General features: G+C 30.1%; 50 protein-coding genes (1 of these 50 running past the window's edge). 46 read left to right on the top strand and 4 right to left on the bottom strand.

Annotated elements, in window-relative coordinates; all coding sequences use genetic code 11:
- From ACI48P_RS11420 to ACI48P_RS11380, 9 genes are all read left to right on the top strand, one after another.
- Nucleotides 1-375 carry the end of a protein kinase domain-containing protein gene (locus tag ACI48P_RS11420; protein ID WP_475215787.1) on the top strand. It extends 576 nt beyond the left edge of the window, so only the last 375 of its 951 coding nucleotides appear in the window; the start codon falls outside the window, past its left edge; its stop codon occupies nucleotides 373-375.
- 94 nt (nucleotides 376-469) lie between these two features.
- Entirely contained in the window at nucleotides 470-1336 is an 867-nt protein-coding gene (locus ACI48P_RS11415; RefSeq protein WP_475215785.1) for an HD domain-containing protein, read from the top strand.
- A gap of 30 nt (nucleotides 1337-1366) precedes the next feature.
- Nucleotides 1367-2515 carry an ImmA/IrrE family metallo-endopeptidase gene (locus ACI48P_RS11410; protein ID WP_475215783.1) on the top strand — a complete coding sequence of 383 codons (1149 nt, stop codon included), beginning with the start codon at nucleotides 1367-1369 and terminating at the stop codon, nucleotides 2513-2515.
- A gap of 130 nt (nucleotides 2516-2645) precedes the next feature.
- A complete protein-coding gene (locus ACI48P_RS11405; RefSeq protein ID WP_475215781.1) occupies nucleotides 2646-3077 on the top strand; it encodes a hypothetical protein in 432 nt (143 codons plus the stop codon).
- A gap of 551 nt (nucleotides 3078-3628) precedes the next feature.
- Nucleotides 3629-5035: a YfcC family protein gene (locus tag ACI48P_RS11400; RefSeq protein WP_475215780.1), complete on the top strand. Its 1407-nt coding sequence runs from the start codon at nucleotides 3629-3631 to the stop codon at nucleotides 5033-5035.
- A 390-nt stretch (nucleotides 5036-5425) separates the two neighbouring features.
- Nucleotides 5426-6190 carry a helix-turn-helix domain-containing protein gene (locus ACI48P_RS11395; protein WP_475215778.1) on the top strand — a complete coding sequence of 255 codons (765 nt, stop codon included), beginning with the start codon at nucleotides 5426-5428 and terminating at the stop codon, nucleotides 6188-6190.
- A 278-nt stretch (nucleotides 6191-6468) separates the two neighbouring features.
- Nucleotides 6469-7518, top strand: a complete 1050-nt coding sequence (locus tag ACI48P_RS11390; RefSeq protein WP_475215776.1) for a MerR family transcriptional regulator — start codon at nucleotides 6469-6471, stop codon at nucleotides 7516-7518.
- Nucleotides 7519-7921: 403 nt separating this feature from the next.
- The gene (locus ACI48P_RS11385; protein WP_475215774.1) at nucleotides 7922-9076 is read left to right on the top strand and encodes a 5-bromo-4-chloroindolyl phosphate hydrolysis family protein; all 1155 of its coding nucleotides are present in this window, start codon (nucleotides 7922-7924) and stop codon (nucleotides 9074-9076) included.
- Between the two features lie 27 nt (nucleotides 9077-9103).
- On the top strand, nucleotides 9104-10249 hold the full coding sequence (locus ACI48P_RS11380) for a toxic anion resistance protein (protein WP_475215772.1): 1146 nt from the start codon (nucleotides 9104-9106) through the stop codon (nucleotides 10247-10249).
- Between the two features lie 76 nt (nucleotides 10250-10325).
- Here ACI48P_RS11380 and ACI48P_RS11375 read toward each other — a convergent pair whose 3' ends face one another.
- On the bottom strand, nucleotides 10326-10709 hold the full coding sequence (locus ACI48P_RS11375) for a desulfoferrodoxin family protein (protein WP_475215770.1): 384 nt from the start codon (nucleotides 10707-10709) through the stop codon (nucleotides 10326-10328).
- A 285-nt stretch (nucleotides 10710-10994) separates the two neighbouring features.
- Between ACI48P_RS11375 and ACI48P_RS11370 the strand changes: the two genes are divergently transcribed.
- The 5 genes from ACI48P_RS11370 (at nucleotide 10995) to ACI48P_RS11350 (ending at nucleotide 16651) form a co-directional block, all read left to right on the top strand.
- Nucleotides 10995-11987, top strand: coding sequence for a Gfo/Idh/MocA family protein (locus ACI48P_RS11370; protein WP_475215768.1), 993 nt, complete (start codon nucleotides 10995-10997; stop codon nucleotides 11985-11987).
- Between the two features lie 39 nt (nucleotides 11988-12026).
- Nucleotides 12027-12803, top strand: coding sequence for a sporulation protein (locus ACI48P_RS11365; protein ID WP_475215766.1), 777 nt, complete (start codon nucleotides 12027-12029; stop codon nucleotides 12801-12803).
- Between the two features lie 677 nt (nucleotides 12804-13480).
- A complete protein-coding gene (locus ACI48P_RS11360; RefSeq protein WP_475215764.1) occupies nucleotides 13481-14500 on the top strand; it encodes a TldD/PmbA family protein in 1020 nt (339 codons plus the stop codon).
- Nucleotides 14501-14511: 11 nt separating this feature from the next.
- Entirely contained in the window at nucleotides 14512-15750 is a 1239-nt protein-coding gene (locus ACI48P_RS11355) for a metallopeptidase TldD-related protein (RefSeq protein ID WP_475215763.1), read from the top strand.
- A 193-nt stretch (nucleotides 15751-15943) separates the two neighbouring features.
- The gene (locus tag ACI48P_RS11350) at nucleotides 15944-16651 is read left to right on the top strand and encodes a C40 family peptidase (protein ID WP_475215762.1); all 708 of its coding nucleotides are present in this window, start codon (nucleotides 15944-15946) and stop codon (nucleotides 16649-16651) included.
- Between the two features lie 190 nt (nucleotides 16652-16841).
- Here the strand turns inward: ACI48P_RS11350 and ACI48P_RS11345 are convergent, their stop codons facing one another.
- Nucleotides 16842-18989, bottom strand: a complete 2148-nt coding sequence (locus ACI48P_RS11345; RefSeq protein ID WP_475215760.1) for a YhgE/Pip domain-containing protein — start codon at nucleotides 18987-18989, stop codon at nucleotides 16842-16844.
- 320 nt (nucleotides 18990-19309) lie between these two features.
- Here ACI48P_RS11345 and ACI48P_RS11340 point away from each other — a divergent pair, with 320 nt between their 5' ends.
- The 15 genes from ACI48P_RS11340 to ACI48P_RS11270 all read left to right on the top strand — a co-directional run bounded on the left by ACI48P_RS11340 (nucleotide 19310) and on the right by ACI48P_RS11270 (nucleotide 37651).
- Nucleotides 19310-19888, top strand: coding sequence for a TetR/AcrR family transcriptional regulator (locus ACI48P_RS11340; RefSeq protein ID WP_475215758.1), 579 nt, complete (start codon nucleotides 19310-19312; stop codon nucleotides 19886-19888).
- A 200-nt stretch (nucleotides 19889-20088) separates the two neighbouring features.
- Complete coding sequence (locus tag ACI48P_RS11335) at nucleotides 20089-21039, top strand: sugar ABC transporter substrate-binding protein (RefSeq protein WP_475215756.1); 951 nt, start codon at nucleotides 20089-20091, stop codon at nucleotides 21037-21039.
- Nucleotides 21040-21204: 165 nt separating this feature from the next.
- Nucleotides 21205-22710, top strand: coding sequence for a sugar ABC transporter ATP-binding protein (locus ACI48P_RS11330; protein WP_475215755.1), 1506 nt, complete (start codon nucleotides 21205-21207; stop codon nucleotides 22708-22710).
- The gene (locus tag ACI48P_RS11325; protein WP_475215754.1) at nucleotides 22700-23635 is read left to right on the top strand and encodes an ABC transporter permease; all 936 of its coding nucleotides are present in this window, start codon (nucleotides 22700-22702) and stop codon (nucleotides 23633-23635) included. Before ACI48P_RS11330 ends, ACI48P_RS11325 begins: the two co-directional genes overlap by 11 nt.
- Nucleotides 23636-23704: 69 nt before the next feature.
- Nucleotides 23705-25432, top strand: a complete 1728-nt coding sequence (locus ACI48P_RS11320) for a DUF4091 domain-containing protein (protein WP_475215752.1) — start codon at nucleotides 23705-23707, stop codon at nucleotides 25430-25432.
- A gap of 178 nt (nucleotides 25433-25610) precedes the next feature.
- On the top strand, nucleotides 25611-26759 hold the full coding sequence (locus ACI48P_RS11315) for a GNAT family N-acetyltransferase (RefSeq protein WP_475215750.1): 1149 nt from the start codon (nucleotides 25611-25613) through the stop codon (nucleotides 26757-26759).
- A 12-nt stretch (nucleotides 26760-26771) separates the two neighbouring features.
- Nucleotides 26772-27413, top strand: a complete 642-nt coding sequence (locus ACI48P_RS11310) for a cobalamin B12-binding domain-containing protein (protein WP_475215748.1) — start codon at nucleotides 26772-26774, stop codon at nucleotides 27411-27413.
- A complete protein-coding gene (locus ACI48P_RS11305; RefSeq protein WP_475215747.1) occupies nucleotides 27414-28415 on the top strand; it encodes a uroporphyrinogen decarboxylase family protein in 1002 nt (333 codons plus the stop codon).
- Nucleotides 28415-29023, top strand: coding sequence for a hypothetical protein (locus tag ACI48P_RS11300; RefSeq protein WP_475215745.1), 609 nt, complete (start codon nucleotides 28415-28417; stop codon nucleotides 29021-29023). Before ACI48P_RS11305 ends, ACI48P_RS11300 begins: the two co-directional genes overlap by 1 nt.
- A 213-nt stretch (nucleotides 29024-29236) precedes the next feature.
- A complete protein-coding gene (locus tag ACI48P_RS11295) occupies nucleotides 29237-30013 on the top strand; it encodes an SDR family NAD(P)-dependent oxidoreductase (protein WP_475215743.1) in 777 nt (258 codons plus the stop codon).
- Nucleotides 30014-30042: 29 nt separating this feature from the next.
- Nucleotides 30043-31440, top strand: a complete 1398-nt coding sequence (gene gcvPA / locus ACI48P_RS11290; RefSeq protein WP_475215742.1) for an aminomethyl-transferring glycine dehydrogenase subunit GcvPA — start codon at nucleotides 30043-30045, stop codon at nucleotides 31438-31440.
- A gap of 15 nt (nucleotides 31441-31455) precedes the next feature.
- A complete protein-coding gene (gene gcvPB, locus ACI48P_RS11285) occupies nucleotides 31456-33018 on the top strand; it encodes an aminomethyl-transferring glycine dehydrogenase subunit GcvPB (RefSeq protein ID WP_475215740.1) in 1563 nt (520 codons plus the stop codon).
- Nucleotides 33019-33049: 31 nt separating this feature from the next.
- A complete protein-coding gene (locus ACI48P_RS11280; RefSeq protein WP_475215739.1) occupies nucleotides 33050-34168 on the top strand; it encodes an ATP-NAD kinase family protein in 1119 nt (372 codons plus the stop codon).
- 56 nt (nucleotides 34169-34224) lie between these two features.
- A complete protein-coding gene (locus ACI48P_RS11275; RefSeq protein WP_475215737.1) occupies nucleotides 34225-35784 on the top strand; it encodes a Na+/H+ antiporter NhaC family protein in 1560 nt (519 codons plus the stop codon).
- 232 nt (nucleotides 35785-36016) lie between these two features.
- Nucleotides 36017-37651, top strand: coding sequence for a hypothetical protein (locus ACI48P_RS11270; protein WP_475215735.1), 1635 nt, complete (start codon nucleotides 36017-36019; stop codon nucleotides 37649-37651).
- Between the two features lie 160 nt (nucleotides 37652-37811).
- Here ACI48P_RS11270 and ACI48P_RS11265 read toward each other — a convergent pair whose 3' ends face one another.
- Complete coding sequence (locus tag ACI48P_RS11265; RefSeq protein ID WP_475215733.1) at nucleotides 37812-38855, bottom strand: anti-sigma-I factor RsgI family protein; 1044 nt, start codon at nucleotides 38853-38855, stop codon at nucleotides 37812-37814.
- Between the two features lie 380 nt (nucleotides 38856-39235).
- On the opposite strand from ACI48P_RS11265, the gene ACI48P_RS11260 reads away from it, so the two are divergent.
- From ACI48P_RS11260 to ispG, 14 genes are all read left to right on the top strand, one after another.
- A complete protein-coding gene (locus ACI48P_RS11260; RefSeq protein ID WP_475215731.1) occupies nucleotides 39236-40294 on the top strand; it encodes a potassium channel family protein in 1059 nt (352 codons plus the stop codon).
- A gap of 78 nt (nucleotides 40295-40372) precedes the next feature.
- Nucleotides 40373-41557 carry a D-alanyl-D-alanine carboxypeptidase family protein gene (locus ACI48P_RS11255; protein ID WP_475215729.1) on the top strand — a complete coding sequence of 395 codons (1185 nt, stop codon included), beginning with the start codon at nucleotides 40373-40375 and terminating at the stop codon, nucleotides 41555-41557.
- A 217-nt stretch (nucleotides 41558-41774) separates the two neighbouring features.
- Entirely contained in the window at nucleotides 41775-42500 is a 726-nt protein-coding gene (gene rpsB / locus ACI48P_RS11250) for a 30S ribosomal protein S2 (protein WP_475215727.1), read from the top strand.
- Between the two features lie 59 nt (nucleotides 42501-42559).
- Nucleotides 42560-43468 carry a translation elongation factor Ts gene (tsf, locus tag ACI48P_RS11245; RefSeq protein WP_475215725.1) on the top strand — a complete coding sequence of 303 codons (909 nt, stop codon included), beginning with the start codon at nucleotides 42560-42562 and terminating at the stop codon, nucleotides 43466-43468.
- Between the two features lie 173 nt (nucleotides 43469-43641).
- Nucleotides 43642-44346, top strand: coding sequence for a UMP kinase (gene pyrH, locus ACI48P_RS11240; RefSeq protein ID WP_475215723.1), 705 nt, complete (start codon nucleotides 43642-43644; stop codon nucleotides 44344-44346).
- A 63-nt stretch (nucleotides 44347-44409) separates the two neighbouring features.
- Nucleotides 44410-44964, top strand: coding sequence for a ribosome recycling factor (gene frr / locus ACI48P_RS11235; protein WP_475215721.1), 555 nt, complete (start codon nucleotides 44410-44412; stop codon nucleotides 44962-44964).
- Nucleotides 44965-44966: 2 nt separating this feature from the next.
- Nucleotides 44967-45170 (top strand): hypothetical protein, encoded by a 204-nt coding sequence (locus ACI48P_RS11230; RefSeq protein WP_475215719.1) that lies wholly within the window; start codon nucleotides 44967-44969, stop codon nucleotides 45168-45170.
- 29 nt (nucleotides 45171-45199) lie between these two features.
- Entirely contained in the window at nucleotides 45200-45910 is a 711-nt protein-coding gene (locus ACI48P_RS11225; protein WP_475215718.1) for an isoprenyl transferase, read from the top strand.
- A gap of 12 nt (nucleotides 45911-45922) precedes the next feature.
- Nucleotides 45923-46702, top strand: a complete 780-nt coding sequence (locus tag ACI48P_RS11220; RefSeq protein ID WP_475215716.1) for a phosphatidate cytidylyltransferase — start codon at nucleotides 45923-45925, stop codon at nucleotides 46700-46702.
- A gap of 517 nt (nucleotides 46703-47219) precedes the next feature.
- On the top strand, nucleotides 47220-50321 hold the full coding sequence (locus tag ACI48P_RS11215; protein ID WP_475215714.1) for a cell wall-binding repeat-containing protein: 3102 nt from the start codon (nucleotides 47220-47222) through the stop codon (nucleotides 50319-50321).
- Nucleotides 50322-50746: 425 nt separating this feature from the next.
- Nucleotides 50747-51901 carry a 1-deoxy-D-xylulose-5-phosphate reductoisomerase gene (locus tag ACI48P_RS11210; RefSeq protein WP_475216532.1) on the top strand — a complete coding sequence of 385 codons (1155 nt, stop codon included), beginning with the start codon at nucleotides 50747-50749 and terminating at the stop codon, nucleotides 51899-51901.
- A 156-nt stretch (nucleotides 51902-52057) separates the two neighbouring features.
- Entirely contained in the window at nucleotides 52058-53062 is a 1005-nt protein-coding gene (gene rseP, locus ACI48P_RS11205) for an RIP metalloprotease RseP (RefSeq protein ID WP_475215712.1), read from the top strand.
- Between the two features lie 41 nt (nucleotides 53063-53103).
- On the top strand, nucleotides 53104-53316 hold the full coding sequence (locus ACI48P_RS11200; RefSeq protein WP_475215710.1) for a hypothetical protein: 213 nt from the start codon (nucleotides 53104-53106) through the stop codon (nucleotides 53314-53316).
- Between the two features lie 93 nt (nucleotides 53317-53409).
- Nucleotides 53410-54465 (top strand): flavodoxin-dependent (E)-4-hydroxy-3-methylbut-2-enyl-diphosphate synthase, encoded by a 1056-nt coding sequence (gene ispG, locus ACI48P_RS11195; protein WP_475215709.1) that lies wholly within the window; start codon nucleotides 53410-53412, stop codon nucleotides 54463-54465.
- 184 nt (nucleotides 54466-54649) lie between these two features.
- On the opposite strand, the gene ACI48P_RS11190 is transcribed toward ispG, so the two are convergent.
- Nucleotides 54650-55210 carry an NUDIX hydrolase gene (locus ACI48P_RS11190; RefSeq protein ID WP_475215707.1) on the bottom strand — a complete coding sequence of 187 codons (561 nt, stop codon included), beginning with the start codon at nucleotides 55208-55210 and terminating at the stop codon, nucleotides 54650-54652.
- Nucleotides 55211-55790: 580 nt separating this feature from the next.
- Here ACI48P_RS11190 and ACI48P_RS11185 point away from each other — a divergent pair.
- The 3 genes from ACI48P_RS11185 to ACI48P_RS11175 all read left to right on the top strand — a co-directional run.
- Nucleotides 55791-56468 carry a YveK family protein gene (locus tag ACI48P_RS11185; RefSeq protein ID WP_475215706.1) on the top strand — a complete coding sequence of 226 codons (678 nt, stop codon included), beginning with the start codon at nucleotides 55791-55793 and terminating at the stop codon, nucleotides 56466-56468.
- A gap of 13 nt (nucleotides 56469-56481) precedes the next feature.
- Nucleotides 56482-57195, top strand: coding sequence for a CpsD/CapB family tyrosine-protein kinase (locus ACI48P_RS11180; protein ID WP_475215704.1), 714 nt, complete (start codon nucleotides 56482-56484; stop codon nucleotides 57193-57195).
- Nucleotides 57196-57224: 29 nt separating this feature from the next.
- Nucleotides 57225-57671: sugar transferase (locus ACI48P_RS11175; protein ID WP_475215703.1), on the top strand; the 447-nt coding region annotated here is incomplete at its 3' end.

The raw sequence follows: 57671 nt of genomic DNA, 5'->3' as shown, positions 1-57671 counted from the left end.
GGATTAATATTATTTGAAGCTATATTTAAAAAACTACCTTATGGTGAAGGTAGAAATGAAAGTGAAATGCTTAAATTAATAGACAAAGGCCTTAACTGGAATGATGTTTATGCCGCAAATGGAAACCAAGAACTTATAGACCTTATAAAAAAATTATTAAGTAGAACTAATAAATATAAAAATACTCAAGAAATACTTATAGATTTAAGTAAAATACTTTATGAAAAAGCTGATATTGAAGATGAAGAAGAAACAGATAATGTTGTTTATATAGAAGATAAAAAAAATAAAGTTGTAAAATCAGCAGGCAAAAAGATTATGATGGGAACTGCTGTTATTGCATTAGTATGTTTGATGATATTAAGTAGCATATAAACTATAAATTTATATGCTATATTTTTTTGCCAATTATTTAAAATGCCAAAGTTACATATACTAAGAAAAACATAAATGATTGGAGATAATGAATATGGCAAATGGCAACGGTAAAAAAGCATTTATGATAATGAAAAAACTTTATAAAGATGGAAATAAACAAGTTTATATGTTAAGTCATAAAAATGGCTATATAAGGGCTAAAATTAACATAAGAGCAAAGCTAGATCCTGGACAAGTTATAGAAATACATTATAATAATGGAACTTTTATAGATGTTGATGATTATCATATTGTTAAAGAATATAAATCAGAAGACTATTTACCATCTGTAGATAGACATATTGAAGAAATTATGGATGATATAGAAGCTATAACTAATGAGTGTGTTACATCTGTTGAAGGAAAAAAATTAAATGATTATTTCTTTAAGAATGAAGATTTTTTAGATAAATTTAAAAGAGGAATAGGTGGAGTGTCTATGCACCATAATTACATAGGAGGACTGGCCGAACATACCTTAGGAGTTATGGAGCTTACTAAATATTTATGTGATAAATATGACTGTCCAAGAAGAGAAATAGCAGTCCTTAGTGCAAAACTTCATGACATAGGAAAACTAGAAGAACTTGATTTTAATGGCCCTTTTAAGTATACTCTTTGTGGGGAGCTAGAAGGACATATTGTAATTGGAGTGCAAATGATAGATAGAGCTATTAGAGATATGGATGTTCCTTTTAGTGAAGATTTTGTTAGAAGAATTAAAGGCTGTGTTACACAACATCATGGTAAACTTGAATATGGATCACCAAGAGCAGCTAATATGGAAGAATCTTTTATATTAAATTATGCAGACTCTGTTGATGCTACTATGAACAAAATCAATCAAATAAGAAGAAGTAGTGAGGCTACTGGCTGGAGTGAATATGACAGAAAGCTAGAGACGAAACTATACTTATAAATAGACGTAAATTGAAAGAGAGACAAAGTAATGAAATTAACTGATTTTAATCCAGTAAGGCTTAAGTCTGCTAGACTTTACAGAGGTAAGGTAGTAGATATATTAGCTAAAGAAACAAATATTAATAAAAAAGATATTCTTGCATTTGAGGAAAGCAAATACTTACCTGTATTAGAAAATGCACAAAAACTTGCAGATGGACTAGATTTTCCACTAGAGTACTTTTTCCAAAAGGATAATATGAAGGTAGTAGTAGATGGTGCACACTTTGCAGTACCAGGTTCTATTCCTAGAGTAGAAGAAGTAGCTTATAGAGAGCAATTAATAATGACTCATAAGATATGTAAGTTTATTGAAGAATTTACTGAATTACCTAAGTTAAACTTGCCAACTGAAGCTGGTAAAAATGTTGATGCTGATAGTTTAGCAAAGATAGTAAGAGACCACTGGAACTTAGGAGAAGATACTATAGATGATTTACAATCTATAATAGAAGAAAATGGAATAATAATAAGTACAATAAACAAAGGTAAAAAAGGAGCGGCTCCATTTACTCAAAAGCAAAGTATAGATGGTGATTTAAGATACTTTGTGTGTTTAGGAGATGATTTAGATTGTATTCCTAGAAGAAACTTTGATTTAGCTTATGAATTAGGCTATATAGTAGGAAATGCTTTAAATATACCTGTAAAGGCATTTTCTAAGGATGAGTTTGCGTGTGCATTACTTATGCCTAAGGAAAGGTTCTTTGATGATTTAAAGACGCCTAATGATATTAATAGTTATGTAGATTTAAAGAAAAAGTACAAAGCACCAATGACGGCGCTGTTATTTAGAGCAAATATGTTAGGTGAGTTAGGTTACAAGGCATACAATAATATGGGTGCTGAAATGCAAAGACTTGGATGGTTAGATAAAGAGCCACTTGATAATGAGATGAAAGCTAATATGCCTAAGTTATTAACTAGTGCGGTGTATAGTTTAGTTGATAAGGATATTGTGGAAAAAGGAAATGTATCTCAAAGATTATCAGCTATGGATATAGATATTAATGAAGAGGATTTAAATATTTTATTAGGATTTAAGATGCCTAAGATGGTAGTTACTAATGAGAGAGTAATGCCTAAAGGCAATGGAAAATCTTCGGGCAAAAAAGCAAAAGGTAAGAAGAAAAAATAGGACTTTGTCCTATTTTTTTTGTTTACAAAGGTCTAATTTTGTTAGGATAAAAGTTTTTATGATTGTTTTATGCTAGAATATTTATTATGGGAATTTTTGACAATTGTGACTAAGGGAGTAGGGGAGAAGAATGGATATTGAAGAAATAATGAAAAAGGTTTATATTGTGGCACTTTTTATAATTTTATTTTTATTTGGGATGGTACTTAGGTTTAAGTTATTACAGCCTGAGAGTCCGACTTTTAGATATAACGGCTCTATATTTAGTGTTTCTAATGAGGTTTATGAGGTGGATTCTGAATATGATATATTTAGAGCACTTGCACTTGGCAGGGGTATTGATGAAAATAGTTTAAAGTATTTTTATAGATTTAATCCTAGGAGAGAGTTAGTGGATTCTTATATGGTGGCAAGTTTTAGTGAAATTTATTGTATTAACAAGAAGCCTTTGAGAGGAAAGTTATCTGATGTTGTATTGGTTAAGTTTGCTGATTGGGTGGAATATAAAGGGCTTGTTTATGAAAAGGGTAAATTTTATATTGCTAATAGGACTGATAAATAGTGAGGTTTAGTTGTGTTTTGTGAAAGATTATATGTTGAGAGTTAGAGTTTAGAGTAAATAATAGTGAACCGTATCACAAGTAATGGATACGGTTTAAATTATATTACTTGATAAGATCTCTAATTTTATAATGCTAATATATCATCCACCACAAGATTGCTACCATTTATTATTACAGATACACCGTTTCCTGGATGAGTTGATGACCCTATAACATACAATCCTTTTACTTTCTCTGATTTTATATGAGGTCTAAAATACGCAACTTGATTACGGTAATGTCCTATCCAAAAGGCTGTGCAATTATAGGAATTATATAATTGTGTATATGTCACAAAAAATTACACGTAGTGATTCTATTTACTGAATTATGAATAATAATGTGTAAGAAATGTATTCTTTTAATGTGAAAAGATATAAAAATTTCAATGTTAATGTAAAAAATTGCCTGAAAAATTAGTTTATATTATAATAAGAGTAATCAAAACTATGTAATAATTTCCAAATTCATTTATTACATAAGTATAGACTAAAAAAAGGGAGATGATATTGTGAGTAATAAGACAAAGAAAAAAGGTTTTACATTGCCAACAGCTTATACAGTACTTTTAGCAATTACAGTATTTATAGCAATAATAACTCAATTTATACCAGGTCTAATTAAGGCGCAAGTTTCAGACGTTATAATGGCTCCAATAAATGGATTAAATGATGCAATAGATATTGCCATATTCGTTTTATTAATAGGTGGATTTTTAGGGGTAACAACAAAAACTGGAGCATTAGATGCAGGTATAGGATCAGTAGTTGGTAAACTAAAAGGAAAAGAGTTAACATTAATACCCGTATTAATGTTTGTATTCTCTTTAGGTGGAACTAGCTTTGGAATGAATGAAGAAATAGTAGCATTCACTGCTTTAATAACAGTTACAATGATGGCAGCTGGATTTGACCCATTAGTATCAGTTGCAACACTAATACTTGGGACAGGTTCAGGAGTTTTAGGTTCAACAGTAAATCCATTCTTAGTTTCAACTAGTATAGGAGCTTTAAATGGAGTAGGAATTAATACAAATCAAGTAGTGATAATAGGTATGGGTATAGCTTTATGGCTATCATCATTATTAATATCTATATACTTTGTAATGAAATATGCAAAAAATATTCAAAAAGATAAATCTTTAACTTTATTATCAGAAAATGAAATGAAAGAGGCAAAAGGAGCTTTTGATCATAGTTCTGAAGAAGTTGTAGAATTTAACACGAAAAGAAAAATAGTTTTAGGATTATTTTCTTTATCATTTTTAGTAATGGTTTGTGGGATAATTCCTTGGGAGGATTTTGGAATAACAATTTTTGAAAATACTTCTTTCTTAACAGGTTCAGCTTTAGGGCACTGGTGGTTCTCTGAGCTTGGAATTTGGTTTGTTGTAATGTCAGTTGTAATAGGACTTGTTTATGGAATGAAAGAGAAAGAATTAGTTGGAACTTTCATGGATGGTGCAAGTGAAATGGTTGGAGTTGCATTAGTTATTGGAGTTGCTAGAGGGATATCTTTAATAATGAATACTACAGGACTTGACATGTATGTATTAGAGTCAGCTTCATCTATTTTAACTGGAATAAATCCAATAATATTTGCAGTAGTTGCTCTTTTAATATATATGGCAATGTCTTTCTTCATACCATCAACATCAGGTCTTGCAGGTTTATCAATGCCAATAATAGGGCCTTTAGCTGTTAGTTTAGGTTTTGCACCAGAGATAATAGTTTCTATATTTAGTGCAGGTAGTGGTATAGTAAACTTAGTTACGCCTACAAGTGGGTCAATAATGGGAGCTTTAGCTATAGCTAAGGTAGATTATTCTACGTGGGTTAAGTTTGTGAGTAAGATAATAGTTTGTATATTTATTTCTTCATCTATAATATTATCAGTAGGGATGATGTTTATTAAATAATAGATAGTATAAAATAAGAATAAAAAGAGAATATCTATAGATTTATACAAATAGACTTGCTTTATAAGAGATATTACTGGAAATTTTCAAACTCCAGTAATATTTTTTTGGCTATGTTAGACAATTGTGTGCTCCGCAGAGTGCGGTAGGGAGAACCGTATCACAAGTAAGGGAGCACGGTTTTTTAGATTTAATGGGTAAACAGTAGGTTTATAAAAATTTACACAATCCTGTAAGAATGCTAAACTGAATATGAAATAGATATTTGTTGGGGGGAGATTATTTATATATTCTACTGTTAGTTTACATTGAAATTAACCTGTATTCTACGAATAGTCGATTGTTGGTTTTAGCTTTCAGAATTATATTTAATGTAGGAGGTGCAGACTTATGCAAACAATCAATAACAAAGAGTTTGGAGAATTTTTAAAAGAGTTGAGAAAAGAAAAAGGACTGACGCAAAAACAGCTTGCCGAGCAATTATTTTTATCTGATAAAGCCGTTAGTAAATGGGAGCGTGGGTTAAGCTTTCCAGATATTTCGTTACTTATGCCTTTATCTAAAATTCTTGAAGTAACAACAACAGAATTACTTAGTGGAAAAAGAATTGAAAGTAATGAACAATTTACGATTGATGAAATAGACTCGTTAGTGTCGAGAACTATTGTTTTGTCAAAGGAAGAAGCTATATTACAACGTAGAGATAAGTTGAATCGAATAACTATATTTAGTTTGAGCATGATAGTTGTTACCTTAGAACTGATATTTTATATTGCAAAAGGATATTCACTGATTGACATGGATAGTAATTTTTTAACAGTAGAATTATTGATGTTAATTTTTGGTTTATATTTTACTTTCTTTGCAAAAGAAACTCTGCCTACTTATTATGATGAAAATAAAATAAGTCATTATAGTCATGGTGCGTTTAGAATGAATATGATAGGATTAACATTTAATAATAGTAATTGGAGATACATAGTAAAAACCATACATACATCAATGATGAGTGTGTTTACACTGTTACCAATACTATATTTGTCTATTATTTCTATAAATCCATTACTATGGGAAAAGCTTAGGATTTTGATTGCACCTTTCCCTATAATCTTTATTTTCATACCGATGTATATAGTTGGTAAAAAATATGAGTAAAATAAAACTAACAAATGTTTAAAATAAATTAGAGTTAAGAAATTGTGCTACGTAGAGTACGGTACGGAGAATCGTACCACAAATAAGTGATAACAGTTTATAATAAGAAATTGATTATTTGGATTATTTAATAAGTTAACAAAATTAGCACTGATATTAATAGGTATACAGTGCTTTTTCATTTGCTTTTATTTAATATTCAAATAGTATTTTTGTTGACTTTAACCTAAGGCGAAAGTTTAAAATAATAGTATAACAAGAGCTAGGGGGATTAAAATATGATAGAAAATTATACTATTAGTCATATTGCAGAGATGTTTAAAATCACTACAAATAAGATTAGATTTTATGAGAAAAAAGGGTTGATAGCACCAATAAGGGAATCTGATAACAAATATAGAAAATTCAATGAAGAAGATATTGTTAGATTACAATCTATATTGCTTTATAGGTCAATAGGGTTAAGTATTGACTCTATAAAAGATATATTAAAAAATAATGAAAAAGAAAATGACTTAACTCATTTTAATAATCAATGGAAATTAGTTAACGATGAAATTCATAGACTTAACACAATAAGAAAATCTTTAGAGAATGTAATAGATAAAATTTATGAGGAAGTAGATTATTGTAAAATAAAAGATGATTTATTAGAAATAATTAATGAAAGTAATAAGTTAAATAATGCTAAGAACGGATGGAATGATAAATGGGATTTTAATAGTTGGGCAAAATTATATGATAATGATGTAAAGAAAGATAATGGAGAATTAAAAATATACAAAAACTATGAGCTAATATTACAAAAAGTATATGATTTAGTAGAAAATTTAGATAAAGAAGGCTCTAGAATACTTGAAATAGGAGTGGGAACAGGAAATTTAGCAAGTAAATTTTTAAAGGGTAATTATGAAATAATCGGTATAGATCAATCTAGAGAAATGCTATCAGTTGCAAAAGAAAAATATCCTATGCTAAAGGTTAGAGTAGGAGAATTTCTAAAGATACCCTATGATAATAAGTCTTTTGATATTATTGTTTCAACATATGCATTTCATCACTTAAATCAAAGCGAAAAAAATATTGCGATAGAAGAAATGATGAGAGTGCTAAAGGATGATGGAGTAATAGTTATTGGAGATTTAATGTTTGAGAGTAAATATTCAGAGATGGATGTTTTGAAGACTTTATCTGAAACACAGATAGATGAGATAAAAGATGAGTATTATTCATATATTGATTTACTTGAAGATGAATTTAATAAGTACGATAAAAAATTAGAGTTCATTAAAATAGATAGATTAAATTATATTATAAAAATACAATAAGTTATATTTATCTAGATATTGATTATATATAAATAATAGTTTATAAAAAAGTTATCCGTAGAGTAGTGTATAGAGAACTATATGATAGAAAAATGTAAAATTAGCCTTAAGTATTGATATTATTTGCTTAAATAGTCGCTGAAATTTAGCGACTTTTTTCTTATTTATGAATTTTAACACTTACAATAATTATTATTTATATACTATGTACCTTCGATTCTAAACAGAATTTTATTAATTATTGATCTAAAAATATATTTTAAAATTACCTCAAAATTACATTTTCAAGTTAGTGGTTACAAATAACTATATAATAAGATATAATAAAATTAAAAATTAACATAACAGTATTAAATAAAAAGGCATATGTTAATTATAAGAAAAATAATCTGGAGGCAAGATAATGGATAAAAAAGATTTTTCTAATTTAGAAGATCAAATTGTGTCTACAGTTAGCAATGCACTTAAAGCAATAGATTTTGCTAATTTAAAAAAGGATATTAATTATAAAACTGAAGATACTTTAAATCAATTTAAATCAAAACTTGATAAATATAGTGACAAATATATGATATTAAATAAAAAAGCGAAAAATGATATAGAAGCATATATTAGCAAAAGACCTGCTGGAAGCATATCAGGTATACTTTGTATTATATTTGGCGCGGGTGGAAGTTTCATTTTTGGTTCTTCAATCTTAGCTTTTTTAATATTTAATACGTTCTTTAATACAGTATTTAGTGGTGTTATTATAGGGAGCAGTATTATTTTTGGAGTTTTATTTTTATTATTTGCAGTAAGTTTAGGTTTATTATTAAGAGGAGTAAATTTAAGAAAAAGATTAAAACGTTTTAAGAAGTATGTAAGATTTATTGACGATAATAGCTATTTCTTAATTAAGGACTTAGCAAATTTTGCAAAAGAGAAAGAGAGTTTTGTTGTTAAAGACCTAAGAAGAATGATTGAATTAGGTATGTTTTTAGAAGGACATATAGATGAAGAAAAAACTTATTTTATGTTAAGTGATGAAGTCTATGGCGACTATTTAAATTTAAAGAAGCAACAAATAGCTAAAGAAAAAAATAATGAAAAATTAAATGAAGAAATAGAAAGTTTAAATAATGAAGAAATAGAATCTACAATTAAAATAGGAATAAATTATATTGAACAAATAAAAGATATAAGAAATGATCTTTGTAAAGAAGAAATAGCTATAAAGTTAGATAAATTAGGAGATGTTGCTAACCAGATACTTTGTCAGGTTAAGAAGAATCCTAAAAAGCTACAAGAAGTTAAAAAATTTATAAATCATTATCTTCCCATTACTATAAAATTAATTAATTCATATAAAGAGTTAAATAGTCAATCAGTTCAAGGAGATAATATAAAAAATGCTAAAAGTGAAATTGAAAAGAGTATTGATCTTATTAACAATGCTTTTGAAAATTTATTAGATGATTTATTTGAAGATGTTGCTTTAGATATCTCTACAGATATTACTGTTCTTAAAACATTGTTTAAACAAGATGGATTAACAGAAGAAGATTTTAAAAAGTAAGTTTAAGATAAAAGGGAGGCATTAAAAATGAGTGAGGAATTTAAAGATGATTTTCTTAATATAAAGCCAGAGTTAACTTTTGAACCGTTCAAAGAGGAAGTTCTTGATGTAAAAGTAAAAGAAGAAAAGGTAGAAGAAAAAATAGTTGATGAAATTCAACTTACAGAAGAAGAGCAAAGAATGATTGATCAATTTGTAGATAAAATAGAGATAAATAATTCAAATTCTATTTTACAATATGGGGTAGGTGCTCAAAAGAAGATTTCTGATTTTTCACAGTCAGCATTAAATAATGTGAAGACTAAAGATTTAGGTGAAATTGGAGAAATGCTATCTAGTGTAGTTTATGAGTTAAAGAACTTTGAAGAAGGGGAAGATAAAAAAGGAATTTTAGGCTTCTTTAAAAAAAGTACGGATAAGATTTCTAAAATGAAATTAAGCTATGATAAAGTAGAGAGCAATATTGGTAAGATGTGTAGTGCCTTAGAAAATCATCAAATACAACTTTTAAAAGATATTGCTATGCTAGATAAGATGTATGAGATAAATAAAGTATATTTTAAAGAGCTTACTATGTACATCTTGGCAGGTAAAAAGAAACTTCAGAAATTAGAAAATGAAGATCTTCCTAGATTACAAGAAAAAGCAAGAAATAGTGGAAATCCTCAGGATGCTCAAGACTTAAATGATTTTGTTGCTCTTTGTAATCGTTTTGAAAAGAAAATTCACGATTTAGAATTAACTAAGATGGTTTCTTTACAAATGGCACCACAAATTCGTTTAATTCAAAATAATGATTCTTTAATGTCTGAAAAAATACAATCTACAATTATAAATACTATTCCACTTTGGAAAAATCAAATGGTATTAGCACTTGGAGTTGCTCATGCTGCTGATGCTGCGAAAGTTCAAAGAGAAGTAACAGATATGACCAATGAACTTTTACGTAAAAATGCAGAAATACTAAAAACTTCAACTATAGAAACAGCAAAAGAGTCTGAAAGAGGAATTGTTGATATTGAAACACTAAAAGCGACTAATGAGTCATTAATTTCAACTCTTGATGAAATACTTAATATACAAACTGAAGGACGTCAAAAACGTAGGGAAGCTGAAGTGGAATTAAGAAATATTGAAAATCAATTAAAAAATAAGCTTTTAAATTTTAAATAACATACACGCTACGTAGAGTAAGATATAAAAAACCGTATCATAAATAAATGATACGGTTTTTTAGAATTAAATTTTATTATGCCTTAATCATCCATAATCCATGAAGATTACAATAGGCAGAAACTTCTTGTAACTTTTCATCAGGACATAAAGCGAACTCTATTACAGGATCCGTATTAGTTTTTAAGTACTTACGTTGTGTACCTTGAGTAGTAACTATATGTACCCAAACTATGCTATGAGCCTCTTCCATAGGGTGTCTAACACTGCCTACATCTACCTTTACAATATTTCCATTAACATTAACCAAAGGAACGTGTTTTTCCTGTGCTGCATTAGTAGAATTAGCTACTAACTCTTTCATAGGTTTATTATCACAAGATATTTCACATCCATTACTTGCTAATACTTCTACTATATCTTGATTATCATCACTTACTAAAAATTTGTTTTTGAACATGACAAAACCTCCATAATCAATTTTCATTAGTATGTGCTTTAATTAAAGAATTTATTTATATATAGTGAAGGAGATTATCAGCTATGGATATAAATAACAAATTGACTGAAATAAAATTTTATGATAGTTTATTCTCATAAATAAAGAATAGGTAGTAGAAATGACAGTCATTGAAATTTTTTATTTGCTATTAGCAAGTACAAATCAAGGGTTAACGGATTCTATTAGGGAGCATGAAGAGCTTATAGTAGAAGATAAATTATAAAGTAGGGAGTGAAGGACAATATGTTGAAAAAGAATGATTTTAATTGGGCAATCTTAGGTACAGGAGTAGTTGCAAATGAAATGGCAACAGCATTAAAAAAAGCTGGTAAATCTATTTATGCTGTAGGAAATCGTACACATAGTAAGGCAGTTAGTTTTTCTGAAAAATATGGCGTGGAGAAGGTATATGATGACTTTCATGAAATGTTTCATGATGATAATGTAGATATTATTTATATTACTACACCTCATAATACTCATATTGATTTTATGCTAGAAGCTATTGCAAATGGTAAGCATATATTATGTGAGAAATCAATTACACTTAATAGTGATGAGTTAAATAGGGCTATTGAACTTGCAAAAGAAAAACAAGTTGTTATAGCAGAGGCTATGACAATCTATCATATGCCTTTATACAAGAAACTAAAGGAAATTGTGGAATTAGGTGCTCTAGGTGAAGTGCGAATGATTCAGATGAATTTTGGTAGCTATAAAGAATATGATATGGAAAATCGTTTCTTTAACTTGAATCTTGCAGGAGGAGCACTTTTAGATATTGGGGTATATGCGATTTCTTTTGCTAGATGGTTTATGTCAGCAAAACCAAATCATATAGTAAGTCAGGTGAAGTATGCACCATCTGGCGTAGATGAGCAGGTCGGAATTCTAATGATGAATGAAAATCAGGAGATGGCAACTATTGCACTTACACTTCATTCTAAGCAACCGAAGCGAGGGATGATTTCTTGTGATAAAGGCTATATTGAAATAATGGAATATCCAAGAGCAAAAAAAGCTGTAATTACTTATACAGAATCTGGCGAGAAGGAAGTTATTGAAATAGGAGAAACTGAAAATGCTTTATTCTATGAGATGGAAGATATGGAAAAAGCTATTAGAGGTGATGTAGAAGTTACTCATTTAGATTTTACTAAAGATGTTATGGATATTATGACTCAGATTAGAAAAGAATGGGGATTAGTTTATCCAGAGGAAATTAATAAAAAATAAAATAAATGTATTGTAATACAAAAATTTTGGAGGTAAGACATGGGGATATTTAATAAAGTTATGGCATCTGCATTTGGTGTGGGTGGTACAAAAATAGATACAATAGTTCATACTAAAAATATAATGCCAGGAAAAAGAATAGAAGGTATATGTAAAATAAAAGGTGGCAATATCGAGCAATATATAAATGATATCACAATAGGAGTTTATACTAATTATATACAAGAAGTAGATGATAAAATAGTAAATAAAACACAGCGTATTCAAGAACATATTATAAATATAGATAAGAATATACTTCCAAATGAAGTATGTGAAGTTGAATTCAGCTTTATACTATACAAGAGAGTCCCTGCTACTATGCATAAATCAAAGGTATGGCTATCGACTTATTTAGACATTAAGAGTGGAGTAGACACATCAGATAGAGATTATATAAATGTAGTACCTAATGAATATATGGAAAATACTATAAAGGCTATATCAGAGCTAGGATTCTCTCTTAGAGAGGTTGAAAATGAACACTGTCCAGCTAAGTTAAATGGACTTAATTTTGTCCAAGAGTTTGAATTTGTTCCAACTAGAGGTAATTATAGAAATAGACTAGATGAATTAGAATTAGTTTTTATACCTACAAATACTCATGTAGATATACTTTTAGAAGTCGATAGAAAAGCAAGAGGACTTATGAGTTTTTTAAGTGAATCTATGGGATTAGATGAATCTAAATTAAGAATTAGATTAGACAATTCTAGAAGATATAGTTTTGATGAAATTAAAAATGAAATAGAAAGACTGTTAATAAAATATTCATAAAAACTATTATATAAATAAGTAGCTTATGATATTAGTCATAGATAAGAAGATGGTTTAACTAGGTTTATATTATAAGTTAAATCAATATAATTAGAAATAACAAATAAGGAATAAGGAATACCAAGTCTTGGTATTCTTTGTTTTTATGCTTAAATTTTATGTTTTATTTGGCTATACTCTTTTCTAAGAATTAAACTATCTTTTTCCTTTTACGCATATTATTGATAATTTATATTCAAAAGGGAGCAAATATTTATTGTTTTAATAGTTAACAAATTTACAGAATATTAAAATAAACTAACTGTAGATGTGATACCATTATAGATAGAGAATTTTATTTTAATATAAAGGGGGGCGCTATGTTTAAATTTCCAAAAGATTTATACTGTGATGTTCGTATTGAAGATGTATATGAAACAAAAATAACATATACTCTGGGGGAACTTGAATAATCTAAAGTAAGAAATTATAAAGGTGCATTTATTAGAATATTTGATGGGAATAGATGGTACTATTGTTCAAGCTCAAATCTAGATAATCTACAAGTTGAAATAGATGAACTGTCTAAATTAGCAAGTCCAAACTCAAACATATATGAAAATCCAATAGTTAAAAAATTAGAAGTAAACAAAATAAAAGAATTAAATTATGAAGAAAATGGTGCAGATCAAATATCCATGAAAGATAAGCAAGACATTTTGAAAGAGAACTTTAAATTATTAGATAACAATAAATATATAACAAACTGGAAATCAAGATATATAGATAAAAAAATAGTGAAAGAAATATATTCTAGCAAAGGAACAAATCTAAAATTTGATACTCAGACTTTTGGAATGACTTTTGATTTTAATTTATCTAAGGAAGATAAAAGATTTAGTGATTCTTATAGATACTCAGATGATAAGTTTGAAGCATTGAAAAATCATACAGAGAAGATGGATGCTCATATTAAAAAGTGTGAGGATGTGCTACTTAATTCTGTACCAGTAGAAGCTGGAAAGTATACTGTGGTTTTATCTCCTTTAGCAGCAGGTGTATTTGCTCACGAAAGTTTTGGTCATAAGAGTGAGGCAGATCTTATGGTTGGTGATGAGACAATGGTAAAAGAGTGGAGTATAGGAAAAAAGGTAGGTAGTGATATTTTATCTATAGTTGATGATGGAAACCCTATAGGAAGTGGATATACCCCTTATGATGATGAAGGTAGCAAAGGTAGAAAGACTTATCTTGTTAAGAATGGTTTATTAAATGGAAGATTACATAGTTCTTCTACTGGTGCTTTACTTAATGAAGAAATTACTGGAAACTCTAGGGCTATGAACTTTGAGTATGAACCTATTGTAAGAATGACTACTACTTATATTGAAGGTGGAGATAAAACCAAGGATGAGTTAATAGGAGAAGTTAAAGATGGAATATTAATAGAGACTATTAAGCATGGTTCTGGAATGTCTACTTTTACCTTAGCGCCATCTATAGCTTACAAAATTAAAGATGGAAAAATTACAGAGCCTGTAAACATTTCTGTAATCACTGGAAATGTAATGGAAACATTAAATGAAATAGATGGTTTATCTAATGAAGTAGAGTTAATGTCATTTGTTACTGGTGGGTGCGGTAAGATGGAACAGTATCCATTACCAGTAGGATTTGGTGGACCATACGTTAGGGTTAAAAATATTAATGTTCAATAGGGAGGGAAGATATGATTAAGGAAAAGTATGTGGAATATATTAAAGAAATCTCTTTGAATATTACACAAACCAAAATAGATTCTGTTAGAAAGAAAGATATAACTAAAACAGGGATTAGAGTGTATAAGGATGGTTATGTTGGTTTTGCAGGGGAGATAGGAAATATTGATGAAGAGGAGTTGGAAAAAAAGGCAATAAGGTCACTAGAAGATAAGTTTGAATATCCTTATGAAGTTAGTAAGAACAAAAGTATAACTGAAGATTATAGCAATGAATTAGTAATTGAAGATGTGGTAGATGAGTTTGATGAAGTTATGAGTATTCTTGAAGAAAGCCAGCCAGATTTTAGTTTTGCTAATAAAATCAATGTTGTTGAAATAGAAAGAAGTATTTCTAATAGTGAAAATCTAAATCTTAAATACAAAGATAAGTTTATTGAGCTTGGGATTACTGTTAAGTATAAGAAATCCTTAAATATATTTGATACTATAATTTTAGCTGTGAGTAGAAACTATGACAGAAAATTATTTTTAGATTATGCAAATAAAATGTGTAATGCTTTTAAAAACGAAGTAGATTTTAATGAATCAAAGAAGATGACTGTAATTTTTAGAGATAGTGAAGCTCATCCATTAAATAAATTTATAGGTGATTTAAATGGGGGAATCTTCGGAAGTAATAGTTCCTTATTAAGTGATAAATTAGGTAAGAAAGCTTTTAGTAAGGATTTTACTTTATATCAAGATAATAATCCTAATGAAAATCCAATTTGCTTTTTTGATGATGAAGGTGTAGTAAATGATAATTATAGATATACCTTAATAGAAAATGGGGTAGTGAAAAGTCCCTATACTGATAAAAAGACTAGTGAAAAATACAATTTACCCTTAACAGGTGCAGGCGTATGTGAATATGATGGAATACCAAGTGTTGGGCTATCAGATTTTAATATGTTAAGGATTAAAGAAAGTGATAAGTCTATAAAAGAGCTTTTAAATGGTGAGATAGGTATATTAGCTGATTTATCAATGGGTGGTGATTTTACTGCTGATGGGAACTATGGTGCTCCTATCCAAGTAGCATATTTATTTGATGGAGAAAAACTTTTAGGAAGATTACCAGAGCTTATTATTTCTTCTAATATATTTGATATGTTTGGAAAAGACTTTGTGGGAGTTAGTAAGGATAGAGCTGATAATATGTTTAATCATAAATATTTGGTGATGAACATGGAAGTTGATAGGATTTAAATGTAATGTATTACAATTGTTGTAAAGAGCTACTATATTTAGTAGCTCTTTATATTATCAAATAATATTTTGAAGATTGATTAACTGAAATACAAATACCTGTAAAAAGAAAGTTATAGTTAAAGAAAAATAAAAAACTTCCGATTATAATATATAGAGTAATTTTATATATTATAAGTACGGGAGAATAATAATGAGTAATATAAATCAAATTATAGCGAGTAGTCTTTTAACTAATATAAGCAAAGCAAATTTAAATAATAGAAATTCATTGGATACAAACTCTAACCCATTTGATGAAATACTAAAAAATTCTTTAGGAGGTTCGATGGGATTAGGAAGTTCATGTTCATGTAATAGTGGCGTTAATCAATTAGAAATGATGGTAACTATGCTTGGAGTATTAAATAATCTAAAGGTAGATACTTCTAATGTTGTAAATAATAATTCAACAGTAAATAATAATTCAATATCAAATAACAATTCAACAATAAGTAGTAATCTGGTTAAGGAAGATTCACAAATATCTGGTGATATGAATAAAGCTATAGAATTATTGGAAAAACAAGTAGGTAAGCCTTATGTATGGGGGGCAAATGGTCCTGAGTCTTTTGATTGTTCTGGGTTAACTAGATATATATATAAGACTTCAATGGGAAAAGATATACCAAGAGTATCTTATGAACAAAGTGAGTTTGGCCAAGCGGTAGATAAAAAAGATTTACAGCCTGGAGATTTGGTTTTCTTTGATACAATGAATAAGGGAAGAGTAAGTCATGTAGGAATGTATGTTGGTAATGATGAGTTTATACATGCAGCTAATCCTAAAGATGGGGTAATAAAATCTAAGTTGTCATCATCATACTATGAGAAAAGTTATAAAGGTGCTAGAAGACCTTAGTTTGTATAAATTTGAAGCTTATGGCATTTTTTAATAAACATATAAATTAAAAAATAAGTATAATTAATAAAAAGTATACATGAATAAAAATAAAAGCCGTGCTATGGTGAAAATAGCACGGCTTTTATTTTTATAAAGATATTTACATTATCAAAGAAAACTTATTAATATTAAAAATTAATTTATAAGACTAGTGTCCAATAAGATCACTAGAGTTAAACTTATGTGTAAACTTGCTTAATAACTTGTTTATAGGTCCTTTTAATAACACGTTTACAAGAACTGATGCTACTAAGAAGATTAATAAAACTGTCATTGATTTAGCTAAGTTTGGTTCATATACTCCAGCTACTGATTCACGCATTGCACGTATTGCATGAGTGAAAGGTAATAGTGGATTTAATATTTGGAAGAACTTAGGTGTAACTTCTATTGGGAAAGTACCACCAGAACCTGCAACTTGTATTACTAATAATACTATTGCTACTGCTTTACCTATATTTCCAAATACTGACACTAGTGAGTAAACTATAAATGTAAACACTACACTAGTAAATATTGATATTAAAATAAATAATACAGGATCTACAACTTGAACACCTAACAACCATATATCTCCAACACTTACTATGAAAGATTGGATTATTGCAAGAGTTACAAATGTTAAACCTCTTCCAAAGTAAATTTGTGATGGTCTGTAATCACCATGTACTTCTGTTGTAAGGATTGATACTAGTAACAACACACCTACCCATAATGATAATACAGTATAAAATGGTGTCATTGATGAACCGTAGTTTGCTACTGGATATAATTTATTAGTAGTAAGTTCTACAGGTTCTTTTAAAAACTCTGATTGTGTTACTATATCATTTTTTAATAAATCTACTAAATCATTTATTTCTTCACTACTATTTATCTTAGAAATTGTACTTACAAGCTCATCTAAGATAGTTTTCGCTTCTGGAAGCTTTTCTTGTATAAATGCTAAACTTTCCTGAGCATTTCCCGAGAAATCAAGTGAAGTATTTAGTATATCTTCTATAGCAGGAAGTTTTGCTTCTGCTTTTTCTAATACATCTATAACATTTGATGCTACAGTTAATCCACCTGCAAATATATCATTTATAGGTTTAGCTATTTTTTCATCAAAGTTATTGTATATGTTATTTGCTATATTGTTTACATCATTAGCCACAGTTAGTATTTTGTTTAAAGTATCTAATGATGGTTGTTGTCCATTAGCTATTTGATTCTTTATTATATCTAAGCCTGATATTGCATTTTGAAGGCTAGAGTAAATACTTTCAAGTTGTGCTATTGGATTTTTTAAGAGATTTCCTGGAGTTATTTTATCTATTTTCTTTAAGAAATCAAGTAATGTTTTAGTTGTATGGGATAAGTTTGAAAGCTTAGCCTCTAAACTATTAATTAACTCTGGAGCTACATCTCCACCTTTGTTAACTATGTCTATTAAATCTTTTATAGAACTAGATATATTTGATGATACATTAGCTATTAAACCTATATCAGTTTTTATTATTGGTGATATTTCATCCATACTCTTTTGTGTATCTGTTAAGAATGTTTTTACATCACCAGATAGCTTTTTAGAGTTTTCTAAGGTTGTTTTTATAGCAGGCATATCACCTTGTACTTCTTTTATTATATCTCCTATTTTAGAAGTAGCATCAGATGCTAAGTCTACAGTTTTAGTTATTTTACCAAACTTTTGTTGAACTTCAACTAATGAAGTTTCTATTTTTTGAAGCTTAGGAAGTTGATCTTCTAAGTTTACTCCAACTTTATTAAAGACTTCAAATATTGTTTCACTAACAGTTTTTACAACAGTTTCATTTACTTCTAATTGTATTGTAGAAGCACCTTTGTCTGTTATTTTTGGAGCTATGGCATTTATTTTTTCGTTTACAGTGTAGATTATTTCACCTTTTTTTACATCTGAAGTAAGAAGTGAAGTTAAATCTTTTGAGAAGTTTTCTGGAATTTCTATACTTGCATAGTAAGTTCCATTTTCTACACCTTTACGTGCAGTTTTATCATCTACAAATTGCCATCCTAAATTAGTATTTTCTTTAAGATTACTAATTAGTTCATCTCCAACATTTACATCTTTATCAAATACACTACTACCTTTGTCTTTATTAACAACAGCCACAGAGATGTTTCCAGTACTTCCATATGGATCCCACGACGCCTCTATATTAAACCATGCATAAAGGGATGGTAATATACAAAGTCCAGTTATTACTATTAATAATGCGTAATTTGAAAAGATATCTTTTATATCTTTTTTAAATATCCTAAATATATTTCTCAACTACTACAACCTCCGAATTAATACGTCTTTAAATATTTTTTTATGTTTTTCAGATAAAAAAGTAAATATAAATGTCAAAAAAATATTATACCTATAATTAATGTCTGTAGCTAAATGATAGTCTATGACTTAATATAGTGTTATGTCTTGCTGACATAATGATAAAAATGTAACCTATAAAGCAAGGCTTTGTATAAACTTGCTGTTATGTGTTATACTATAGACAACACGTTGTTGAACATATCTTATTTTATAAATTTTGACAAAATACTACAATAAACAGTTTATTAAAATTTGTTGAGTATCATTAGGAGGAGTATATGGCGAGGAACCCAGCACAAGTAGCTCAAACAAAGCAGAATCTAAGAGAAGCCTTTTGGGAGTTATACAAAGATAAAAGAATAGATAAGATTTCTATTAAAGAAATTACTGATAAAGCAGGATATAATAGGGGAACTTTTTATCTTTATTATAAAGACGTTTATGATATTTTAGAGCAGTTAGAAGATGAACTTCTAAGTTCGTTAAATGAAATATCAGATATTCTAGTTAAATTTGTAATTAGTAAAGAAGATTACATAGGAGATTATATTAGGCTCATAGCATATCTTAAGGAAAATAATAAATACATCTCTGTATTATTTGGGGAACATGGGGATGCTTATTTTCAGTCAAGATATAAAGAGGTATTAAAGGAATGTTTAAAGGAACATATTGATATGAATGCGGTAGAGTATAGTGAAGATACTATTGATTTTTCTTTAGAGTTTTTCATATCAGGGCTTCTAGGACTAATTTTATATTATTTAGCAAAACACAAAGAACCAGATATACAAGCTTTAACTAAGATATTTAGGGGAATAGTAAGTCAAACTAATATTAGCGATTACCTAAAATAAAAGGGAAAATGTTTTTCTATAAGCTATAAGTAAAAGGCTGTTTTAAGAATATATGTTAAAAAATATATCTTAAAACAGCCTTTTATAGATTTTATCTATACTAATGTGATGATATATAGATAATAACGATTTTACATATTTTGTCGTAAAAAATATAATTAAGATGAAGATTAAAAGAATATGTAAAAGGGGAGAATTACATGAAGAAAATAATAGCACTTATGACAGCACTAATGCTAACAGTTGGTTTAGTTGGATGTAGCTCTGGAAGTAAAGAAAACGCTTCTGGTGGAGAGAAAAAGTTAAGAATGGGATATGTAACAATGGATGTTACTAGCCCATATTTCATAGCAATGATAGACGGTATGAAAGAAAAAGCTGAAGAATTAGGAATAGAGCTTAGTATACATGATGGGAAGTATGAAGCTCAACCTCAAATAGATGCTATGGAAACTCTTATAACTCAAAAAGTTGACGCAATAATATTAAGTGCAAATGATGTTGAAGCATTACAACCAATGGTTGATAAAGCTAAAGAAGCAGGAATAAAAGTAGTTGCTGCTAACGTTGAAATGAAAAACGTTGATGCATTTGTAAGCTTAAATGAATACGATTATGGATACCAAGGTGGAGAGATAGCTGGTAAATACATAAAAGAAAAAATGAATGGACAAGCTGAAGTAGCTGTTCTTACTTTCAGTCAAATACCTGCAGTTTTAGATAGAGCTAAAGGATTAGTAGAAGGTATAAAAGCTTATGCTCCAGATGTTAAGATAGTAGCAGAAACTGATGCTAATGATAGAGAAACAGGGATGAAGGCTGCTGAAAATATAATACAAGCAAATCCTAATGTAAATGTATTTGTTGGTATAAGTGATGATGCTGTACTTGGAGCTTATGAAGCTATGACTGCTGCAAACAAAACTGGTGATAATGTATGTTTAGTTGGTCTTGATGCAGTAGATGAAGCATTACAAAAAATAAATGATGGAACTATATACAGAGGAACTGTTGATATAGCACCATTTGAAAGTGGAAAGAATATAATAGATACAGCTAAAAAAGTTATAGACAATGGACCAATATCAGAAATGATAAAATTCCCAATGACTCAAGTAACTAAAGAAAACATAGCTGACTATATAAAATAGTATAAATGTATAAATGGAAGAGGTATGAAATCTAACGGATTTTATACCTCTTTATGAGAATTCAGAGAAAATAAGAAAATTTGTTTTGTAAGCTGAATTAATATATAGAAATTAAAGATAGAACAGAAAAATATTTAACATAAAATGAATAACGAGGGTAATGTTGTGATAGAAACTATACTTAAATTGAAAAACATAACTAAAGTTTATCCTGGAGTTAAGGCACTTGATGATATAAGTTTGGAATTTGAAAAAGGTAAAATACATTCAATAGTTGGGGAAAATGGTGCAGGTAAGTCTACTTTTATAAAGATAATTACTGGTGCAGAGAAAGTTACAAGTGGAGATCTTATATACAAAAATAATAAGATTATTAAAAACTCACCATATACCAGTATAAAAAATGGAATAAACTGCGTATATCAAGAACTAAATGTAATACCTGATTTATCAATAGCTGAAAATATATTTTATGGATGTGAATTAACTAAAGGGCTATTTTTAGATAAAAAAATAATGTATGAAAAAAGTGATGAAATACTAAGAAATCTTGGTGTAAATTTAGAGTCTAAAAAGCTTGTTAAAGAAATAGGGATAGGAAATCAACAAATAGTAGAAATTGCAAAGGCTCTTACTAAAAACCTAGAGGTATTAATTCTTGATGAACCAACAGCATCTCTTACAAAAAATGAAATAGATATGCTTTTTAAGATATTATATAAGCTTAAAGATAATGGTGTAGCTATTATTTATATATCTCATAGATTAGATGAGGTACTAAGTATTTCTGATAATATAAGTGTATTTAGAGATGGAAAGCTTATTGTTACTGAGGATAGAGAAAAATTAGATGAAAATAAAATAATAAATTATATGGTTGGAAGAGATTTGGATATTACTAAAACTGCTAAGGATTATTCAACTGATGAAGTAATATTAAAGGTCGAAAATTTAAGTAGTGAATATGTAAAAAATGTTTCTTTTGAACTAAAAAAAGGGGAAGTACTAGGGATTGCAGGTCTTGTTGCATCGGGGAGAACAGAACTTGCAAACGCATTGTTTGGAGTTGATAAAAAGCTTGGGGGAGAAATTTTTATTAACAATACTAAGGTAGAGATTAATAGCCCGACAGATGCTATAGATAAGGGGTTAGCATTTATTACGGAAGATAGAAAAGATTCGGGATTAATATTAGAGATGAGTATTACTGATAATACTAGTTTATCATCTTTAAGTAAGTATATAAAAAATGTGTTTATTGATAAAAAGAAGAGAGAAGAAGAAGTAAACTCAGTATTAAAGGATTTAAAGCTTAAGTATTCATCATTAAAAGAACATGTGAATAACTTAAGTGGGGGTAATCAACAAAAGGTAGTAATTGCTAAGTGGTTACTTACTAATAGTAATATTATTATCTTTGATGAACCAACCAGGGGGATAGATGTAGGCGCGAAAGAAGAAGTATATAAGATTATGGAAAAACTAGTTTCAGAAGGGAAATCAATAATAATGATATCTTCTGAGATGGAAGAGATTTTTAGAATGAGTAACAATATTTTAGTAATGAGTAATGGACAAGTTGTATCAAAGTATAAAAACAAAGAATTATCTTCTGAGCAAATATTTATGGATTCAGCTAGTTTATTGAGGGAGAGAGATTATGAAAAGTAAAAAACTTAAGATAAATATTTTTGAGTATGGAATATTATTATTCTTATTATGTTTAATAGGTATATTTTCAATGTCTTCAGAGTATTTCTTTACTTTTGAAAACTTAACAAATATAGTAAGACAAATATCAATAGTTGGTATATCAACAGTTGCAATGACAATGGTTATTTTAACAGGTGGTATAGATTTATCTGTTGGTGCTATTCTTGCACTAAGTTCTGTAACCTTAGCAAAGATGTTATCAGGTGGAGTTAATATGTACCTTGCAATAGGAGTGACTTTAGTTGGTGGTATAGCTATGGGGCTGATAAATGGATTTTTAATTAATAAGGTTAAAATATCTCCTTTAATATCAACTTTAGGTACTATGACAATATTCAGAGGGATAGCTTATATAGTAACTGGTGGTTTACCTGTTTATGGATTCCCTAAGGAGTTTTCATTTATTGGTCAAGGATATATAGGAAGTATACCTGTTCCAATTTTTATTTTGGCTGGGGTATATATAATTGGATTTGTAATATTATATTGCACTAAGTTTGGTGTACATGTATATGGTATAGGTGGAAGTGAAAAGGCAAGTTTGTTATCAGGTGTAAAGGTAAACTTAGTTAAATACAAGGTTTATGCTATATCTGGATTACTTGCATCACTTGCAGGTGTAGTTAGTTTATCAAGGATAAATAGCGGACTTCCTAACACTGGATCTAGTTTTGAGCTGGATGTTGTAACAGCAGTAGTTTTAGGAGGAATAAGTGTTAATGGTGGTTCTGGTAAATTATCAGGAGTAATTATTGGATGTTTGATAATAGGGATTTTATCAAATGGGATGATACTGTTAAACATAGGTGAGTATTATCAAATGGTAGTTAAAGGATTAGTTTTATTGATAGCAGTAGGGATAGATAATTATAGTAAAAAATAAGAATTTTAAGTATATAAGAAAATAAGAATATATAGAAGCTAAAATGAATTGGTAAAATGGGAGGTTAGTATGAATTTAAATTGGGGATTATTTGACAGCTCTGTTAAACATATAAAAGGCAGAGAAGATGAACTATTAAATAGTAATTTAGAGTTAAAGGTTGTTAAGGAAGAAGAATTTGCTTTTCAACTATTATTAAAAGGTGATGAAAATTATTTATGCCAGTTAAATAAAATAAATGATATACATTACTTAGGTCTTAACAATAAAATTCGTATAGTTTTAGAAATGGAAGAAGCTTTAGAAGACAGCTTTAAAGTATCTTTCTTAGGATATATCCAAAACGATACTAAAGATTATATAGGAGATGCAATACTTAATGTAAATTCTAAGTATATAGAAGATTATCAAATGTTATGGATAGAAGGTAGAGTGCCTAAAGGCTATAACAAAGATAATATTAATCTTAAGATAAAAGCATACTTTACTACAGAATATGAGGAAGAAATAGTAATAAAAGAAGAAGAATTAAATATAGGTGTAATAGATTATGTTCTAGAAGATACAAATAAAAGTGATTTCTTCTTAGATTTATGGCAACATCCATGTAACTGGGCTAGACATTATGAAGTTGATTATTTTAGTGAAGAACACTTTAAGATAATGGACAACTTCTTATGTGAAATGTCAAAGTTAGGTCAGAAGGTAATAGACTTAATAGTTACTGACTATCCATGGGCAGGACAAAGATGTTATGAAGTTCATGAAAATGCAGCTAACTTATTTGAAATGAACATAGTAAAGGTTACTAAGAAAGATAATAAAATACTATGTGATTTTAGTAATTTAGATAGATATGTAGATCTTTGCTTAAAGTACAACATAAACAAAGAAATAAATATATTTGGACTTATAGGAAACTGGGATGCCTTTAAGTTTGGTAGCCCTTTAAAAGATTATAGAGATGCAATAAGAGTAAATTATTATGATGAAGATAAGAAAAGATTTGATTATATAAAAGAAAAAGAAGATTTCTCAGCTTATCTAGAAGCTTTATTTGATCATTTAGATGAAAAAGGATATTTAGATATTACTAAGATAATAGCTGATGAACCAGATAACATAGAAATATTTATGGAAAATATAAACTTTATTGAAAACAGTGCTAAAGGAAAGCAAATAAGATACAAGTGTGCAATACATCATCAAGAGTTTTTTGAAAAAGCAGATATAGATATAGAAAACTTATCATTAAACACTTGTGAGCTTATTAATAATATAGATAAATTAGATGAAATAAAGAAAGAGCTTGAAGCTAAAGATGGATACTTTACTTGGTATTCTTGCTGTTTCCCAGATAAGTTAAATGTATTCTTAGATTCGCCACTTTTAGAAACTAGAATGACTGGATGGTTTACATATTACTGTAACTTAGATGGATTCTTAAGATGGGCTTATGGAGTATGGCCAGGAGATTTATTTAATAATGGAACTTACAAAAAAGAAAAGTGGAAGGCTGGAGATATGTTCTTAGTTTATCCAGGGAAAGACATGAAGCCTATGGATTCTGTAAGAAGTAAGAACTTATTATTTGGAATTCAAGATTTTAATATATTTAAAGATATTGAAGGTAAGCTAGGAAGTAAAAATATTAATGATGAAATAGAAAAACTAATAGGAAAGAAATCAGAGATGAAGTTTGTTGGAGAAAGATCTGTACAGATGAATTATTCATTAGACTCTGAAAAATATACAAGTTTAAGAAATGAATTATTAGAAAAATACTTAATTAATTAGTTAGAAGTAAGTATATAAAAATTGGGTGAAATTAGTATTTAAAAACTATTAAATTTGAAATGTTAAAGGTATAAAATCAACTTAAAAAAGGATTAACAATAATATAAGTAGATTGTTAAAAAAGATTATGTGAAATTAAGTTTAGAATAAGACAATGTAGAGGATGGGGAGATGAATTATGGGAGCTAGAAGTGCTAAAGTTGAAGAATTTGAAAGTGCAGTAGGTTTAATTAATAAGGTATTTAGAGACTTAAGAGGAGAAAAGCCAACTATGCAACAAGAATTCCCTCTACTACTAAACAAAGATAATGTTGAGAATATGATAGTTATTGAAAGAGACAATAAAATAGTTTCTGATGTAAATTACCTTATTCAAGATGTAACTATACAAGGAAATGATATAAAAGTAGCTAGTATAGGAGGGGTATGTACAGACCCTGAACATGAAGGAAATAGATATTCATCTACAATACTTGATTATGTGGAAGATAAGATGCTAAAAGATGGTGTGGATGTAGTTTGCATATCTGGTACTAGAACTTTATACACAAGAAGAAAGTGTAGTATACCTAAAAGCTTTTATAAATATACAGTATATCCACTAGATTTAGATATAGATTTTGAAGTTAGAGAATATGATGAATGTCATCTTAATAAGATGATGGAAATATACAACCAAAACAGTACTAGATTTTTAAGAACTAAATATGAATTTGAAACATTACTAGAAAGTTCTACTATACCTTGGGGAACTTATACTTATAAAAAGCTTGTAATAACTATTGACGAAGAAGTAATAGGATACATTGTTATGAGAGTTATAGATGAGGAAAAGTTATATGGTGAAGTAAGAGAAATGTATATAGAGCCAAGTTACACTTATCAAGCTTTAAGATATGTAGCTAATAAATATAACTTAGAATATGTAATAACTTTTGTTCATGTAAAAGACTATGTAAACCAATTAAGGGATTATGATGAAAAAGAAATAGCACCTATGGATGGAAGCTTAAAAATAATAAACTTTGAAGCTTTTACAGATAAGCTTAGAAGATATTTTGAGCAATATGTAGATGGTAAAGTTATTAATAATATGGACTTTATAAAAGAAGAAGATAAGTTTGTTATAAGTTTTGGAGATGAAAAGCTAGCTATAGATGACATAGAGAAACTAGTTATTGATGATATAGATAAATTAAACAGATTATTCTTTGAGGGATATGAAGTTATAGAAGAAGAATTAAAAGAGCTTAAGGTTATAAAAGAATTTGCTGAGAAAGTATTTCCAATACACTTTGTATGGAGCTCAAATTTAAACTATCAATAGGGGAGTGTTAATATGGAGATTTTACAAAAGATATCTGATTGTGTAGTTAATATGGAAAAAGAAGAAATTAAGGAATTAATATTAGAAGCTTTAAAAGACGAGTCTTTAGATGTAGAAGATATATACGACAAAGGCTTAAATGCTGGAATGATAAGAGCACTAGATATGTTTGAAGAAAAAGAATATTATCTTTCTGAAGTAATAGTATGTGCTGATACTTTAAATGAAGGTATAGACGTACTTAAAAAATACGGTAAAAGTAAATCTCAAAACAAGGGTACAGTAATATTATCTGTTGTTGAGGGAGATACTCACGAAATAGGAAAAAACATTGTAAAGATAATGATAGAGTCATCTGGTTACAAGGTTATAGATATGGGAGTTAATCAAAAAAGTAAAGATATTATAAATACAGCTATAGAAAACCATGCTGATATTATAGCTTTATCTTCAATGATGACTACTACTATGGAAAATATGAAAACTGTAATAGATGAGCTAAATGATATGAATTTAGAGGAAAGACCTAAAATAATAGTAGGTGGGGGTCCTGTAAGTAATAGATTTGCAGAAACAATAGGTGCTGATGGATATAGTGAAAATGCACCAAGAGCAGTAAGACTAATACAAAGACTTATGGGGGAGGCAGTGTAGATGACATTATTAGAATATATAAACAGTGAACCTAGAGGATTTTTCCTTCCAGATATGGCTACAAATGGTCTGTTTTTAATAAGTAAAACAGCTTATGAAGTATATGAAAGTGTAGAAAATCAACTTCATCTTGCTAAAACTATGAATGAATATTTTGAATCAGACTTTATATATTCTTTCTGTGATGGAATAATATTCTGTGAAACAATAGGGCTAGATATACTAAAGCCTGACTATGATTTCCCAAGTGTTTTAAGTCATAGTATTACTGATTTAGATATATTAAGCAAATATGAAGTTCCAGATCCATATAAAAGTAAAAGAATGCCTACAAACATAGAAAGTTTAACTCAAATAGCTAAGAATATTGATAAGCCATTATATATATCAATACAAGGTCCATTTACATTAGCAGTACAGCTAGCAGGTGCTACTCATTTACTTAGATCTATAATAACTAATGAAGAGTTTGTTCTTAAGCTACTAGAGTTTACAACAGAAACAGTAAGAAGATATGCAGTGGCGGCAAATAAAGCTGGAGCAAAATTAATATCAATTTCAGAGCCAGCAGCAGTTACTTTAAATAAAGAAAGATTCGATAAATATGTAGTTCCAAATGCAAACAAGATCTATAAGGAGCTTGATTGTTGGAAGAGTATGCATATTTGTGGAGATACTAGTGAATTACTTGAAAATATGCTTAGCTGTGATTTAGATGCTGTAAGCTTAGACCAAATAATGGACTATAGAGAGGTTATGCCTAAGATTCCTAGTGATAAGGTATTAATAGGAAATCTTGATCCAATAGAGCTATTAGGAAGGTCTACTCCTGAGAAGATAAGAGAAGAAACTTTAAAGTTAACTAAGGCTATGAGAAAATATAATAACTTCTTATGTGCTTTTGGTTGTAATTGTACAAATGATAGTCCTGTAGAAAATCTACAAGCAGCTATTAACACTGGAAGATTATCATATGAAGAATTAGATAGGATAGAGATGTAATGAATATAGAAGAAGTAAAGATAGAAGAAGTAAAGATTGATAAAAGAACTGTTGAGAAGTTTTTAGGATATGGAAGTAGAAAAGTTCCTAAAAATATAGACAAAGTTATTGATGAAGAAATAGAAAGCATTAATGACTTGTTAGAAATAAGTGTGTTCACTAATGAAATTGATAAGGACAATAATGACTTTGGTGGAGAGTATGTAAAAAAGTGTTTTGCACAGTGTGAAAAATCTTATGTGGCTTTATATTCTATTGGAAGTAAGATAGAAGATAAGATAAACAAGTCTATGTCTAGTAATGATATGATAAGAGGATTTGTGCTAGATAAGGTCGGTATAGTTGCTCTTGATTATATTAATGAGTGTATTAAGAAAAATTTAGAAGAGAAGTATGGTTTGTATATTTCTAGTGAGATATATCCTGGTAATAAGGATTTTGAGGTTAATAACCAAAGAGTTATTTATGAGTATTTAAAGAATGATGATATTACTATTAATGAATACAATCAGATGCATCCAATAAAAAGTGTGGCTATGATTTTATGTATTGGTAAAAACAAAAGCTGTGTATCAAGATGTGATGAATGTGGAAATAAGTGTATTTAGATATAAATAACAAGATTACATATTAAAAAATAGAATGTTTAAGAAATAGAATAATTAAGGCCTGCTATCGGTATTGTATCGGTAGTAGGCCTTTTAGTTTTTTTTACTCAAAGGAGATGTATACAGAATAAGCTGAGGATTACTTTAATATATAATATTATGACCTAAAAATATTTTTGTGACAAAACATAAAAATTTATAATGAGGTGGAATATGGAAGAAAATAATGTATTAAAAGTAAAAGGTAAAGTGGCAGTAATCTCTGGTGCAGCATCAGGTATAGGGTTGGGTGCAGCACAATTACTAGCACAATATGGTGTTAAAGTAGCTATGCTAGATGTAAACCTAGAAGGAAAGAATGAAGCTGAAAAAATAAGGGACAAAGGGTATGATGCTAAGTTCTATAAGTGTAATGTTACGTCAATAGATGAATGTAAAGATACTATAAAAAGAATAGAAGATGATTTTGGAAGAATAGATATACTTTTTAATAATGCAGGAGTGACAGTTAGAAAGACTGTAGTAGAGCTAGAAGAAGCTGAGTGGGATTTTGTGCTAGGTGTAGGATTAAAAGGGACTTACTTATTATCAAAATTTGCAATACCTGTTATGGAGAAAAATGGTGGTGGAAGTATAATAAACACTGGTTCAGGATGGGGATTAAAAGGTGGCGACAAAGCGGCTGCTTATTGTGCTGTAAAAGGTGGAATAGTAAATCTAACAAGAGCAATGGCAATAGATCATGGAAAATCAAATATTAGAGTTAACTCTGTAAATCCAGGGGATACGGCTACTAATATGCTAAGAGAAGAAGGAAGACAATTAGGTATAAATGAAGTAGAATTTTTCAAAGATTCTGCAGTAGGTAGACCATTAGAAAGACTAGGATTCCCAGAGGATATTGCAAAAGCAGTACTTTTCTTATCAAGTGATTTATCTAGTTGGATAACTGGTACTGCAGTGGTAGTTGATGGTGGAGGAATAGCTTAAAATATTGGTTGAAAAAGGGGAGGATAAAAATGTCTATTAAAGGATTGAGTTCACATCCATATATTCCAAATTCAGTAAAAGAGATTCAAGAAGATATGCTAAAAGAAATAGGATTAAATTCTCTAGAGGATTTACATGCAGAGGTTCCTAAAGAAATAAAATTAGAAAGAAAACTAGATTTGCCAGAGGCAATAGTTTCTGAGTATGATTTAAAACGCCATGTAGAAAATATTTTGAAAAAAAATATTACATGTGAAGATTACATGAACTTTATGGGTTACGGATGCTATCAGCACTATGTACCTGCTATTTGTGATGAAGTTAATACAAGAGCAGAGTTTTTGACTGCATATGGAGGAGAGCCATACAATGATTTTGGAAGATTCCAAAGTTTATTTGAATATGAGAGTTTGGTAGCGGAATTAGTTGATATGGATGTTGTTAGTGTGCCAACGTTTGATTTAGCTCAAGCAGCATCTACCGCTGTAAGAATGTCATCAAGGATTAATAGTAGAAAGGTTGCATTGGTTCCTAAAACTATACATAAGGAAAGATTTTTAGTAATGAAAAACTACTGTGCACCAGACATAAGCTTTAAGATGATTGATTATGATGAAAAAACAGGGTTAATGGATTTAGAAGATTTTAAAAATAAAATAGATGAAAATGTTTGTGCAGTTTATATAGAAAATCCATCTGCTTTAGGTTTTATTGAAACTCAAGGAGAGGAAATATTTAAAATAGCTCATGAAGCTGGAGCAGTAAGTATAGTAGGTGTAGATCCTATATCTTTAGGTGTTATTACTCCACCAAGTCAATATGGTGCTGATATTGTAGTAGGGGATGTACAAGTATTAGGGAATCATATGAACTATGGTGGTGGTCAATCAGGATTTATCTCTACAAGAGATGAAGAAAAATTTGTTATGGAGTACCCATCTAGATTGTTTGGTATTGCGAAAACATCAGTAGATGGAGAGTATGGATTTGGTGATGTAGCTTATGATAGAACATCTTTCGGAAATCTAAGAGAAAAAGGAAAAGAGTTTGTAGGTACTCAGTCTGCATTACTTGGAATTACAGCAGGTGTATATCTATCTTTAATGGGTCCAATGGGAATGTATGAAGTTGGAAAGAGTATAATGCAAAATAGTAGATATGCTGCAAATAAGCTAAGTGAAATAGAAGGAGTAAGTTTGCGATTTGATTCACCATTCTTTAAAGAATTTATTTTAGATTTTAATAATAGTTCAAAAACAGTAAAAGAAATAAAAGAAAAATTATTAGAAAAAAATATATTTTCAGGTAAAGATTTAAGTGAAGATTACAAAGAGCTAGGTCAATGTATGCTATGTTGTATTACTGAAATACACACAAAAGAAATGATTGATACATTTGTAAATGAGCTTAAGGCTTTATTAAACTAGGAAGGGGTGCTCAGATTGAAGCTTATAGATAGAAGTTTTAAAGTTAAGAATTTCCATCAGGCAAAATGGGATGAACCTATAATATTTGAATTATCGAAAAAAGGTGAGAGAGGTGTAATACCACCTACACCATGTAAAGAAATTCAAGATGCTGTGGGAGATACAATAGATATATTACCAGATAATATGAAAAGAAAAGAATTAGATTTACCTGAAATAGCACAACATAGAACGCTAAGACACTATTTAAGATTATCTCAAGAAACACTAGGAGCTGATTTGAATATAGAAATTGGGCAAGGTACATGTACTGTAAAATATAGTCCAAAAATAAATGAGAAGTTGGCAAGGATGCCACAAATGACAGAATTACATCCACTACAAGATGAAAGTACAACTCAAGGTATTTTAGAAATAATGTATAACACTGAGCAATATATGAAAGAAATCTCTGGTATGGATAGATTTTCTTTTCAACCAAGTGGAGGAAGTCAAGCTATTATGACTATGGCTTCACTTGTAAGAGCATATCACGATAAAAAGGGAGAAGGAGATACACGTGATGAAATTATAACTACTGTGTATTCTCATCCATCAGATGCAGCAGCACCTGCAGTTCAAGGATATAAAATAATAACAATATTCCCTGATGAAAATGGATACCCAGATTATGATGCATTTAAGGCGGCTGTATCAGAAAGAACTGCTGCATTCTTTGTGGCAAACCCAGAAGACACTGGGGTATTTAACACAAGAGTAAAAGATTTTACAGAATTAGTTCATAGTGTTGGTGGAGTATGTTGTTATGACCAGGCAAATGCTAACGGATTATTAGGAGTAACTAGAGCAAAAGATGCAGGCTTTGATATGTGCTTCTTTAATATCCATAAGACTTTTTCTGCGCCACATGGATGTGGAGGTCCAGCAACAGGTGCTATAGGTGTTACTGATAAATTTATATCTTTTTTACCTTGTCCTGTAGTTGATTACAATAAAGAAAGTAATAATTATTTCCTTAATTATAATCTAGAAGATAGTATAGGGAAAGTTAGAATATTTAATGGAGTTCCTCAGGTAGTATTAAAAGCATACTCTTGGATAAGGGCTCTAGGTGGAGATGGATTGTACGAGGTTGCTAAAATAGCTGTTTTAAATAACAACTATTTGTTTAATAAACTAATGCAGCACAAAGCAGTTGATGCACCATACATCAAAGGAAAGCAAAGAATAGAGCAAGCAAGATATACTCTAAAAAATTTAAAAGAAGATACTGGAGTTGGAACAGGGGACATACAAAGAAGAATGATGGACTTTGGTATGCACTACTGGACTAGTCATCATCCATATTATGTAGAAGAGCCTATGACTCTAGAACCTACTGAAACACCATCAAAAGAAGATTTAGATGAATATATCAATGCTCTTACTTTTGCATTTGATGAAGCATATGAGGATCCAAAAATAGCTTATAATGCACCATATAGAAGTAGTTCACATAAGGTTGATGAATCTGAACTTGATGATAGCGATAAGTGGGCAATCACATGGAGAGCTTACTTAAAGAAGGCAGATAAATAATATTTACCTAACTTAAGAAGGGGAGATTATATTGATTAAGATAGGGATTATTATAAATCCTATAGCCGGCATGGGAGGAATAGTTGGATTAAAGGGAACTGATGGAGAAGAAACCTTAAAAAAAGCAATAAAACTAGGCTCTACTCCAAAATCAGAAAGTATGGCAAAAAAAGCATTAGAAGGGCTTTTACCTCTAAAAAAAGATATTATAATAGTTACAGCTAATTCAAATATGGGAGAAAATATTGCTAGAGACTTAGGGTTTGAAGTGAAGGTAGTGTACAAAAGAGACTCTGATACTACAACTAGTTTTGATACAAAATCAGCCTGTAGAGAAATGATAAAAGAAAATTTAGACTTATTATTATTCTCGGGTGGAGATGGTACTGCTAGGGATATAAGTAGTGAAATAGGTCTGAATGTTGTATGCATAGGTATACCGGCGGGTGTGAAAATACACTCACCGGTATATGCAATAAGTCCTAAGTGTGCAGGGCAGATAGCTTTTAAATATATTACTGGTGATATTAAACATATAAATGAACAGGAAGTTGTTGATATAGACGAAGATAAATATAGAAAAGGTAAAGTTTACACAAGGCTATACGGATACTTAAAAGTTCCGAAAGAAACAGTGTTATTACAAAATAGAAAAGCTCCCACACCTTTAGATGAAGAAAGTGCACAAAGGGCAATAGGACTTTATATTGTTGATAATATGCAGAATGATGTAGCGTACATTATAGGACCAGGAACTACTACAAGAGCAATAATGGATATTTTAAGTATAGAAAATACACTATTAGGTGTTGATATTGTAATTAATAAAAAAATATACAAACTTGATGCTAATTGTGAAGACATATTAAATGTAGTAAGGAACCAAAAGTCTAAATTAGTTGTAACACCTACTGGAGCACAAGGTTATTTATTTGGTAGAGGGAATCAACAAATAAGCGCAGAAGTAATTAGATATGTAGGTAAGGAGAATATTTTACCTATTCTTACAAAGCAAAAACTACTGAATCTAAAATTTAAGCCTTTATATGTTGATACTTTTGATGATGAAGTAAATAAAATGTTAAATGGATATATGAAAATTATAGTAGGTTACAAGGAGCAAATAATGTATGCTATAAAAAGTTATTAATAATAACTCTCTCTAATAACAAAAGAAATAAATAAAAAATTAGGGAGGTACAAACAATGGAAGGTAATTTTGGTATATGGGCTTTATTACCAGCAATAGTTGCAATATTGATGTGCTTCAAAAGTAAAATGGTAATACCATCTTTGTTTGCAGGTGTACTTACAGCAGGGTTAATAATGTTTAAAGGAAATGTATTTATGGCAACATCATTTTCCCTTGAAACTGTAGTAAATCAGTTAACTGACCCAGATAATGCAAAACTAATTTTATTTACAATGTTCATGGGAGTGGGTATATCATTTATATGGAAGTTATCAGGGAGTAAGGCTTTATCTATGTGGGCAAGGCAAAAAATAAAGAATAGAAAGTATGTTGGTATTGGGGCATGGTTATTAGGTATGTGTATAAGTGTAAATGACTGTCTAATAGCAGCTATAGACGGAAATGTTTTTAGAGATATTGCTAAAGAACACAAAATATCTTCTGAAAAATTCTCTTATATATTAGACTCTACAGCTGCACCTTCAGCATCACTTTTTATATCTGACTGGATTGCATTCCAAATAGGTATGATAAGTCAAGGATTACTAGCTGCAGGGCTACTGACTGTTACACCAATGCAAGCATATATAAGTAGTATACCTTACAACATGTATAGTATATTTACATTAGCATTTGTTGGTATGATAGTAATAACAGGATTAGACTATGGACCAATGCTAAAAGCAGAAAATAGAGCTAAAAAAACTGGCAAATTCTGTTCTGATGAGGCACAACCAATGTTAGATGTAGCTTCAGAACTTGGAGAGCCAAAAGATGTTAAACCGAGAATATTAACTTTTATAATACCTTTCATTGCTATGTTAGGAACAACTATATTTGGATTTATATATACAGGTAGCGAAGGCGTAGGATTTATGGGAATTCTTGAAAATGCAGATGCCATAACGTCTTTATTATGGGGATCATTTGCAATGGCTATAAGTAGTGTAGTTTTAGCATTAGGATACAAAATAATGACTTTTAAAGAAACTATGGATACTTTTATTGATGGTATGAAGCTTATGACATTGACAGCAGCTATATTATTAATGGCATGGTCACTAGGAGAGGTAACAAAGCAAATGGGTCTGGCAGCATTCTTAGTAAGTGTACTTGGTGATTCCATACCAGCTTGGATATTACCGATTAGTATATTTGTTTTAGGTATGGTAGTTTCTTTTGCTACAGGTACTTCATGGGGTACTATGGCAATAGTAACTCCAATAGCAATACCACTAGTATATCAAGTAACGGGAGATGCTGCATTGGCAATGGCAGTACCTGGAATGGCTTTGTCGGGAGCTGTATTTGGGGATCATTGTTCACCAATTTCAGATACAACTGTGATGGCTTCCATATTTGCAGGGGCAGACCATATTGACCATGTAAGGACCCAAATTCCTTACGGTTTAACTGTTGCAAGTGTAGTATTTTTAATGTTGCTTCTTATAGGTATTTTTAAATTGCCTCCATATATATTCTTGCCACTTGGAATATTTATCTTATTGGTGATTGTTTTAACTATGAATAAGATAAATTCAAAAAAAATAAAATTAGAAGAGGCTGAAGAATAAATTAATATAATTAGACGATTCTTATTAATATTTTATTAATAGCATAGAGATCAATTCCTTTTATGGTTTTGTGTTCAACTCTATGCTCTTTTTTTGTGAAAAAGTTAGAAAAAATACTAAAAATACAAATAAAGAATTAACAATGTGGTATAATTTGGAATAAACAACAGGTTATTTAATAACTATCAGGGGGAGAGGTTATTAAATATTTAGGGCAAAAGGGGTGTGCACTATGAACAATTTTATATCACTAAGAATACTTGATAAATTTAGTTTTTTATATAAAAAACTAGGTGTTGATTATTATGACATGAGATTAATATTAAAAACTAAGTTAACTATAGATTCAAGGGAGAGTAATAATTTATTAAATAAAAGTAAATTTAATGAAATCTCATCTCATTTTAAATTAGTTCAAATAATATACGCAATTATTGCATTTGCTATGATGACAATCATGATAAATGGCGAAAATACTTTTATTTCAATGGTTATCTACTTTTCGATACTTATGTCTTTTATGCTTACAATATTTATGTCTGATTTTTCATCTGTAATATTAGATGTTAAGGATAATGAGATTTTAGCTACTAGAGGAATAAGTTCAAAAACATTAAGTGCTTCTAAAATAACTCATATTATGATTTATATGATAAGAATAAGTTTATCTTTAAGTGGATTTTCACTAGTCGCATCCATAAAATATGGACCAACATTTTTATTGGTATTTTTTATAGAAATATTACTTGTGAATATTTTTATAATAGTTTTATCAGGATTAATTTATATGCTAGCTTTAAAGCTATTTGATGGAGAGAAGCTTAAAGATGTAATTAGTATTATACAAATAGGTATGACTATATTATTTAGTGGTGCTTATTTTATTATTATGAATATGACTGATAAAGTAAATTTACTTGAAAGTATTAATATAGGATATATAAGTTATTTCCTACCGCCTTTTTGGTTTGCAGCTCCACTTGAAATAATAGTAAGTGGTAATAAAAATGAAAGTTTATTAATCTTAGCTTTTTTAGCTTTGGTTATTCCTATAGCATCTATTTTAATTTATATGAAATTTTCACCGATGTTTGAAAGAAAGCTTATAAAGCTTAACAATGAGAGTTATAGTAAACGTAAAAATGAATACAAAAGAAAATATAAAACAAAAATGAAATTTAGTAAGGTTATCTGTAAGGATAAAGAAGAAAGAATATTTTTTGATTTCATTTCTAAGATAATAAGAAATGATAGAGATTTTAGATATAGAATATACCCGGCTATTGGAAATTACTGTACATTTCCTATATTTATGATATTTAATAAAAATGAAAAATTCTTTAATCCATATATGTATCTATTTTTATATTTCTGCTTAATGATAATTCCAACAGTAATGATATCACTAAAATATTCTAAAGATTATGAGGCATCATATATATACCAAACAATAAATATAAAAAATAAAATGGCTGTACATAAGGCAGCTATTAAAGCTTGCCTAATTAATGTAATAATTCCCCTTTACTTAATTTCGTCTATAATCTTTGTTTATTTCTATAAATTTAAGATAATTAAACACTTGATAGTTATATTTTTAGTTTTAGTATTTATAACTATAATTACTTTTAAGGTACTAGATAAAAGTATGCCATTTTCTTGTCAAATCAATATGCTAAAGAAAAATTGGGCAATAGCAGAAAACTATTTGATGATTATTTTGGTATTTATTATGGGATTAATTCACTTTGTTATTTCTATTATTAATTCTTTAGCAGTTAATATGTATATTATCGTTCTATTAACGACAAATATAATTTTATTTAGATCAACTTTTAAAATAAAAAATAATAAGAAGGCACAATAAGATAATAAGCAAATTTAAAATATAGAAGTTCGAAAAGATAACGAAAATACAAATGAAATATTAACAATGTGGTATGATTTGGAATAAACAACATATTTTTAATAAAAAAAGTAGGGGTATACTGATTGGCATACTCCTACTTTTGAGCTTCTTACTTTATTTAATTATTACCCTTGCCTTTATCTTTGTTATCGCTATTGCTGTTGTTGATTTTATCCTTGTTATCGCTATTGCTGTTGTTGACCTTATCTTTGTTATCGCTATTGCTGTTGTTGATTTTATCCTTGTTATAGCCATTGCTGTTGTTGACATTATCTTTGTTATCGCTATCGCTGTTGTTGATTTTATCCTTGTTATCGTTGTTACTGTTGTTGATTTTATCCTTGTTATCGCTATTGCTGTTGTTGACATTATCTTTATTATCGTTGTTACTGTTGTTGCCTTTATCCTTGTTATCGCTATTGCTGTTGTTGACATTATCTTTGTTATCGTTGTTGTTGTTGTTGATTTTATCCTTGCTATCGCTATTACTGTTGTTGACATTATTATTATCTATATTGTTTACATCGCCGTTGTCGGTATTGTTTAAGTCTTTTTTATCTTTGTTATTTTTAGCTTCGTGATCAGTATTATTTTTTATAGCTAGCATTATATCTTTGACACTTGAATCTTTATATTGTTCTAAAGTAGCAGTTGGGTCGACAGCTTGAAGTTTTTTTATAAGGTTAAGTTTTCCAGGAGTAATACCTAATGTTTTTGCTTCTTCACGTCTAGCAAGAGCAACATTATCTTTCTGGACAACCGCTGTTATATCATCTTCCTTCAAAGCTTCATTTACTCCGATTTCTGCATCAGCTTCAAGTTTAGTTGCAGTATTTGAATTATCTGTTTCAGATGTAAGAGAAATAACTGTTGAACCATCTTTCTCTATGAAACCATTCTTAATAGCGGATAAAACCAAAGTGTTAATAGCCTCTTTAACATCAGAGCCTTTCACATTTATTCCATTTAATATTTTTTTACCATCATTATTATATCCCTCAGCTTTTACAACTTTACCCAATGTGTTTACTCCTATTTCAACGCTTGGATTAATGTCTAAGCTTAAATATGAGGCAGGTGTTTTGGTGTAAGTGTATGCCACACTACTTCCACCGATTAATAGAACCATCAAACAAGTAATTATTACGAATCTCTTATTCATAAGTATTAGCCCCCAGTTTACAAATTTATTAGATTTAGATTTTTGATTTTTGGCAGTAAATCTTTTAGATATGCTTTCAGACTTACTTGCTATTATTATCGGTTTAATTTATAGATACTTAATCAAATATTATAAAATTTTTTAAGTAAACCCATTTAGAATTGTACTTAACTTTTACTTTATAAAATTGAGTGATAATTTTTATTAGAGCATTATTTTAACTGATTTATTACCACATACATATTTTTTACCAGTATTTGAAAAAAGCTTCAAAAACTTAATAATGAAAGTTGTAGTAAACATAAAAAAATAATAACAAGGCACAATAAGATAATAAGCAAATTTAAAATTTGAAGTAAATATTATTTTGGAGGATTTTTATGACGTGTAAGTGGAGTTTAAGGGAAGACGAAAGTGCTTGCTGTAAATATGAAGCTGATTCTTCAGGTTATTGTTTATTTCATAAGCAAAGTAAAAATAACGAAGAAAATCAAAAGTTTATTAAAAGTATAAAAGAAAATAAAATAAGTGATTTTAGAGGATTTATCTTTGAAGAAGAATTTAATATAAATGAAGTTATAGATTATGAATATGAAAAACTTAACTTTAGTGATTCCATATTTAAAAAGAAAGCAATTTTTAGTGGGCATGAGTTTAGAGGAGAAGTAAATTTTAATAATGTTAAATTTGAAAATTGTGTTACTTTTGTTAATAGTAGATTCTTAGGAAACTGCAATTTTTATAAAACATCTTTTAATAAGAGGTGTATTAATGAAAAGATATTTGAGAAAGTAAAATTTAAAGGTCAAAATCTTGTAATTAATAATGTAGAAAATCTTCCTAGGATGGATGGAATACTATTTAGTGGCGTAACTAAGTTTATCTTAAGAGATATAGAATACCAAAGAGATGATTATTTATATGGAAAGATTAATTATAGAATAGCTAGAAATCAAGCTCATAAAATAGGAGACCATGAAAGAATAGGTTTTTACTATTATAAAGAAAGAGCTTATGGAAGCTATATAATGAAGGCAAGTGATTATCCGACTAATAGTGAGTATGTTTGTGCAAAGTTTTTTGATAGATTATCAAAGTACGCTATTGGTTATGGAGAGAGGCCGTGGAATATATTATTTATTACTATTTTGATTATTAGTGTGTTTGCACTTTTATATATGTTTAGTGGAATAAGAACACTAGATTATAAAATAATAGGAGTAGATATTGGTAATATTAGAAGCTATTCTTTTAAAGAAATAATAAGTTCATATGTAGACTTGTGGTATTTTAGTATGATTACTTTTAGTACTGTAGGATATGGAGATATGATAGCTACAACCATGATTTCAAAAATATTAGTAACTATAGAAGTTTTCTTTGGAGTGACCATTGGAGCCACTTGGGCATCAGTTGTTATTAAAAGAATGATAAGGTAGTTAATAATTACTAGATATAAAATTCACTAATTAAGGAAAAAATTAATATATACTTATTAATCCAAGAAGGTGATATCTTTGAAAAAAGGGAAACAAAAGCTAATAGTACTTTCTATCATCCTAAGTTTTATAGTCCCAAATGCAGCTTATGCACAGCCAAAGGATGTAGATAAGTTCTCAAAATCATCAATACTTATTGACCAAGAAACTAACAGAGTATTGTTTGAAAAAGAACCAGATGCAAAAAGACCACTAGCAAGTCTTAGTAAAATGATGACATTCTTACTAGCTATAGAAGCTATCGAAAATAATGAAGTAAAAAAAGACGATATAATAGAAATCGATGCAGCTATAGCTAAAGTAAGAGGATCAAGCTACCACTTAAAGGTAGGAGAAAAGATTCCTCTACAAGAATTAATGAAAGGTCTTATGATAGTATCTGGTAATGATGCTGCAATAGCAATAGCGAGACACATAAGTAAAGATGAAAAGGTGTTTGTAGAAAGGATGAACAAAAAGGCTAAAGAAATAGGAATGGTAAATACTCACTTTGTAAATCCTCATGGACTTCCTATTTATGACTTAAGTAATCCTAAAGCGCCACCAAAAGAAAACATATCTAGCGCAAGAGACATAGCTACTCTTGGTAAGTATATGTTTGATAATTATGAAAAACAAGTTAAAGCTGTTACTGACATGCAACATTATAGTTATCCAGAAAGAGGCTTTGCAAAAAATAATACCAATGCACTTTTATCTATATATCCTGAGGTAGATGGTATAAAAACAGGATACACTGGTAATGCGGGTTATTGTTTGTCTTTTTCTATGTTAATTCCTAAAGATGTAAACAACGATAAAGAGCATAGAATAATTGGTGTAGTACTTGGGACAAACCATAAAGACAAAAGAATATCTGCGTCAACATCGATGCTTAACTATGGAAGAAATAACTTCTTTATAAAGAAAGTAATGGATGATGACAAATTAATAGGTAAAAGATATATTAAAGGCCTTGAAGAATTAGAAGTAGTATTAAAAGCAGAAGATGAACTTTATGCAATAATTGGAAAAGAAGAAAACTTACATTCTCAAATGACCTTTAAGGAAGTAACATACCCTGTTAAAAAAGGTGATGTACTTGGCGTAATAAAATATTACACAGAAAGTGGAGAAGTACTTGGCAGTGTTGATATAATAAGTGATAATGATGTAGACAATGCACCATTAAAAACTAAAATAAAAATGATTTTCGCTGATTAAAACAATAAAAAAGTGAATATAATGTAGAAGAAAAAAGAAAAAAATTATTTACCTCAAAAAATGTTGTATTTTATATAACCCTATGATATACTACTAGAGGTGAAAAACACAAAATAAAAAATATCACACACAGCACTGGGATCCTTAAAAGGTGCCCGTATGGAGGTTTTTTAGGGAGATGATCAGGCTGGAGGTATAAAACCAAGGAGGTACAGCAATGTCAGTAATATCAATGAAACAATTATTAGAAGCTGGTGTTCACTTCGGACATCAAACAAGAAGATGGAACCCTAAGATGGCTCAATACATCTTCACAGAAAGAAACGGAATATACATCATAGACTTACAAAAGACTGTGAAGAAAGTTGAAGAAGCTTACAGATTCACTAAAGAAATAGCTGAAACTGGAAAGCCAATATTATTCGTAGGAACTAAGAAGCAAGCTCAAGAAGCTATAAAAGAAGAAGCTGAAAGATGTGGAATGTTCTACGTTAACGAAAGATGGTTAGGTGGAATGTTAACAAACCACAAGACTATCCAAACAAGAATAAAGAAATTAAGAGAATTAGAAAAGATGGAAGCTGAAGGAGTATTCAACGTACTTCCTAAGAAAGAAGTTATAAAGTTAAGAGCTGAAAAAGAAAAGCTAGAAAAATACTTAGGTGGAATAAAGGATATGCCTGAATTACCAGGAGCTATATTCGTTGTAGACCCAAGAAAAGAAAACATAGCTATACAAGAAGCTCACAGATTAGGAATCCCTGTAATAGGAATAGTTGATACTAACTGTGACCCTGAGCAATTAGATCTTGCTATACCAGGTAACGATGATGCTATAAGAGCAGTTAAATTAATAACTGGTGCTATGGCAACAGCTGTTATAGAAGGTAGACAAGGTGCTGAGGAAGAAGTAGCAGCTGAAGAAGCTCAAGAGCAAGAATAATAACAACTGAATGGTAAGGGGCTTCCCTTACCATTATTAATACATAGGAGGATACTAAAATGGCTATAACTGCACAAATGGTTAAAGAGTTAAGAGAAAGTACTGGCGCTGGAATGATGGACTGTAAAAAAGCTTTACAAGAAGCTGAAGGAAACATGGACAGAGCTGTTGATATATTAAGAGAAAAAGGTTTATCTAAAGCTGCTAAGAAAGCTGACAGAGTTGCTGCTGAAGGTTTAGTTGCTATAGAAATGAACGCTGACAACACTGCTGCTGCATTAGTAGAAGTAAACTCAGAAACAGATTTCGTTGCTAAGAACGAAGATTTCAAGACATTCGTTAAGGATGCTGTAGCAATGGCTTTAGCTACTGAAAAAACTGAAATAGCTGACTTATTAGCTGAAACTCACAAAGATGGAAAAGCTTTAAGTGACGTATTAAACGATAGAATAGCTACTATAGGAGAAAAGTTAGACGTAAGAAGATTTGCTAAGTTAACTACTGAAGGACAAATAGCTGGATACATCCACGGTGGAGGTAGAATAGGTGTTCTTGTTGAAATGTTAACAGATGCTAAAGATGCTGAAGTTTTAGCTATGGGTAAAGATATAGCTATGCAAGTTGCTGCTATGAATCCTAAGTACGTTTCTAGAGATGAAGTAGATGCTGAGTACATAGCTCACGAAACTGAAATATTAACTCAACAAGCTTTAAACGAAGGAAAGCCTGCTAACATAGTAGAAAAAATGATAAAAGGTAGACTTGAAAAGCAATTAAAAGAAGTTTGCTTATTAGAACAACCTTTCGTTAAGAACCCTGACTTTACTGTAAAAGGTTTAGTTGCTGACATGGCTAAAAAAGTTGGTTCAGACATAAAAATAGCTAGAGTTGTAAGATTCGAAGTTGGTGAAGGTATCGAAAAGAAAGAAGAAAACTTTGCAGAAGAGGTTGCTAAGCAACTTAAGTAATAAACCAAAAGAGAACACTCGCGTGTTCTCTTTTTTAGAAAGTAGGAAAAAAGGATAATTTATCTAGACGATAAATTATTTTTTGCTGAAAAGATATAGTAAAATTAATAGATATTTAATTTTCTGTAAATAATTAATATAGTAGATAATATATAGTTTAACAGGAGGGTTTCATGAATAAGCCAATGTACAAAAGAGTATTATTAAAACTTAGCGGAGAAGCATTATCAGGAGACAAAGGATTCGGTATAAATAATGATGTTGTAAATGAAATTGCTGTTGCTATAAAAGAAATACAAGAGTTAGGTGTTGAAGTAGCTGTAGTTGTAGGTGGTGGTAACTTCTGGAGAGGAAGAACATCAGAAGGTATGGATAGAACTACTGCTGACTACATAGGAATGTTAGCTACAGTAATGAATGCTATGGCGCTGCAAGATGCATTAGAAAACATGGAAGTTGCTACTAGAGTTCAAACAGCAATAGAAATGAGACAAATAGCAGAGCCTTACATAAGAAGAAGAGCAGTAAGACACCTAGAAAAAGAAAGAGTTGTTATATTTGGTGCAGGAACTGGAAATCCTTACTTCTCAACTGACACAGCAGCTGCACTTCGTGCTGCAGAAATGGAATCTGAAGTTATATTATTAGCTAAAAATGTTGATGCTGTATATGACAAAGATCCAAAAGTACATGATGATGCTGTTAAATTTGATGAATTAAGCTACATAGAAGTATTACAAAAGGGTCTTAAAGTTATGGACTCAACAGCTACTTCATTATGTATGGATAACCAAATACCTATACACGTATTTGAATTATCTACAGAGAACATAATAAAGGCTGTTGCTGGAGAAAAAATAGGTACAATTGTTAAATAATATAGTAATATAATATTAGTGAGATAAATAAAAATATAGTGAATACCAAAGGAGGAATAACACATGAAAGCTGTGCAAAAAGAATTACAAGCAAAAATGGAAAAAACAATAGAAGCATTAAAGCATGAATACACTACAATAAGAACAGGAAGAGCTAATGCTCAAATGTTAGACAAGGTAAGAGTTGACTACTACGGAACTCCAACTCCAGTAAGTCAAGTTGGTGCTATATCTGTTCCAGAACCAAGAACATTAATGATAAGCCCATGGGATAAGTCTGCTATGACTGAAATAGAAAAAGCTATAAGAAACTCTGACTTAGGATTAAACCCAACTAACGATGGTAACGTTATAAGAATATCAGTACCTGCTTTAACAGAAGAAAGAAGAAAAGAGTTAGCTAAGAGAGCTTACAAGGTTGCAGAAGAATTCAAAGTAAGACTTAGAAATGAAAGAAGAGACGCTAACGATAAGTTAAAGAAATTAGAAAAAGATGGCGAAATAACTAAAGATGAATTAAAGAAGGCTGAAGAAGAAGTTCAAAAGACAACAGATAAGTTCGTTAAAGAAATAGATGCTTTAGCTAATGCTAAAGAACAAGATATAATGGCGGTATAATATTGGAAAAATATTATAACCTATTAGGCCTTCATTTAGATGCGGTTAAAGAGCATTTTGATAACAATAAGATAAATTACACTGTTACTACTATTCAAGGGAGAAAAGACCAAGATAAGTTAATAATTCCTAGAGTTATTAATATATCTGACCGTGATAATGGTGTGGAATTAGTAGTGACATATTTTTCTGACTCCTTAAAATAAGGGGTCAGATTTGACTCTGGAGGCGAGAGATGAACTTAGAGCATATACCTACTCATATAGCTATAATTATGGACGGTAATGGGAGATGGGCAAAGAAAAGATTTCTTCCAAGGACTGCTGGACATAAGGCAGGAGTAGAAACTATAAGACAAATTGTTAAAGAGTGTTCAAAATTAGGTGTTAAGCATTTGACTTTATATGCTTTCTCTACAGAAAACTGGAAGAGACCTAAACTTGAAGTAGATACTCTTATGAACTTATTATCTACATATTTAAAAAATGAAATATCTGAATTACATAAGAATAATGTCAAAGTGACTGCTATAGGTCAAATTGAAGATTTACCAAAGGTGTGTCAATCAGAATTAGACAAAGCTATGGACTTAACAAAAGATAATACTGGCGTTAATCTAAATCTGGCACTGAACTATGGAAGTAGAGCAGATATAAAAAATAGTGTAATAGATATAGTAAAAGCTTGCAAAAGTGGTAAAATAAATATAGAAGACATCACTGAAGATACTATAAAAGACTATTTAAGCACTAAGTCAATACCAGACCCTGATCTAATAATTAGAACTAGTGGAGAGGAAAGATTAAGTAACTTCTTAATGTGGGAAGCTGCATATTCTGAGTTTTACTTCACTGATATACACTGGCCAGAATTTAACAAAGAAGAGTTAAGAAAGGCTATAAGTGTATATCAAAGTAGAGATAGAAGGTTTGGGGGACTTAAGTAAGGAGAATATATTATGCTTACAAGAATTATTGCTGCTTTAGCCCTTATTCCTCTGTGTTTATTTGTAGTATATGGGGGAATACCTTTATATTTAGCTCAGATGGCAATAATTGGTATTGCTATTCATGAGTTTTATAATGCTTTTAGAGCGAAAGACATACATCCTATTTTTAGTGTAGGATATATATTTGCAATATACATAGGGATTAAGAATATTATGTCTTTACCGACACAATATACATATGTTGTATTATTTATATTATTTATGATGTGTATTATTGCAATGTTAAGATTGAGAAACAATATTATTGATATTTCAGTAACCTTACTAGGGCTTATCTATGTAGGGATGTTTTTGGATTTTATAGTTTTAACAATAAATAATTTCGAGTTAGGTAAGATTTATGTATGGCTGATATTTATAATATCATTTGCGACAGATACTTTTGCGTACTTTAGTGGTTATTTATTTGGAAGACACAAGCTTATTCCTAGAGTTAGTCCGAAGAAGACTGTTGAGGGTGCTATTGGAGGAGTTTTAGGAAGTGTAGTTTGTTGTGTGGTTTATGGATATTTATTTGGGTTTGATATTTGGCATATGGTGTTGATAGGTGGTATAGGAAGTGTGATTGCTCAGTTTGGGGATCTTTTTGCTTCTTCTATAAAGAGATATGTTGGAATTAAGGATTATGGAAAATTAATACCTGGACATGGGGGTATATTAGATAGATTCGATAGTGTGATACTAGTCTCACCTTTCGTATATTATGCTATTTACTTGTTTATAAAATAAGGCTGATTTCGCTGGAGGCTTCGGTTTAGAAATCTTTGCTTCGGAGGATATAATGAGTTCACTTGCATGCAGACCAAGAACGGGTCTGCAAATGCAAGGTGACTTCATTATATTCCTCCTGCGCAAAGATTTCTAAACCTTCGCCTTCCTAGGCGACAGCCTTATTTTTTTATGCACGAATTGAATAGGGAGGTTGAGCGTTTGAAGGTCAAAGGCGGGTCTGCGAATCAAGGTGACTTCATTATATTCCTCCTGCGCAAAGATTTCTAAATCTTCGCCTTCTTGGGCGATAGGCTTATTTTTGTGTAGATTTAATAAATGAAATTATGTTAAATAGAAATTGTTATATTTTAACATTGTTTTAGCATTTAACAGTTTGTTAATCTGTATTTAAAAAACAGTTAACTTCTATTTAATAAGAACCTAATAAAACTTTATTATTATTAAATTGTAAAGAAACAAAGATATACAAAAATACAAATGAGTAAAATGTATTACAAATGGGGGATTTATTAAAATGAAGATATCAAACAAGGCTAAGAAGTTAACTAGTATGGGTATGCTGACTGCTATGGCAGCTACGAGTATGGCTCCTATGGGGCAGGCTATTGTGGCTTATGCTGAGGAAGATGCAAATTTGGGGCAAGATACACAGTCTAAAGAAAATGCTGGTGTGAAGCCTTTAAAGATTGCTGTGGCTTCTGATTTACACTTATTCCCAGAGGATTATGTGGGTAATGAGGGTCCTAATTTCCAAGAGTATGTAAATGGCGATAGAAAGATGCTTAAGGAAAGTAGTAGGATATTAAATTCTACTGTTAAGAGGTTGATAGATTCTGATGCGGATGTTGTTTTAATACCGGGAGATTTAACTAAGGATTCTGAGGTGGAGGCGCATGAGTTGGTGGCTGAGGCTGCTAAATTAATTGAGGCTTCTGGAAAGAAGGTTTTTGTTACTAATGGTAATCATGATATAAATGCACCAGGAGCTGAGAAGTTTGTGGCTGTTTCGGGTGAAGTGGGAGAAGAAGGAAGAGAAGATAGAGTAGAAAAGTTACAAGGAATTATGGCAGATGAATTTGAAGAGTTATATGAAGAGTATGGCTTTAATGATGAAAATACTATAGCTAATGATCCTAATTCTACTTCTTATGTGGCAAAGTTAGCTCCTGGATATAGGTTAGTAGTGATGGATACTGGTATATATGGTGCTAATAAAGAGGATCAAAGTACATCGGGTACTTTAAATAGAGATGGAAGGTTAGATTGGGTACTTAATCAAGTAAAAGAAGCAAAGGCAGCTGGTGATACTATAATAGGTATGAGTCACCATGGTATGGTAGAGCATTTTGATGGACAAGGTGTTGTGTTTGCACCATATTTAGTAGAAGATTATGAAAATGTGTCCAATCTATTAGCTGATGCAGGTATGGAGTATGTGTTTACTGGTCACTTCCATGCTCAAGATATGGCTGTTAAGACTACTGATAGCGGAAACACTATTATGGATATAATGACTGGTTCTTCAGTAAGTTATCCATCACCAATAAGATATGTTGAAATAGATAAGGAAACAGGAAAGATACATATTGAAAGTGAAAGAATTAAGTCTATAGATGGTGTACCTAACTTTGAAGACTACAGTGAAAAAGCTATGAGAGATGGAGTTCCAGGTATGGTTTCATCTTTATTAGAAGGAATATTAGTAGACCTTATTGATGGTGTATTACCTGAAGATGCAAGTCCGGAGATGGTTGCAACTTATAACATGGCTAAGGAATATATGACCCAGATAATAGATGACAATATAGATGAAATAAGAGCGGAGGCAGAAAGCTATCTAGATGATACAAGTGAGGAATCTAAAGATTATCAAGAAGAGATAATAGATGAATCTAAAAATGAACTAGAAGATTATCAAGAAGAAATAATAGATGAAAATCAAGCTTCGACTAGAGATGTAGATATAATACCTGGAATCTTAAAGAAGAGCCAAGTAATAAAATACATAAAAGCTGTGTGTGAAGATTTAAAAACTGTTGAAATAGATACGACTATAGGGGAAAACTATAAGTTTATGGATGCTATAGAGCATTGTTTAATGGAAGTATATGCTGGTGATGAAAATTACTCGGATGCTATGAAGACTCTATACAATGAATTAAAAAATACTCCGGCAGTTCAAGATGCATTAATTAAGGTATTAGATGATAATAAGGGCGAAATAGGATTATTAGGAAAAATACCAGTTGTAGATCTTGATGGAGATGGTAAAAAAGACATAATAATAAGCAGGGTATTGTTTGATAAATTATTCAATATGGAAATATCTGAAGGAACTACTGTAGGTGGATTAATAGGTGGAGCTTTTGCTGATTTATTAGACGGAATACTTAGTGATGATACACCTGATAACAATGTAGCATACATTGCTGGTAATATAGTGGACTTTGAATTAAGTAAGTTAATAGTAGAGTCTAGTAAAATAGAAAAAGGAAACTATACTACTGCAAGTTATAATAAATTACAAGAACAAATAGCAGCAGCAAAAGAGATAATAACTAATCTTGATGCATCAAAAGAAGAAATAAGCTCTGCATTAACAAGTTTAACTAAGTCTGTAGAAGGATTAGCTGAAAATAGTACAGGCGGTGGTGGAGGTGGAGGATCTGTAACTCCAGACTCAGGAAATAATACAGTATCTAATACTCAATTAATAGGTACAGAAAGATATCAAACAGCAGTAGAAATTTCTAAAGAAGGATGGAATAGTGCTGATACAGTATTTATAGTAAGTGGAGAAGATAAAAATCTTGTTGATGGACTTACTGCAACACCACTTGCAACATCAAAGAATGCTCCAATATTATTAGCTAAAAACAATAGCTTACCAACTGATACTGCTAACGAAATAAAAAGATTAAATGCTTCCAAGGTAATAGTGATCGGAGGAAAGTCTGCAATATCAGAAGATGTAATATCTACTATAAAGGGTATAAAATCGAATATATCTGTAGAAAGGATCGGTGGAGCTACAAGATATGAAACATCTTTAAATATAGCTAAAGAATTAGATAAAACTAATGACGTATCTAAAGTTTATATAGGAGCAGGAGATGGTGAAGCGGATTCATTATCTATATCTCCAGTAGCAGGTAGAGAAAAAGCTCCAATATTACTTACTGCTAAAGATGGATTAGATAAAGATACTTTAGAGTTTATAAAAGGTGAAGAGGTAAGTGATGCATATTTCATAGGTGGAGATGCTAAAATATCAAATAGTGTTATAAATCAAGTTAATGAAGTTACTTCAAAAGATGTAACTAATAATAGAATAGCTGGAGAAACTAGACAAGATACTAATGCTAAGATTATAGAAAAGTTCTATACTGCTTCAAGCTTAAATGCAGTGGCAGTTACTAAGCATGATAAGCTGGTAGATGCTTTAAGTGTTGGACCTTTAGCAGCTAAGAAAGATATGCCAGTAGTTTTAGCTACAGATAGTTTATCTACTACTCAAGAAAATATATTAGATAATAAGAAATCATCTAAGCTATATGAAGTAGGCGGAGGAATAAAATCTGCTGTTATAGATAAAATAAAGAGCTTAGTTAAATAGTTTTGGAAATATTATATATAATCATGTCTGGATTATGATATGAAATGTTAGTTATATTTAGAAATCAAATCGGCTAGGTATTTAAAGATTAATAGTAAGGCAAAAAAAGAGCTGTTGTGCGACTAATCCCCGTATTAGTTTACACGACAGCTCTAAAGTTCGTTCATATTTTCCCCTGTTAACCTTGACTATTACCAATTATCTTACAATCTAATTATATCTTTTCTCGGTAAATAAATCAAGAGAAAACGTTTTACTTATTATAATTATTTATATAATTAACCTTACACTTGCCTTTTGTTAGATGGAGCAATAAAAACTTGTAACTCTACGTTGGAGATGAAATTTGTGTGAAAAATTACTATGATGGATACAATAATGGTATAATAAGTAAGTATACTGTAATTTTTGAAAGGAATATGATTATGAAGAAAATATCGATCTTAGGATCTACAGGTTCTGTAGGGAGACAAACTTTAGATGTAGTTAGGGAGAATAAAGATAAGTTTGAAGTAGTAGCAATATCTGCAAATAGCAGTGTGGACTTACTTCTAGAACAAATAAAAGAGTTTAGACCAAAGTATGTAGCTGTATATAATGAAGCTAGTGCTCTTAGACTTAAAGAAATGATACCATCAGATATTAATATAGAGGTTTTATCAGGTATGGAAGGGTTAAAAGCTATATCTTCGCTAGATGAGGTAGATGTACTTTTAACTGCTATAGTTGGTATGATAGGATTACTTCCTACATTATGCGCTATAAGAAAAGGCATTACTATTGCTTTAGCTAACAAAGAAACTTTAGTTACTGCTGGTAGCCTTGTTATGAGTGAGGCTAGAAAATATGGTGTAGATATACTACCAGTTGATAGTGAGCATAGTGCTATTTTCCAATGTTTAAATGGAGAAAAAAATAGAGAAATAGAAAAGCTTATACTTACTGCGTCAGGTGGACCATTTAGGGGTAAAAATAGAGAAGACCTATTACATGTTACAAAAAATGAAGCTTTAAAGCATCCAAACTGGAGCATGGGTAGAAAAATAAGTATAGATTCATCTACGCTTATGAATAAGGGGTTAGAAGTAATAGAAGCTAAGTGGTTATTTGATGTTGATTATACTGATATAGATGTTGTTGTCCATCCACAAAGTATAGTTCATTCAATGGTACAATTTATAGATAGTTCAGTAATAGCTCAAATGGGCTGTCCTGATATGAAGCTACCGATACAATATGCCCTATCTTATCCAGATAGAATAGAAAATAATTTTGAAAGATTAGATTTTTCTAAGTGGAGTACTTTAACTTTTGAAAAGCCTGATTTAGAAACTTTCCCATGCTTAAGACTAGCATATGACTCAATTAAGATGGGTGGAACATACTCGGCAGTGTTAAATGGAGCAAATGAAGTACTAGTAAATGAATTTTTAGAGGATAAAATTGGTTTCTATGACATACCATATTACATAGAGAAAACTTTAGAAGCTCATAGTAGTATTAATGAGCCAACACTAGAAGAAATACTTGAAGCTGACAGATGGAGTAGAGAGTTTATAGAAAGATCTATTAGTAGATAATTAAAAAGAAAATTTTTATAGTAAATAATTTAAAAAGATAATTTTTAGTTTTTGGACATAAAATTTTTGTACATATAATAGATTGGAAATAAGCGATGCTCTTGAGTTACTAGGGTATAGAGTTTATTAAATAATAAGAAGTAGGAAGGTGAAAGTATGACTATAGTAGTTGCTATACTATTATTCGGTGTAATAGTATTTATACATGAACTTGGCCACTTTCTATTTGCAAAAAGGGCAGGAATAAGAATTCATGAGTTTGCAATAGGTATGGGACCTAAAGTATATAGCGTAAAAAAGAAGGAAACTGAGTATTCAGTTAGATTGTTACCACTTGGTGGATTTGTAAGTATGGAAGGGGAAGATGATGAATCTAGTGACCCGAGATCTTTTGGGAAAAAGACTATACTTCAAAGAGCTAGTGTTTTATTTGCAGGACCGTTTTTCAATATAATATTGGCGGCAGTTTTATTGGTACCAGTATTTATGTTTATGGGATCTCCAATAACTACTTTAAATGGAGTGGTAGATAATAGTCCGGCTCAAGCTGCTGGGATTATGGCTGGAGACAAAATAGAAATGATTAACGGAGAAAAAACTAAGTCTTGGGAAGATGTTACTTCTATATTATCAAAATCTGATGGTAAAGAAGTTAAGATTACTATAAACAGAGATGGGCAATTAAAAGATATAAATGTTACTCCTCAAGAGAAAGACGGAAGATTCGTTGTTGGGATTGAACCGACTATGGAAAAAGGATTTTTACCTTCTATAGGTAATGCTGTTACAGGAACTTGGAATATGACTAAGCAGATGGTAGGCTTTGTTGGTCAGTTGATTACTGGTACTGTTCCAGGTGGTGCAGGAAATGCTGTGGCAGGTCCAATAGGTGTGATTAGTATAGTATCTGATGCGGCTAAGACAGGGATAATTAATGTTGTTTACATAGGAGCTGTAATAAGCTTAAACTTAGGTATACTTAATTTACTTCCAATACCAGCACTTGATGGTGGTAGATTACTTTTATTAGGAGTTGAAGCCTTAAGAGGTGGGAAGAAACTTGATCCTAATAAAGAAGGTGCTATCCACATGGCAGGCTTCGCGGCACTTATGGCCCTAATGCTATTTGTGACTTATAAGGATATTCTAAGATTGTTTTAGGAAATAATGCGGTGGGTCGCAAAATCAGCGCTTCGGGGAGGATGATAAGTTTACTGCCATGCAGGCCAGGAGCGGGCCTGCGAATGTTAGTAAACTTATTCATCCTTCCCCTTCGCTGGATTTTGCTCCAGGCGATTATTTCATGGCGCTTAGTATATTGGTGGCGCTGCGTTGGGGAAAAAGAAGTAAAAGAGAAGAAAAGAAAATATATTAAAGAAAATGAATTCAGGAATAAATTAAAGAGAATGAATTAAGAAATAAATTAAAGAAAATATATAAAATAGTAAATTAATAAATTTAAAAAATTAGACAAAATTGAGTTATATAGGATTAAGAAGGTGATATATATGAGTTATGAGAGAAGAATGAGTAGAGAGGTTAGTGTAGGCGATGTAAAAATAGGAGGTAATAATCCTATTAGTATACAGTCTATGACTAATACTGATACAAGGGATGCAGAGGCTACTATTGCACAAATTAAGAGACTTGAAGAGGTTGGTTGTGAGATTGTTAGGGTTGCTGTTCCTGATATGGAGGCTGCTAAGAATTTAGGAAAGATTAAAGAAGGTTCTAATATTCCTGTTATTGCAGATATACATTTTGATTATAGATTGGCTTTAGAGGCTATAGCTCAAGGTGTGGATGGTGTTAGGATAAATCCAGGTAATATTGGTGATATAGAGAGAGTAAGACAAGTTGTTGAGGCTTGTAAGGAAAGAAATCTAAAGATAAGAATAGGTGTTAACGGAGGTTCTTTAGAGAAGGAACTTTTAGAAAAGTATGGTTCTGCTACTGCAGAGGCTCTTGTTGAGAGTGCTTTAGGACATGTTAAGATTCTTGAAGATTTAGATTTTTATAATATAGTTATTTCTCTTAAGTCTTCTGATATATATAAGACTATAGATGCTTACGAACTTATATCTAAGAAGGTTGATTATCCTCTACATATAGGTATAACTGAGTCTGGAAGTGTTAAGAAGGGGACTATTAAGTCTTCTATAGGTGTTGGGGCTATGCTTTTAAAAGGTATAGGTGACACTATAAGAATTTCTTTAACTGGAGATCCTTGTGAAGAGGTTGTGGTTGGTAAGGAGATTCTTAGAAGTTTAGACTTATTAAATGATAAGATAAAGGTTGTATCTTGTCCTACTTGTGGTAGATGCAATATTGACTTAATAAGTGTTGTTAATGAGGTTGAAGAAAAGATTAGCAAGATGGATAAGGATATTACTGTTGCTATTATGGGATGTGCTGTTAATGGTCCTGGTGAAGCTAGAGAAGCTGATATTGGTATAGCTGGAGGTAAAGGTGAAGGCTTACTGTTTAAGAAGGGTCAAGTTGTTAGAAAAATTAAGGGTGATAGCTTAGTTGATGAGTTATTAGCTGAGATAGATAAGTATTAATATAAAGGGGAAGGCATAGCAAGGGAGTTTGCTATGCCTTCTTTGGTATTACATTAGAATTTTGATATTAATATATTAAATATTAATTTAGTTAGGGTACTACACATTTATTATACGGGTAATAGTTTGAGTACTTTATACAAAATTTATAAGATTAATAAATTATCCTCAACTTTTATTGGAGTTAGGATATTTTTTGTATTTTTTCATGGAATTTTTTATAGACTTCTATCATGTATGGCTCGCTGCAGTAGTTTTCTATTTCATCCATTGGTATCCATTTTACTCCGTTGGTTTCATCTTCGTTTACTATTAGTTCTTCATTTTCATCTGCTTCTAGTAGATATGCTACTGATAGATGAAGGTGAGAGGACACGTATTCTCCTCTTTTAATATGTCCATTTACTGTTAGTGAGTCTAGGGATAAGATTTCGTTGCTAACAGGATTTACGTTTACTAGTCCTGTTTCTTCCTTTGCTTCTTTTATTGCGACTTTTAGTAGGTCGCTGTCTCCGTCAGCGTGGCCTCCTGTCCATGACCATGAGTTGTAGATTTTGTGGTAGATCATTAGGACTTTGTCTTTGGTTTTGTTTATTATGTATCCAGAGCTTGTTATGTGGCACAGTGTGTTGTCTCTTGTTAGGATGTTTGGGTATGTAGATATACTGTTTAATATTAGTTCTTTGTCTTTTGCTTCTTGTTCATTGTAGGGTTTGTAGTTTTCTATTTGCTTTATCCAGTTCATAGTTATCTCCTTTTGAAAAATATATATTAATAATCATATCACTTGCACTATAACTTTAGAACTATAATCCGTAAAATAAATATATGAGGTTTCACGAAGGATATCTTGAAAGAAAATTCCATTTTGTGGTAAAATATAAAATTGTTCGGCATACGACAGAACTATATATTACTTTAGCGTTAAAATTATAAATTCTGACAAGAATATACCTAATTCTTAAATTTATTAATAATTTAAAATTGAAACGAATATATGAATATTTTAAAGATTTAAGGTAAATTAATTCAACTAGTTTTGTCGAAAGTACAATATATTAAAGTGAATTTGTTATAATTATATATGGTTAAGAGTAGAAAAAAGGGTTTCGTCAGAATGTAGTTTTTTTAAATATTAAAGATATTAAAAAAGGAAATAAAAAAATACGAACATTAAAGCCTTGTCGATGAATGTCGATACAGTGTAAGGAGGTGTCTAGTTTTGTCGAATGTATATACAAATATGACTAAATATGATATATTTCGTTAGTGCGATTATAAAACTAGAAGAAAAATAAAATATAATTTAAAAAATGGAGGAAAGAATGGAAGAAACAATTGACTTAAGAGAATATTTTGCAATTATAAGGAAGAGAAGTTGGATTATTGGACTTATTGCAGCCATCGCCATAATAGTAAGTGGAACGGTTAGTTTCTTTGTACTTAAGCCTGTATATCAAGCTAATACGACTCTTATAGTAGATACTAATACAGTAGAAGGTACAGATACTATAACGGGGGATCAATTTATGGTTACTCAAAAGCTTGCTGTTACATATGGAGAAATAATAAAATCTAGAACAGTACTTGAGCCAGTTATAGATAAGTTAAGTCTTGATATAACATATGAAGAATTATCAGGAAAAGTATCTGTTTCTCCTGTTAAAGATACACAGATCATAAAAATAAGTGTAGAAGACACAAATCCTAATAGAGCAAGAGATATAGCAAACCAAATACCTAAGGTATTTACTGGAGAAGCAAAGAGAATTACTAAGGCTAATAGTGTTGAAGTAGTTGATAAGGCAATACTTCCAGAAAATCCTATAAAGCCTAATAAAAAGATGAATATAGCTATAGCTGCTGTACTTGGTGTTATGATTGGGCTAGTTGTCGTGTTTATATTAGAATACATGGATAACAAGATAAAGTCACCACAAGATATAGAAAAACATTTAGGATTACCAATACTTGGTGTAATACCAAAAGAAAAATCAGAGTAGGGGGGAGATTAATATGAAACAATTAATAACTTTTAAAACGCCAAAATCTCCTATATCAGAAGCATATAGAGGAATAAGAACAAGTATAGAGTTTTCTAATTTAGACAAAGAGCTAAAAGTAATCAATGTTACTAGTTCTAAGCAAAATGAAGGTAAGACTACAGTAATATCAAACCTTGCAATTACTTTTGCAGGGCTTGATAAAAAGGTACTTATAATAGATGGAGATTTAAGAAATCCAAGTGTTCACAGAGCTTTTGAAAAGAGTAATATACAAGGGCTTACTGATATACTTGTTAATAACAAAAGTTTGTTAGAATGTGTACACAAAACACAAAATGATAACTTACACATATTAGCTTGTGGGCCAATACCACCAAATCCTTCTGAGATATTAGCTTCTAAGAAGATGAGAAGTTTTGTGGAGAGTTTAAGAGATCATTATGATTATATCTTTATAGATGCACCTCCTATAGGGGTAGTAACTGATGCAGGTATCATATCGACTTACTGTGATGGTACTGTGCTTGTGGTTGGATCTAATGAGGCCGATATTGAAATGGTTAAGATTGCTAAAGATAGATTAGATAAGGTAGGAGCCAACATTATAGGTACTATACTTAATAAGTATGAGGCTAGTGGTGGAGCTTATGATTATTATAACTACTACTACCAAGAGGAGACTACTAGTAGAGTAGCTAAAAATAAGAAGAATAAGAAAAGATAGATTAAATATTATATTTGGAGGAAATTGTAGTGGGGCAAAGATTTAGGTTTAATGATGAGATTGATGCTTCCACTATGGCTATTAGTCTAGAAAACATAGAAACAAATAACTCTGTTTTCTATGTGGTAACAAAAAGAATAATAGATATAGTTGGAGCACTAAGTGGACTAATATTATTATCACCATTGTTTTTAATTGTAGCAATATTAATAAAGATTGAAGACCCTAAGGGTAAAGTGTTTTTTGCACAAGAAAGAAATGGTAAGTATCCTAAGACTTTTGATATGTATAAGTTTAGAAGTATGGTTCATAATGCTGAGGAATTATTAGATAGTCTTATGGAAAAAAATGAACAAACTGGTCCTGTGTTTAAGATACAAGATGATCCTAGGATAACAAAAGTAGGTAAGTTTATAAGAAAAACTAGTATAGATGAATTACCTCAGTTAATTAATGTATTAAAGGGAGATATGAGT

Source organism: Romboutsia sp. LXY-2 (assembly GCF_056171995.1).
The sequence above is the reverse complement of the archived record's forward strand: the minus strand, read 5'-3'. Positions and strand labels throughout refer to the sequence as shown.

Excerpts from the sequence above, each read along its gene's own strand:
- ACI48P_RS11315 (WP_475215750.1), top strand. The coding sequence starts at position 25,611 with ATGGGAGCTAGAAGTGCTAAAGTTGAAGAATTTGAAAGTGCAGTAGGT.
- ACI48P_RS11385 (WP_475215774.1), top strand. The coding sequence starts at position 7,922 with ATGGATAAAAAAGATTTTTCTAATTTAGAAGATCAAATTGTGTCTACA.
- ACI48P_RS11225 (WP_475215718.1), top strand. The coding sequence starts at position 45,200 with ATGAACTTAGAGCATATACCTACTCATATAGCTATAATTATGGACGGT.
- ACI48P_RS11190 (WP_475215707.1), bottom strand. The coding sequence starts at position 55,210 with ATGAACTGGATAAAGCAAATAGAAAACTACAAACCCTACAATGAACAA.
- ACI48P_RS11410 (WP_475215783.1), top strand. The coding sequence starts at position 1,367 with ATGAAATTAACTGATTTTAATCCAGTAAGGCTTAAGTCTGCTAGACTT.
- ACI48P_RS11325 (WP_475215754.1), top strand. The coding sequence starts at position 22,700 with ATGAAAAGTAAAAAACTTAAGATAAATATTTTTGAGTATGGAATATTA.
- gcvPA (WP_475215742.1), top strand. The coding sequence starts at position 30,043 with ATGTCTATTAAAGGATTGAGTTCACATCCATATATTCCAAATTCAGTA.
- ACI48P_RS11405 (WP_475215781.1), top strand. The coding sequence starts at position 2,646 with ATGGATATTGAAGAAATAATGAAAAAGGTTTATATTGTGGCACTTTTT.
- ACI48P_RS11260 (WP_475215731.1), top strand. The coding sequence starts at position 39,236 with ATGACGTGTAAGTGGAGTTTAAGGGAAGACGAAAGTGCTTGCTGTAAA.
- ACI48P_RS11215 (WP_475215714.1), top strand. The coding sequence starts at position 47,220 with ATGAAGATATCAAACAAGGCTAAGAAGTTAACTAGTATGGGTATGCTG.
- ACI48P_RS11375 (WP_475215770.1), bottom strand. The coding sequence starts at position 10,709 with ATGTTCAAAAACAAATTTTTAGTAAGTGATGATAATCAAGATATAGTA.
- ACI48P_RS11335 (WP_475215756.1), top strand. The coding sequence starts at position 20,089 with ATGAAGAAAATAATAGCACTTATGACAGCACTAATGCTAACAGTTGGT.
- ACI48P_RS11320 (WP_475215752.1), top strand. The coding sequence starts at position 23,705 with ATGAATTTAAATTGGGGATTATTTGACAGCTCTGTTAAACATATAAAA.
- ACI48P_RS11390 (WP_475215776.1), top strand. The coding sequence starts at position 6,469 with ATGATAGAAAATTATACTATTAGTCATATTGCAGAGATGTTTAAAATC.
- rpsB (WP_475215727.1), top strand. The coding sequence starts at position 41,775 with ATGTCAGTAATATCAATGAAACAATTATTAGAAGCTGGTGTTCACTTC.
- rseP (WP_475215712.1), top strand. The coding sequence starts at position 52,058 with ATGACTATAGTAGTTGCTATACTATTATTCGGTGTAATAGTATTTATA.
- ACI48P_RS11395 (WP_475215778.1), top strand. The coding sequence starts at position 5,426 with ATGCAAACAATCAATAACAAAGAGTTTGGAGAATTTTTAAAAGAGTTG.
- pyrH (WP_475215723.1), top strand. The coding sequence starts at position 43,642 with ATGAATAAGCCAATGTACAAAAGAGTATTATTAAAACTTAGCGGAGAA.
- ACI48P_RS11350 (WP_475215762.1), top strand. The coding sequence starts at position 15,944 with ATGAGTAATATAAATCAAATTATAGCGAGTAGTCTTTTAACTAATATA.
- ACI48P_RS11265 (WP_475215733.1), bottom strand. The coding sequence starts at position 38,855 with ATGAATAAGAGATTCGTAATAATTACTTGTTTGATGGTTCTATTAATC.
- ACI48P_RS11310 (WP_475215748.1), top strand. The coding sequence starts at position 26,772 with ATGGAGATTTTACAAAAGATATCTGATTGTGTAGTTAATATGGAAAAA.
- ACI48P_RS11340 (WP_475215758.1), top strand. The coding sequence starts at position 19,310 with ATGGCGAGGAACCCAGCACAAGTAGCTCAAACAAAGCAGAATCTAAGA.
- ACI48P_RS11355 (WP_475215763.1), top strand. The coding sequence starts at position 14,512 with ATGATTAAGGAAAAGTATGTGGAATATATTAAAGAAATCTCTTTGAAT.
- ispG (WP_475215709.1), top strand. The coding sequence starts at position 53,410 with ATGAGTTATGAGAGAAGAATGAGTAGAGAGGTTAGTGTAGGCGATGTA.
- tsf (WP_475215725.1), top strand. The coding sequence starts at position 42,560 with ATGGCTATAACTGCACAAATGGTTAAAGAGTTAAGAGAAAGTACTGGC.
- ACI48P_RS11295 (WP_475215743.1), top strand. The coding sequence starts at position 29,237 with ATGGAAGAAAATAATGTATTAAAAGTAAAAGGTAAAGTGGCAGTAATC.
- ACI48P_RS11185 (WP_475215706.1), top strand. The coding sequence starts at position 55,791 with ATGGAAGAAACAATTGACTTAAGAGAATATTTTGCAATTATAAGGAAG.
- ACI48P_RS11415 (WP_475215785.1), top strand. The coding sequence starts at position 470 with ATGGCAAATGGCAACGGTAAAAAAGCATTTATGATAATGAAAAAACTT.
- ACI48P_RS11200 (WP_475215710.1), top strand. The coding sequence starts at position 53,104 with ATGATAAGTTTACTGCCATGCAGGCCAGGAGCGGGCCTGCGAATGTTA.
- ACI48P_RS11210 (WP_475216532.1), top strand. The coding sequence starts at position 50,747 with ATGAAGAAAATATCGATCTTAGGATCTACAGGTTCTGTAGGGAGACAA.
- ACI48P_RS11270 (WP_475215735.1), top strand. The coding sequence starts at position 36,017 with ATGAACAATTTTATATCACTAAGAATACTTGATAAATTTAGTTTTTTA.
- ACI48P_RS11220 (WP_475215716.1), top strand. The coding sequence starts at position 45,923 with ATGCTTACAAGAATTATTGCTGCTTTAGCCCTTATTCCTCTGTGTTTA.
- ACI48P_RS11370 (WP_475215768.1), top strand. The coding sequence starts at position 10,995 with ATGTTGAAAAAGAATGATTTTAATTGGGCAATCTTAGGTACAGGAGTA.
- frr (WP_475215721.1), top strand. The coding sequence starts at position 44,410 with ATGAAAGCTGTGCAAAAAGAATTACAAGCAAAAATGGAAAAAACAATA.
- ACI48P_RS11365 (WP_475215766.1), top strand. The coding sequence starts at position 12,027 with ATGGGGATATTTAATAAAGTTATGGCATCTGCATTTGGTGTGGGTGGT.
- ACI48P_RS11380 (WP_475215772.1), top strand. The coding sequence starts at position 9,104 with ATGAGTGAGGAATTTAAAGATGATTTTCTTAATATAAAGCCAGAGTTA.
- ACI48P_RS11180 (WP_475215704.1), top strand. The coding sequence starts at position 56,482 with ATGAAACAATTAATAACTTTTAAAACGCCAAAATCTCCTATATCAGAA.
- ACI48P_RS11305 (WP_475215747.1), top strand. The coding sequence starts at position 27,414 with ATGACATTATTAGAATATATAAACAGTGAACCTAGAGGATTTTTCCTT.
- ACI48P_RS11360 (WP_475215764.1), top strand. The coding sequence starts at position 13,481 with ATGAAAGATAAGCAAGACATTTTGAAAGAGAACTTTAAATTATTAGAT.
- ACI48P_RS11275 (WP_475215737.1), top strand. The coding sequence starts at position 34,225 with ATGGAAGGTAATTTTGGTATATGGGCTTTATTACCAGCAATAGTTGCA.
- ACI48P_RS11300 (WP_475215745.1), top strand. The coding sequence starts at position 28,415 with ATGAATATAGAAGAAGTAAAGATAGAAGAAGTAAAGATTGATAAAAGA.